34 protein-coding genes (2 of these 34 running past the window's edge) are annotated in these 57,671 nt (G+C 62.2%); 15 read left to right on the forward strand and 19 right to left on the reverse strand.

Annotated elements, in window-relative coordinates; translation table 11 throughout:
• The 3 genes in view from CD932_RS25650 to CD932_RS25660 are tightly spaced (at most 28 nt apart) and all read right to left on the reverse strand, a layout consistent with a single transcriptional unit that may run on beyond the window.
• Positions 1-1,081: the 5' portion of an ABC transporter permease gene (locus CD932_RS25650; protein WP_094445699.1), read on the reverse strand. The gene continues 32 nt to the left of window position 1, outside the view; the window shows 1,081 of its 1,113 coding nt (coding positions 1-1,081); the start codon lies at positions 1,079-1,081; the stop codon falls past the left edge of the window.
• Between the two features lie 9 nt (positions 1,082-1,090).
• Positions 1,091-2,029 (reverse strand): ABC transporter permease, encoded by a 939-nt coding sequence (locus tag CD932_RS25655; RefSeq protein WP_094445700.1) that lies wholly within the window; start codon positions 2,027-2,029, stop codon positions 1,091-1,093.
• 28 nt (positions 2,030-2,057) lie between these two features.
• Positions 2,058-3,887 (reverse strand): ABC transporter substrate-binding protein, encoded by a 1,830-nt coding sequence (locus CD932_RS25660; protein ID WP_254926766.1) that lies wholly within the window; start codon positions 3,885-3,887, stop codon positions 2,058-2,060.
• Positions 3,888-4,499: 612 nt separating this feature from the next.
• Between CD932_RS25660 and CD932_RS25665 the strand changes: the two genes are divergently transcribed.
• The 3 genes from CD932_RS25665 to CD932_RS25675 all read left to right on the forward strand — a co-directional run bounded on the left by CD932_RS25665 (position 4,500) and on the right by CD932_RS25675 (position 13,248).
• Complete coding sequence (locus tag CD932_RS25665; RefSeq protein WP_254926767.1) at positions 4,500-7,295, forward strand: TonB-dependent receptor; 2,796 nt, start codon at positions 4,500-4,502, stop codon at positions 7,293-7,295.
• A gap of 143 nt (positions 7,296-7,438) precedes the next feature.
• On the forward strand, positions 7,439-10,108 hold the full coding sequence (locus tag CD932_RS25670; protein WP_094445702.1) for a TonB-dependent receptor: 2,670 nt from the start codon (positions 7,439-7,441) through the stop codon (positions 10,106-10,108).
• A 332-nt stretch (positions 10,109-10,440) separates the two neighbouring features.
• Positions 10,441-13,248, forward strand: a complete 2,808-nt coding sequence (locus tag CD932_RS25675) for a TonB-dependent receptor (protein ID WP_176461142.1) — start codon at positions 10,441-10,443, stop codon at positions 13,246-13,248.
• Between the two features lie 75 nt (positions 13,249-13,323).
• Here CD932_RS25675 and aroG read toward each other — a convergent pair whose 3' ends face one another.
• Entirely contained in the window at positions 13,324-14,388 is a 1,065-nt protein-coding gene (aroG, locus tag CD932_RS25680; protein ID WP_094445704.1) for a 3-deoxy-7-phosphoheptulonate synthase AroG, read from the reverse strand.
• A gap of 700 nt (positions 14,389-15,088) precedes the next feature.
• On the opposite strand from aroG, the gene CD932_RS25685 reads away from it, so the two are divergent.
• On the forward strand, positions 15,089-17,734 hold the full coding sequence (locus CD932_RS25685) for a TonB-dependent receptor (RefSeq protein ID WP_176461143.1): 2,646 nt from the start codon (positions 15,089-15,091) through the stop codon (positions 17,732-17,734).
• A gap of 219 nt (positions 17,735-17,953) precedes the next feature.
• On the forward strand, positions 17,954-20,848 hold the full coding sequence (locus CD932_RS25690; RefSeq protein WP_094445705.1) for a TonB-dependent receptor: 2,895 nt from the start codon (positions 17,954-17,956) through the stop codon (positions 20,846-20,848).
• Here CD932_RS25690 and tldD read toward each other — a convergent pair.
• Genes tldD through CD932_RS25705 form a run of 3 tightly spaced genes read right to left on the reverse strand, consistent with a single transcriptional unit; the run spans position 20,845 to position 27,388 of the window.
• A complete protein-coding gene (gene tldD, locus CD932_RS25695; RefSeq protein ID WP_094445706.1) occupies positions 20,845-22,305 on the reverse strand; it encodes a metalloprotease TldD in 1,461 nt (486 codons plus the stop codon). The two genes, CD932_RS25690 and tldD, sit on opposite strands and share 4 nt — an antisense overlap.
• Positions 22,306-22,323: 18 nt before the next feature.
• A complete protein-coding gene (locus CD932_RS25700; RefSeq protein WP_094445707.1) occupies positions 22,324-23,121 on the reverse strand; it encodes a carbon-nitrogen hydrolase family protein in 798 nt (265 codons plus the stop codon).
• A 31-nt stretch (positions 23,122-23,152) separates the two neighbouring features.
• Positions 23,153-27,388, reverse strand: a complete 4,236-nt coding sequence (locus tag CD932_RS25705; RefSeq protein WP_094445708.1) for a YhdP family protein — start codon at positions 27,386-27,388, stop codon at positions 23,153-23,155.
• 252 nt (positions 27,389-27,640) lie between these two features.
• Between CD932_RS25705 and glnE the strand changes: the two genes are divergently transcribed.
• The 3 genes from glnE (at position 27,641) to CD932_RS25720 (ending at position 31,782) form a co-directional block, all read left to right on the forward strand.
• A complete protein-coding gene (glnE, locus tag CD932_RS25710) occupies positions 27,641-30,397 on the forward strand; it encodes a bifunctional [glutamate--ammonia ligase]-adenylyl-L-tyrosine phosphorylase/[glutamate--ammonia-ligase] adenylyltransferase (RefSeq protein ID WP_094445709.1) in 2,757 nt (918 codons plus the stop codon).
• 93 nt (positions 30,398-30,490) lie between these two features.
• The gene (locus tag CD932_RS25715; RefSeq protein ID WP_094445710.1) at positions 30,491-30,964 is read left to right on the forward strand and encodes a cache domain-containing protein; all 474 of its coding nucleotides are present in this window, start codon (positions 30,491-30,493) and stop codon (positions 30,962-30,964) included.
• Between the two features lie 35 nt (positions 30,965-30,999).
• Positions 31,000-31,782, forward strand: a complete 783-nt coding sequence (locus CD932_RS25720; RefSeq protein WP_094445711.1) for a YoaK family protein — start codon at positions 31,000-31,002, stop codon at positions 31,780-31,782.
• A 38-nt stretch (positions 31,783-31,820) separates the two neighbouring features.
• On the opposite strand, the gene gap is transcribed toward CD932_RS25720, so the two are convergent.
• The 3 genes from gap to CD932_RS25735 all read right to left on the reverse strand — a co-directional run bounded on the left by gap (position 31,821) and on the right by CD932_RS25735 (position 37,883).
• Entirely contained in the window at positions 31,821-32,831 is a 1,011-nt protein-coding gene (gap, locus tag CD932_RS25725; RefSeq protein ID WP_094445712.1) for a type I glyceraldehyde-3-phosphate dehydrogenase, read from the reverse strand.
• A 74-nt stretch (positions 32,832-32,905) separates the two neighbouring features.
• Positions 32,906-34,903 (reverse strand): transketolase, encoded by a 1,998-nt coding sequence (tkt, locus tag CD932_RS25730; protein WP_094445713.1) that lies wholly within the window; start codon positions 34,901-34,903, stop codon positions 32,906-32,908.
• Positions 34,904-35,144: 241 nt separating this feature from the next.
• Complete coding sequence (locus CD932_RS25735; RefSeq protein WP_094445714.1) at positions 35,145-37,883, reverse strand: TonB-dependent receptor; 2,739 nt, start codon at positions 37,881-37,883, stop codon at positions 35,145-35,147.
• A 562-nt stretch (positions 37,884-38,445) separates the two neighbouring features.
• Between CD932_RS25735 and CD932_RS25740 the strand changes: the two genes are divergently transcribed.
• Positions 38,446-39,171, forward strand: a complete 726-nt coding sequence (locus CD932_RS25740) for a 16S rRNA (uracil(1498)-N(3))-methyltransferase (RefSeq protein WP_094445715.1) — start codon at positions 38,446-38,448, stop codon at positions 39,169-39,171.
• A 105-nt stretch (positions 39,172-39,276) separates the two neighbouring features.
• Here CD932_RS25740 and CD932_RS25745 read toward each other — a convergent pair whose 3' ends face one another.
• Positions 39,277-42,348, reverse strand: a complete 3,072-nt coding sequence (locus CD932_RS25745) for a carboxypeptidase regulatory-like domain-containing protein (RefSeq protein WP_094445716.1) — start codon at positions 42,346-42,348, stop codon at positions 39,277-39,279.
• Between the two features lie 540 nt (positions 42,349-42,888).
• Here CD932_RS25745 and CD932_RS28535 point away from each other — a divergent pair.
• Both CD932_RS28535 and CD932_RS25750 read left to right on the forward strand, forming a co-directional pair.
• Positions 42,889-43,107, forward strand: coding sequence for a hypothetical protein (locus CD932_RS28535; protein WP_141213384.1), 219 nt, complete (start codon positions 42,889-42,891; stop codon positions 43,105-43,107).
• A 100-nt stretch (positions 43,108-43,207) separates the two neighbouring features.
• On the forward strand, positions 43,208-44,845 hold the full coding sequence (locus tag CD932_RS25750; RefSeq protein WP_094445717.1) for an NAD(P)/FAD-dependent oxidoreductase: 1,638 nt from the start codon (positions 43,208-43,210) through the stop codon (positions 44,843-44,845).
• 6 nt (positions 44,846-44,851) lie between these two features.
• Here the strand turns inward: CD932_RS25750 and CD932_RS25755 are convergent, their stop codons facing one another.
• The 6 genes from CD932_RS25755 to glnA all read right to left on the reverse strand — a co-directional run bounded on the left by CD932_RS25755 (position 44,852) and on the right by glnA (position 52,175).
• Positions 44,852-46,219 carry a sensor histidine kinase gene (locus tag CD932_RS25755; protein WP_094445718.1) on the reverse strand — a complete coding sequence of 456 codons (1,368 nt, stop codon included), beginning with the start codon at positions 46,217-46,219 and terminating at the stop codon, positions 44,852-44,854.
• 111 nt (positions 46,220-46,330) lie between these two features.
• Positions 46,331-47,296, reverse strand: coding sequence for a magnesium/cobalt transporter CorA (gene corA, locus CD932_RS25760; RefSeq protein ID WP_094445719.1), 966 nt, complete (start codon positions 47,294-47,296; stop codon positions 46,331-46,333).
• Between the two features lie 157 nt (positions 47,297-47,453).
• Complete coding sequence (gene ntrC / locus CD932_RS25765; protein ID WP_094445720.1) at positions 47,454-48,956, reverse strand: nitrogen regulation protein NR(I); 1,503 nt, start codon at positions 48,954-48,956, stop codon at positions 47,454-47,456.
• Between the two features lie 61 nt (positions 48,957-49,017).
• Positions 49,018-50,109, reverse strand: a complete 1,092-nt coding sequence (gene glnL / locus CD932_RS25770; RefSeq protein ID WP_094445721.1) for a nitrogen regulation protein NR(II) — start codon at positions 50,107-50,109, stop codon at positions 49,018-49,020.
• The gene (locus CD932_RS25775; protein WP_369679851.1) at positions 50,106-50,618 is read right to left on the reverse strand and encodes a DUF4124 domain-containing protein; all 513 of its coding nucleotides are present in this window, start codon (positions 50,616-50,618) and stop codon (positions 50,106-50,108) included. The genes glnL and CD932_RS25775 overlap by 4 nt, the downstream gene beginning before the upstream one ends.
• Positions 50,619-50,759: 141 nt before the next feature.
• Positions 50,760-52,175: a type I glutamate--ammonia ligase gene (glnA, locus tag CD932_RS25780; RefSeq protein ID WP_065307351.1), complete on the reverse strand. Its 1,416-nt coding sequence runs from the start codon at positions 52,173-52,175 to the stop codon at positions 50,760-50,762.
• Between the two features lie 384 nt (positions 52,176-52,559).
• On the opposite strand from glnA, the gene CD932_RS25785 reads away from it, so the two are divergent.
• From CD932_RS25785 to CD932_RS25795, 3 genes are all read left to right on the forward strand, one after another.
• Entirely contained in the window at positions 52,560-53,021 is a 462-nt protein-coding gene (locus tag CD932_RS25785; protein WP_094445723.1) for a rhodanese-like domain-containing protein, read from the forward strand.
• Positions 53,022-53,155: 134 nt separating this feature from the next.
• Positions 53,156-53,503, forward strand: coding sequence for a type II toxin-antitoxin system RelE/ParE family toxin (locus tag CD932_RS25790; RefSeq protein WP_094445724.1), 348 nt, complete (start codon positions 53,156-53,158; stop codon positions 53,501-53,503).
• Complete coding sequence (locus CD932_RS25795; protein WP_217907370.1) at positions 53,500-53,787, forward strand: XRE family transcriptional regulator; 288 nt, start codon at positions 53,500-53,502, stop codon at positions 53,785-53,787. The genes CD932_RS25790 and CD932_RS25795 overlap by 4 nt, the downstream gene beginning before the upstream one ends.
• Here the strand turns inward: CD932_RS25795 and CD932_RS25800 are convergent, their stop codons facing one another.
• Positions 53,788-55,134, reverse strand: a complete 1,347-nt coding sequence (locus CD932_RS25800; protein WP_094445878.1) for a TAXI family TRAP transporter solute-binding subunit — start codon at positions 55,132-55,134, stop codon at positions 53,788-53,790.
• Between the two features lie 269 nt (positions 55,135-55,403).
• Between CD932_RS25800 and CD932_RS25805 the strand changes: the two genes are divergently transcribed.
• Positions 55,404-56,009, forward strand: coding sequence for a glutathione S-transferase family protein (locus CD932_RS25805; RefSeq protein WP_094445726.1), 606 nt, complete (start codon positions 55,404-55,406; stop codon positions 56,007-56,009).
• On the opposite strand, the gene CD932_RS25810 is transcribed toward CD932_RS25805, so the two are convergent.
• A protein-coding gene (locus tag CD932_RS25810; protein WP_094445727.1) for a transglycosylase domain-containing protein crosses the window boundary here: on the reverse strand, positions 56,006-57,671 show its 3' portion. 1,460 nt of this gene lie beyond the right edge of the window; the window shows 1,666 of its 3,126 coding nt (coding positions 1,461-3,126); its start codon lies off the right edge, out of view — the gene reads right to left on this strand; it ends in the stop codon at positions 56,006-56,008. The two genes, CD932_RS25805 and CD932_RS25810, sit on opposite strands and share 4 nt — an antisense overlap.

The raw sequence follows: 57,671 nt of genomic DNA on the forward strand, positions 1-57,671 counted from the left end.
AGGCATCGGTAAACAGCGAGAACGCCGTCACCAGCACGGCCATCGCCGTGGCGGCGGCTGTCAGCTGCCACCATTTGCCCAGGATCAGTTCATTTTGTGCCTCATTGAGCATGCTGCCCCACGAGACGGTGCCGACCGGCACGCCAAAGCCAAGGAAACTCAGAATCACTTCGGCCTTGATAAAGCCCACCACCAGGATCGACATCTGCACCAGCGCCACGTGGCTGACGTTGGGGAAGATATGCGAAAACATCTTGCGCCAGTGCGAGGCGCCGATGGCGTCGGCCGCCATCACGTATTCGCGTGCCTTGTGCTTGATGTATTCGGCGCGGATCAGACGGTACGGCCCGGTCCAGCCGGTCAGCCCCAGGATCAGCACGATGGTCAGCACGCCCTTCTGCTGCAACACGGCCGCCACCGTGAGGATCATCAGAATCGAGGGGATCGAGGTAAAGATGCTGTAGAACCAGTTGAAGAAATCATCGACCAGGCCGCCAAAGTAACCGGAAACGGCGCCAAAAATCGTGCCCAGCACCACGGCCAGCAGGGCCGCCACCAGGCCCACCACGATCGAGGTCTCGCCGCCCTTGATGGTTTTTTGCAGCACATCGTGGCCCCATTTGTCGGCGCCGAACGGCAGGGTTTGCGCCTTGTGGGCGATGACTTTCTTGGTCTTGCCCATGCCCGCGCGCAAGGCGGTGAGTTCGGCGGCCAGCGGATCGGCCACACCGTACATCTCGACGCCGGCCGGGGCACTGTTGCCCATCTGCGCACGCAGTTCGGCGATATCGCCGGCCAGGGGGTCGAGCACATTGACCGGCGTAGGCAGATTGTTCTCGTCGCTGAGGGCAATCGCGCCGTCCGCACCGGCGACGACCGGATCGGCGCCGGCAAAGGTTGGCGGCGCATAGCTGACGGCCACTTCATCTTCCCAGTTGGCGCCCACCAGGCCGCCGGCGGACGCCAGCACCAGCAGGAAAAACGCGCCGACCACGGCCAGCGATAGCATTGCAATTTTGTCGCCGCGCAAACGGCGCCACGCCAGGGCCCACAGGCCCGGCGATGTATGAGGTTTCGACATCGTCACTTCCTACTTCAGTTGGACACGTGGATCGACCGCCTGGTACATCAGGTCGGTCAGCAGATTGAAGAGCATGGTGGCGGCGGCAACATACACGGTGATCGCCTTGATCACCGGAAAATCGCTGCGCTCGACCGCCAGGATCACTTCGCGTCCGATGCCGGGAATGCCGAAGAAGCGTTCCAACAGGAATGCCCCGATCAGCAACGCCGGCAGGTTGGACATCACGTAGGTAATGATGGGAATGGCGGCATTGCGCAGCACGTGGACCCACATGATGCGCCCTTCCTTCAGGCCCTTGGCGCGCGCCGTGCGCACATAGTCCTGGTTCGCTTCGTCGAGCACAAAGGTGCGGAACAGGCGCAGGGTCGGCGCGATCGACACGGCCAGGCCGATCAGAATCGGCAAGGTGGAATAGCGCAGCAGGTTTTCCCAGAAGCTGTCGCCCCAGCCCTGCACCGGGAACAGGCCCAGTTTGTAGGCAAAGCCGTACTGGAACACGATGATGTAGACCAGAATGGAAATCGACATGCCGACCGTGCAGGCAATCATCACGGCGCGGTCCGTCAGCGAGCCGCGCACGAAGGCGATGGCCAGCGCCAGCGCCACGCCGAAAAACGTTTCCAGCACCGTCAGCGGGATCAACACCATCATCGACGGGCCAAGACGCGAGGTGATGATATGCGAAACGGTCTCGCCGGTGGCCCAGCTCTGGCCGAAGTCAAACGTGACGATCTGCTTGATGAAGATCCACAGCTGTACGTAATACGGCTGGTCGACGCCGAGCTGGCGGCGGATATTGGCGATGCTCTCGGCACTCGACATTTTGCCGGCGAGGATATACGCCGGGTCGCCGCCAACCCAGTTGAACAAGATAAATACCAGCAGCACCACGCCCAGCATGGTCGGCAGCATCTGCCACAGGCGGCGCAGGATATAAGCAAACATAATGATTCCTTGTTGTTATAAATTGCGCTTATTTTTTGGCGGGCGCGACAGGAGCGACCGGTGCGCCCGTGCTGTCGATATCCATAAAGGCCCATTCCTGGAACAGGATCGGATGCTTCTTGTAGCCCAGCACCGTTTTTTGCGCCAGCATATTGCGGTAGCGCGCGTAGCCGATCAAAGCGCCCGCATTGACTTCCAGGCGGCGCGCCATTTTATGGTACAGCTCGTCGCGCTCGGGGCTGGCCGGCATGGCCTGGCTGGCCGCATACCATTTGTCGTATTCCGGGTCCTGGTAGCAGCCGTTGTTGTTCTGGTGCGTGTTGGGACCGTAGAACAGCTGCATGAAGTTGTCGCCATCCGGATAATCGGCCAGCCAGGGCGCGGTGCGCGTCTGCATCTTGCACTGCTTTTCCGTCTTTAAAATGTCGGAAAAGATCATGCGGTCGTTTTCCATGCGGATACCCAGCGAGTTATACGTCTTGCGCCACATTTCGGCCTGCAGCACGCCATTGGCTTCGTTGCGCGAAGCATAGCGGATCACCAGCTGTTTGCCGTCCGGCAACGTACGCCAACCGTCGGCGCCCTTCTTGTAGCCGAATTTGTCGAGCAGTTTGTTGGCCAGCACCGGATCGTATTGCAGCAGGCTTTTATAGTGCGGATCGTAGCCGACCACGCCCGGCGGAATAGGATAGTCGAGGCGCTTGGCCTGGCCGTTCCAGATAATGCGGATTTCCTCGTCGATATTGTGTGCCATGGCAATGGCGCGGCGCAGGGCGATTTTTTCCTTGCTGAAACCACCGAGGACCGGGTCTTCCATATTCCAGTAGTAGTAGCTGATTTCCGGGTCCAGCAGGCGCGACAGTTGCACGCCCTTCTCGGCCAGTTCCGGGCGCAGCTTGCCGTTGAGCATCGCTTTCGGCGCCAGCGGGCCGTCGAGCCAGAATACATCGGTGCCGCCGCTCTGGAACGACAGCCAGCGCGACTGGTCTTCGATCATGACGGTGATCTCGATGCGGTCGATGGCGGGAATCGACTTGCCCTGCATCTGGCGCACGATGCGCTGGTCGTCCGGATCGTCGCCGGCCAGGAAATTCCAGGTTTCAGGCAGGTGCTGCGGGTTCTTGTTGAGGACGATGCGGTTGCCGCGCGTCCACTCCCCCAGCGTGTAGTAACCGGTGCCGACCGGGTTCGAGCCGACCTCGCCCTTCACGTCGCCGTACTTTTCCACCACTTCGCGCGCCACGGCGGCGGTCGGCACATAGGCCAGGATCATGGGGAAATTGAAGTCGGTCTTGGTCAGCGTGATACGCAAGGTATAGGGATCAAGGACTTCCAGCCCGGCCACTTTCTTGCTGTAGTCAAACTTGTTGGTCCTGGCTGCCTCTTTCGCCAGCTCATCGAGGCCGACGATCTTGCCTTCGAACAGCCAGCTGTGCGGCGAGGCCAGGCGCGGATCGAACAGCCGCTTCCACGAATACACATAATCGGCCATCGTCAGTTCGCGGCGCTTGCCGCCAAAGGCTGCGTCGGGCGTGTACAGCATGCCTTTTTTCAGGCGGATGGTATAGGTCTTGCCGTCGCTCGACACTTCCGGCATGGCGCTAGCGGCTTGCGGCACCACCTTGACGGGGCGCGCCAGATAATCATAGGTGTACAAGGTATCGAACACGGCTTGCGTGACGTGGTTCGAATACAGGTCGCGCGCGGTGGCCGGATCAAAGCCCGTCTCGGCGGCCGGCAGGATATAGCGCAGCGTCTTGACTGGCCTGGCGCTGGCCGGGGCGTCGGCAGCGGCCAGCAGTGGCAGGGAACTCAGGCAGGCGAGCAGCGCCAGGCGCCGCATCCATGGTGACTTCATGTAATACCCTTCATCTCGATTATCTGTCGCACCGTATTGGTGCGCTTGTACTGACTTTCCCCTGGGATACAGGAGTCCACCGCCAAAACCAGTCCATCCACGCAAGATCTGTGCCTTGTCACCAGCCATTGCGTCGGCCGTCTTGGCTGACCATCCTGACTGTCCGAAAAACGCGTAACGATAACGCATATTGCGCATGCCAGGCAAAAAGCTGCACGGCCGGGGCCGACATGCGCCAGTGCAATCGCCACTGCCTGAAAAATATTCCGCACTGCAACAATGAAAACCCTGGCGGGCGAAATGGCATGTATGTAGAAACTCGCACATGCAAGAATAAAAAGAATTTCAGGCAAAGGAAAGAAACCCTGCATTGCACTGCAACATTCATTACATTGTAAAAAATGAACGAAAAAAATATTCACACTTGGCTGTTGTTTCCATGATGAATAACCATTGTTCCACTGTTGACAAGGTTTCTCGCCAGATGGTCTGATGACTCTCGGTGTTTTAAAAAACACCGTGCAACATCAACGACTGCCGACGCAGCAGTCATGTTCATAACAAGCAAAAGTTGGCCGTACACGGCCGATCAGTGACACTTCAGGAGAAAGAATGATGATGGAAAAAGTGATGTCCCGCTCGGTACGCCTGATCTGCTCGGGCAGCGTGGCAGTGGCCAGCCTGGGTCTGATGGCGCCAGCAATGGCACAGGACGCCAGCATCCAGCGCGTCGAAGTGACCGGCTCCAGCATCAAGCGCGCGACGGCAGAGACCGCCTCGCCCGTGCAGATCATCGGCCGTGACGACTTGATGAAATCAGGCAAGGCCACCGTCGCCGAATACCTGCAAACGCTGACTGCCGACGGCGCCGGCTCCCTGCCTACCGGTTTCGGCAACGGCTTTGCGGCCGGCTCGACAGCGATTTCTCTGCGCGGCCTGGGCGCCACCTCGACGCTGGTGCTGCTCAATGGACGCCGTATGGCGCCATTCGCGCGCGCCGATGATGGCCAGAAGAGCTTCACCGACCTGTCCACCGTGCCGATGCAGATCGTCGAACGGATCGAGATCCTGAAAGACGGCGCCTCGTCGACCTATGGCGCCGATGCGATCGCCGGCGTGGTCAACATCATCCTGCGCAAGGATTTCCAGGGCGTGGCCCTGAAAGCGGACACCGGCATCTCCGGTGATGGCGACGCGAAGCAACATCGCGCGTCGATGACCTTCGGCAAGGGCGACCTGGAAAACGACAAATACAACTTCGTCTTCAATGCCGAATACAGCAAGTCGGACATGCTGATGAACCGCGACCGGGCCGACCGCAAATGGATAGGCCAGGCAGACCTGCGCCCCTATGGCTATCCGATCGGCACGCAGTTTGCAGGCGGCTACATCAACGGCACCAACGATGCGAATGCATCGCCGACGGGCCTGATCCGCGATCCGAATACGCTCAACTACGTGTCGTTGCCAGGCTGCGCCGCGCTGTCGGCGTCCTCGCCGCAGGATCCAAAAGGCGGCTGTGTGTGGCACCACGACCAGTTCCGTTCGATGCAGCCGAAGATCGAGTCGATCAACCTGTACACACGCGGCACCTGGCAAGTCAATGCCGATACCCAGGTGTATGCGGAGGCGGGCTACTCGAAACGCGATACCGCCTTCACCCTGATCCCGCCGTCGATCACGCCGACCATCGCCTTCCCGCCAAACGCGACCAATCCCACCGGCGTGATCAACTACGGTTCGGGTGACGGCACTACCATGGTGCTGGCGGCCAACCATCCGCAAAATCCGTACGGTGTGCCGGTACGCGTGCGTTACCAGGCCTTCGACGTCGGCGCCAGCACGCGCCAGGCTAACAACGAGTTCAACCGCATCGTGCTCGGCATCAAGGGTACGGCCGCCGGCTGGGACTATGACGCCGGCTACACGCACTCGGAATCGAAGCTGCACCTCGACTACAGCAACATGCTCAACATGGCGGTCGTCAAGGATGCGCTGGGCAATCCGAAGAGCCCCTACTTCCCGTACTACATCGGTGCGCAGGCCGGCAGGAATCCCGCCTCGCTGTACGCCGCGATGGTCACCAACGCCACCTCGGACTCGACCACCAAGCTCGACATCATCGACTTCAAGGCCACGCGCGAGCTGATGCAACTGCCAGGCGGCGCCATGGGCCTGGCGGTTGGCGCCGAGCACCGCCGCGACAAGCTGGACAATCCATCGCTGTCCGGCACGCAAACGGGCCAGATCAACTCGAACTATGTGGCCGCCAAAGGCGACAGCAAGGTCTCGGCCGTGTATCTGGAAGTGCTGGCGCCGGTGATCAAGACGGTGGAACTGTCGGGCGCCGTGCGTTACGACAAATACGACCGTTTTTCGTCGACCACGCCGAAACTGGGCGCCAAATGGACGCCTTTGAAAACCTTCGCCTTGCGCGGCACTTATTCGGAAGGTTTCCGTGCGCCCGGTCCGGCAGAAAGCAATGCCGACTCGCAATCGACCGGCACCTCGACGGTACGCGATCCGGTGCGCTGCCCGAATGGCACGCCGCTGCCTGGCGCAACATCGACCGACTGCTCCGCTTCCGTGGCGGCCGTCAAGATTGGCGACCCGAGCCTGAAGCCGGAACAGTCGAAGGGCTACACCCTGGGCCTGGTCTGGGATCCGTTCGACGGCACCAGCCTGTCGCTCGATGGCTGGAAGATCAAGCGTGAAAACGAGATCAACCCGCTGCCATACATCCAGGCAGCCGCCCTGCCGACTGCGATTCGCGCCGACAACAACCTGACCATCAACGGCGCCGTCGTGCCTGGCACGGGTACCTTGTTGATCACCAAGGCGCCGTACCGCAATTCCAGCTTCACGGAAATCAAGGGCGTCGACCTCGACCTCAAGCAGCGCGTGCGCCTGGGCGACTACGGCCGCGCCATGTTCGGCCTGACCTGGACCCATGTAGCATCGTGGGTGCGCGCCGAGTCCGATACGGTCCGCTACCAGTACGCCGGCACGCATGGCAACTGCGACACGTCGAACTGCGCCGGCACGCCAAAGAACAAGATCAACCTGACCGGTTCCTGGGACATCGGCAACTGGAATCTCAGTGGCGTCGTCAACTACCGTTCGGAGATGAAAAACACCTTGTTCAGCGGCAATGGTTGCGCTTCAACGCTGGCCAGCGGTGCAGGTGCGCCCAACGGTTGCAAGATCGCGTCGTTTACCACGCTCGACCTGTCGACACGCTGGAACGTCAGCAAGCACGTGCAGCTGTACGCGTCGATCAACAACGTGACCGACAAGATCGCGCCGCTTGACCCGCTGACGTATGGCGGCATGAGCTACAACCCGATGGACGCCAGCGGCGCCATTGGCCGCTACTTCAAACTGGGCGCCAGCTACACCTTCAACTAAGCACCAGGCAGGTAGTTGCCTCTTCCAGAGGCGGTGAGCGATCACCGCCTTTTTTATTGCGTTAACGCAAGCCCTCCTGTTGTCGCGGCTGTTAAAAGTCTTCCCTGGGCCATCCGGCCGACAACCCGCACCAGGAGAGTCGCATGACATGCAAACACATCCCCTCGCCCTCTTTACGACTGCTGTGCACGGCCATGCTGGCGGCAAGCAGCCAGGCCGTACTGGCGCAAACGGCCGACGACACCGCCGCGCCGGCGATGCAACGCGTGGAAGTGACGGGTTCCTCGATCAAGCGGCTGGTGTCGGAAACGGCCACGCCCCTGTCGATCTTCAAGGCCGACGATTTCGCCAGGCAGGGTTTGAGCACGGCGCAAGAAGTGCTGAGCAAGATACCGTCGAACGCGTCGAGCATGGGCAGCGGCAACGCCGTTGGCGGCAATACCAGCGGCCTGCCCACGGGCGGCCAGGCCAGCGCCGACCTGCGCGGCCTGGGCGGCGACAAGACGCTGGTGCTGCTCAATGGCCGGCGCATCGCCAACCACCCATATGACGGCGCCAGCGTCGACCTGAACATCATCCCCATCGCCGCGCTCGACCGGGTCGAAGTGCTGCGCGACGGCGCCTCGGCCATCTACGGCACCGACGCCATCGGCGGCGTGATCAACTTCATTACCAAGCGCTCGGTCAACACCACCAATATCACGGCCGAAGCCGTTGCGCCCCAGCATCGCGGCGCCGACGAGCAGCGCCTCAATTTGTCCAGCGGCGTGGGCCAGTTGAATACCGATGGCTACAATCTGTTCGGCGTGCTCGACTATCACAAGCAGGATGTATTGACCTCGCAGGACCGCAGCTTTTCCAGCACCGGCATCATTGCCGGCCGCGGCCTGTCGGTGACCAGCGGCACCACCTTTCCCGGCAATTATTTTGATGCGGCCGCCAATGGCGGCGCCGGCCTGGCCGGCAATCCGTATGCGGCCAGCGGCTGCCTGCCGCCCTTGTCGGTCGCCGCCGCCAACGGCACCTGCCGCCAGGATTACACGCGCCAGATCGACGACTTGCCGGCGCAGCGGCAACTGGCGCTGTTTGGCAAGGGCAGTGTCAAACTGGGCGGCGGCCACCTGGCCACGTTTGAATATTTGCATTCCGAAAACAAGGTCAAGGCGCGCACGGCGCCGCCGCCGCAAATCGGCTTGATATTACCCAATAGCAGTCCGTATTATCCGGGCAATGCGGGCGGCGTGCCGGCCCAGGCCGGGCTGTCGGGCCAGCCGCTGAGCGTCAACTGGCGCCCGGTGGCAGCGGGCCAGCGCCAGATCGATTCGCGCGGCAAGGCCGACCGGCTGGTGCTGGCGCTGGAAGGCGAACTGGCTGGCTGGGACTACCAGGGCGCGGTCAGCCGCGCGGTGAGCCGCTCGTCGGAGGATTTTACGGGCGGCTACGTGCAGGACGCCGCGTTTGCCGCCGGCGTGCTGAACGGTATTCTCAATCCGTTTGGCGAGCAAAATGCGGCCGGCAAGGACTACCTGGCCAGCACCGCCTTGCGCGGCGAAGTGCAGAATGCCAAAGTCACCACCACCGGCCTGGACGTCAAAGCCAGCCGCGAGCTGATGCAACTGGCCGGCGGCCCGCTGGCGCTGGCGCTGGGAGCGGAGTTGCGGCGCGAAAAGGCGCAATTCAATGTCAACCGCGAGATCGCCGGCCAGGCCAGCAGTTCGGGCTTGTCCGGTTCGCTCTCCAAAGCGGGCGAGCGCGATATCGAAGCCGTGTTTGGCGAATTGAACTTGCCCTTGGTAAAAAATCTGGAAGTGCAGCTGGCGGCGCGCTTCGACCATTACAGCGACGTCGGCAGCACCACCAATCCCAAACTGGGCCTGCGCTACCAGGCCAGCGACAAGCTGGTGCTGCGCGGCTCGGCCAGCACCGGCTTTCGCGCTCCGACCCTGTTCGAGAAAAACGCGCCGCCGTCGCGCAACGACACCAACGACAGTTATGACGACCCGATCCTGTGTCCGGGCGGCGTGCCGCAGCCAGGCGCCAATCCCCTGCGCGACTGCGACCTGCAGCAGTACAAGCTGCAAGGCGGCAATGCCAACCTGAAGCCGGAGAAATCCACCACCTTTGCTGTCGGACTCGTGTTTGAGCCCGTGCGCGAGGTCACCGTTGCGCTGGACTACTGGAACATCGGGCTGAAAGACAAGATCGCGTCCTTGCCCGAGCAGTCGATCTTCGGCAACTATGAAAAATACAAGGCGCTGTTCCTGCGCAACCCGGACGGCTCGCCCAACGCCATCCTCGACCTGAACGACAACCTGGGCAAGGTCAAGACGGATGGCGTCGATATCAGTGTCAACGCCCGCCTGTGGCGCGGCGCGTATGGCGAAGTGAGCCTGGCCGTCGACGGCACCTGGATCCACAAATATGACTATCAGAACGAGCGTGACGGCGAATTCATCCACAACGTGGGCCGCTATGCCGACAACAATCCGGTATTTCGCTGGAAACATACGGCCACCCTCAACTGGCGTTCCGGCGCCTGGGGAGCCACCGTGTCGCAGGCCTTCAAGTCCGCCTATACCGACCAGAACAGTGTCGATGAACCATATCGCCACGATGTGTCGTCATACAGCCTGGTCAATGTGTCAGGCAGCTATGCGCGCCAGGGCTGGCTGCTGACGGCCGGCGTGAAAAACCTGTTCGACCGCGAGCCGCCATTCTCGAACCAGGGCACGCTGTTCCAGAAAGGCTATGACCCGCGCTATACGGACCCGGTCGGCCGCGCCTGGTACTTGCGCGGCAGTTATACGTTTTAAAGGGAGAGGTGCAACGATCAGGCAGAAAGACTGAACAGGACAACGGCGCCAGCAGCGATGCCAAGCGCCGTTTTATTTTACGCCCCTGTGCTCGCCTGACAAGGGAATACGATACTTTATTACTGAAGCAATGCAAAACAAACAAAAAAATGTTGCATTTCGTCCAAAAATCCGACATGAATTTGACAATTTCCGACATGAATGTTTTGATGACGAGCCTGAAAATGATCCGAATTTTCATTGGCCTAATTGAACTAAAGCAAATTAATTATCAATCGGCAACAAGTTATCTCGAAATAATTGCCGCATTTATTACAAAAACAAGGAACAAGATGATGGTCGAAAATGTAATGTCGCGCACCCTGCGCCTCATGTTTGCCGGCGGTATCGCCCTGGGCATGCACGCCGCCCATGCGCAGGAAACAACAGAAGCGCCTATGCAGCGCGTGGAAGTGACCGGTTCGAGCATCAAGCGTATCGCTTCCGAAGCATCGCTGCCAGTGCAGTCGTTCAATCAAAAAGACATCAAGAAATCCGGCGTCACCACCGTGACCGATTTCATCCAGCAAATTCCGGCCATGCAAGGCTTTTCCGTGGCGGCCGATTCGGTCGGCGGCAGCGGCGGTGGCGTGACCACCGCCTCGCTGCACGATATCGGTGCTGCCTACACTCTGGTGCTGTTGAACGGTCGCCGCCTCGCGCCGTCGAACTCGGGCACCACCATCGATTTGAATTCGATTCCACTGGCCGCCATCGAGCGCGTCGAAGTGCTGACCGACGGCGCCTCGGCCCTGTACGGCGCCGACGCGATTGCCGGCGTGATCAACTTCATCCTGAAAAAAGGCGCAGCGCCACTGGAACTGAACGCCAAGTACTCGCGTCCAGAGGAAAAAGGCGGCGCCAGCAACTCGTTCTCGATCAGCAAGGGATTCGGCGATATCGACGACGATGGCTACAGCATTTTTGTGTCGGCCAGCCATGACGAACAAAAAGCGCTGAAAGCATCGCAGCGCAGCTTCGCACGCAGCGGCATCATCAATTTCAACGATCCGAAAACCGGCCAGGCGCTGCAGTTCATCAATGGCTCCGCGCGTTCGGCCCCGGCCAATGCCTCGCTGACCTACAAGAACGGCTACGACGCCTCCGGTGCGCCAGCCAAGCTCAATCCCTACGCTTTGGCCCATGGCGGCAAATGCGCCGCCAGCAATATGGATTTCTATGGCGACGGCAATTGCTACTTCGATTCGCCATCGACGATTGAAATCAATCCCGAATCGAAACGCGACTCGCTGTTCAGCTCGGGTTCCGTGAAACTGGGCAAGACCGGCTGGCAGGGCTTCTATGACCTGGCCTACACGGAAGCGAAAATCGTTGCGAGCATCGCGCCCTACCCGGCCGACTTTTCGATCGCCAAAGGCTCGGCGCTGTACAACAAGTACATCTCGCCTAACCTGACGGCCGACCAGAACGCGAATGTCGATTCGGTTGCCGCTACCTACCGCCTGTCCGAAATGGGCAACCGTACTTACGACTACGGCACCAAGGCAAGCCACCTTGTCGGCGGCGTGGAAGGCAATGCATTCGGCTGGGATATCAATTCCGCCGTGACCTACTCGAAAAACAAGCAGACGCAGAAATACGTCAGCGGCTTTCCGTTGGCCAAGCAGTTCAACGCGCAGGTCGACGCCGGCAATATCGATCCGTTCGCCTACCCGGTTGGCAGCATGCCTGACGCCATGCGCCAGACACTGCTGGGCACCGGTTTCAGCGGCACCTACAACACGCAGACGGTGGAAATGAAGGGCATCGATGGCCGCGCATCGCGCGACGTCTTCAAGCTGCCAGGCGGCACGGCCATGCTGGGTGTGGGGGCGGACTACCGCAACACCTCGTACAAGGTGCGCCAGGCCGCTGTGGCAAAACAAGCGCAGATCCTGTTCGATAACCCGCAAGTCGACAGCGATTACTCGCGCGACAATGCCGGCGCCTATGCCGAGCTGATGATGCCTGTCACCAAGAAACTGGAACTGACCGGTTCGGTACGCTACGACCAGATCAGCGCCATCGACAACAAGCTGACCGGCGTCAAGGTCGGCAAGAAGGAAGATGCGGCCACCTGGAAAATCAGCGGCAAATATTCCGCCACCCGCAACCTGATGTTCCGCGCCGCCGCCGGTACCGGCTTCCGCGCCGCCAGCATGCAGGAAATCGCCGGCCCGCTGGAAGACTGGGGCGTCACCGGTGGTAACTACCAATGTCCACTGACAGCGGCCAACGGCATGGCAGGCCATCCGCTGGCCGGCTATTGCAACAACGTGGGACGCCAGCAATTTGAAGCCTTCCAGGGCGGCAATCCTGACCTGAAGCCGGAAAAATCGAAACAGTGGAGCATTGGTACCGTCTTCGAACCGTTCGACAGCCTGTCGATGTCCTTCGACCTGTGGAACGTTGAAATCCGCGACCAGGTAACCGCCGTCTCCGAAGGCCTGATCTTTGCCGCCCCTGCCAAATACGCCTCGCTGTTCACCACCAAGCATATCGGCTCGACGGGCCGCGACGTGCTGGCCATCAAGCTGCTGCCAATTAACATCGGCAAGGTGGAAAACCGCGGTATCGATTACGACTTCACCCACAAGATGAAGTTGCTGGACGGTCGCCTGACCAGCCGTCTGTCGGGCACCTACCTGCTGCGGTCGCGCTACACCACGCCAGGCACGGACGACCAATGGGAAACCAGCTTGAACCGTTATGGCTCGAACAACAAGGTCAGCTTCCGCAACATCATCAAGGCCACGACCTCGTATGAAACCGCGAAATTCACGCATACCCTGAGCGCGAGCTACCGCAACGGCTACACCGACGTCAACCAGAGCGCGAATGATTGCGCCGTGATCGTCGCTGGCCAGCCAGGTGCCTGCTACGGCGTGCAACTGGACGTGCCCAGCTACACGACGTTCGACCTGCAAAGCGCTTACCGTCCGGCAAGTAATGTGGAAATCACGGCCGGCATCCTGAACATGTTCGACCGTAATCCGCCGTTCACGCTGCGCAATACCGGTTCGCACCAGATCGGCTACAACCCGGCATACTCGAGCGCCCTGGGCCGCCAGTTCTACCTGAGCGGTTCCTACAAGTTCTAAGCTTTGATCAAGGCTGAAAACTGAAAAGCCCGGAAAGCTGCACGCTTTCCGGGCTTTTTTCATGCCGCAGCCACTTTACTCCTTGTCGCCGCGCAGGCGGCGCTGCCGGACGGCTTGTGCCAGGTTTTCCAGCACCGCCACGCTGGCGCTCCAGTCGATGCAGCCGTCGGTGACCGACTGGCCATACACCAGTTCCTTGCCCGGCACCAGGTCCTGGCGCCCCGCCACCAGGTGCGATTCGACCATCACGCCGACGATGCGCTCGTCGCCGCCCGCCACCTGCGCGGCGATGTCGGCACAGACCGGTACCTGGTTTTCCGGCTTTTTCGAGCTGTTCGCATGCGAGGCGTCGATCATCAGGCGCGACGCCAGGCCTTGCGCGGCGATCGCCTTGCAAGCCTCTTCCACGCTGGCCGCGTCGTAGTTGGGCGCCTTGCCGCCACGCAGGATGATATGGCAGTCTTCATTGCCGTTGGTCGAGACGATGGCCGAGTGGCCGCCCTTGGTGACGGACAGGAAATGGTGCGGCTGCGAGGCGGCCTTGATGGCTTCGACAGCGATCTTGACGTTGCCGTCGGTGCCGTTCTTGAAGCCCACCGGACAGGACAGTCCCGACGCCAGTTCGCGGTGCACCTGCGACTCGGTGGTGCGCGCGCCGATCGCACCCCAGCTGATCAGGTCGGCGATATATTGCGGGCTGATCACGTCCAAAAATTCCGTGCCGGCCGGCAGGCCCAGTTCATTGATGTCGCGCAGCAGCTCGCGCGCCATGCGCAGGCCGTCGTTGATGCGGAAGCTGTTGTCCATGTACGGGTCGTTGATCAGCCCCTTCCAGCCCACCGTGGTGCGCGGTTTTTCGAAGTACACGCGCATGACGATTTCCAGTTCGCCGGCAAAGCGCGCGCGCTCCTTGACCAGCAAGCGCGCATATTCCATCGCCGCTTTGGTGTCGTGGATCGAGCAGGGGCCGATGACCACCATCAGGCGGTCGTCCTGGCCGTGCAGGATGCGGTGCAGCGCCACGCGGGAGTCGGCAGCCGTCCGGGAGGCGGCTTCCGAGCAGGCAAATTCGCGGATCAGGTGGGACGGCGGAGTCAGTTCCTTCATTTCGCGAATACGCAAATCATCGGTGCGGGGCATTATTTTCTCCAAAATTTGAACAGGGGTAAAACATCCAGGTAAAAAAAAACCGCCTTCAGTGGCGGTTTTTCAGAATTTGCTGGGATCTCGTTTTTTGCTGCTACGTGAACCGACCGCTACTCCACCGCCTTGGGGTTGGAATTGCTAAAGTAAAAATAGGCGGTAAAAAAGTGGCGAGCGAACATGCGAGTCATCCCTAAGTGATGAACGACTATAAACCCATACGGCAAAGCTTGGCAAGCATATTTGTCGGCAAAGGCGCAGATGGCGGTCGTTTCAGGCGGCAAAGCGGGAAGAAAACCGCAAAAAGTTGCGCAGCACCCGCCCTCCTTACATAACTTTACATTGTCGCCAGCCACCGGTCACCGGCAAAAAATCAAGTGAAGTGTGTCTGAATGTAAGCGTTGTATTTCACACATTGAAGTGCCCTTGCAGGCCGCATGGTGCCTGGCCAGCTATCGGGCCAGGCTTGAGCTTGCGGCCACGCGCTGGACATGGCCCACGGATTCGTCTTTACAACTGTGATGCTTGGTGAGTGTTGTTCCTTTTCACACTTGATTTTTCGGTCATTGCCGCGTCATTTACCCCATGTTTTGATGGCTGCGCTCGCTGTCCCAGGAGGACCGCGGGCATACCGCATCGGCGACGTATCCGCCTAGCCGAACAATCAAACACAAGAATGACCTCAGGAGTGTTAGCCATGATGATAGAAAGCGTGTTGTCCCGATCCCTGCGCCTGATGTTCGCCGGTTCCCTGGCGCTGGGCATGCATGCCGTCCAGGCGCAAGCGCTGGCCGGCGATGCCGACGGCGAGATGCAGAAAGTGGAAGTGACGGGTTCGAGCATCAAGCGCCTGTCTTCGCAAACGGCGCTGCCGATCACTTCGATCAAGGCCGAGGACTTCATCAAGCAAGGCTTGACCACCGCGCAGGAAGTGATGAACACCATCCCGATGAACCAGAGCTCGAACGGCAGCAGCCAGTCGGTGGGATCGGGCACGGGCGGCATGTCGAGCGCCGACCTGCGCGGCCTGGGCAGCGACAAGACGCTGGTGCTGCTCAATGGCCGGCGCATCGCCAGCCACCCGTTCAACGGCGAGGCCGTCGACCTGAACATCATCCCGTTGTCGGCGCTGGACCGGGTCGAAGTGCTGCGCGACGGCGCCTCGGCCATCTACGGCACCGACGCCATCGGCGGCGTGATCAATTTCATCACCAAGCGCTCGGTGCAGGGCGCCACCGTCAGCGTCGAGCACTATGCGCCGACCAGAAGCGGCGGTGGCGAAGAATCGCGCATCAACCTGTCGGGCGGCTTCGGCAACCTGTCCACCGACGGCTACAATTTCTTTGGCGTCGCCGATGTGCACCAGCAGTCGGCCCTGGCGGCAGCCTCGCGCGCGTTTTCCAGCACCAGCGTGATTCCCAGCCATGGCGTGGACAACAGCAGCGGCACCTCGCAGCCGGCCAATTTCTTTTCCGCCAATGGACTGACAGGCAATCCTTACGCGGCGTCCAACTGTCCGGGCAAGGGCTTGATCACCACCGCCAGCGGCACCTGCCGCACCGATACCGTCGCTTATATCGACGACATCCCGAAAACCCAACAGGAATCCCTGCTGGGCAAGGCCACCTTCAAGCTCAGCGCCGACAATATCGCCACCCTTGAATACCTGCACTCGCGCAGCACCAGCACCACCAGCATCGCGCCGTCGCCCTTGACCGGCATCAGCATGACCTCGGCCAGCCCGTATTACCCGGGCAATGGCGCGGTTCCCGGCGTGGCGGGACTGACCGGCGAAGACCTGACCATCAACTGGCGCACGGCGGCGGCCGGCAGGCGCACCGGTTTCGACACCAGCACCTCGGACCGCCTGGTGCTCGCTTCCGAAGGGTTGATCGGTGGCTGGGACTACAACGTCGGCCTGACCTATGCCGTCAGCAAGGCCGCCAGCGCATTTGTCAACGGCTACACCAACGACAGCCTGGTGAAAGCCGGCGTGCTCGACGGCACCCTGAACCCGTTCGGCGACCAATCCGCCACCGGCGCGGCCTACCTCGACGCAGCCCAGCTGCACGGCCAATACCTGGGCGCGAAGATGAACAGCACCGGCGTCGACGCCAAGGTCAGCCGCGAAATCTACACCTTGCCGGCCGGCGCGGTCGGCTTTGCCGTCGGCACGGAATTTCGCCATGACCAGGCCGAATACAACGTCAACCGCGCGCTGGCCTCGCAGGCGCAAAGCTCGGGCTACGCCGACGCGCAGGACCAGCAGGGATCGCGCAATATCGCCGCCGTGTATTCGGAGCTGAGCGTGCCGCTGCACAAGGACCTGGAACTGTCGCTGGCGGCCCGCTACGACCACTACAACGACGTCGGCGGCGGCTTCAACCCAAAGGTGGGCCTGCGCTGGCAACCGATCAAACAAGTGCTGCTGCGCAGCTCCTACAACACCGGTTTCCGCGCGCCGACCTTGTACGACCTGCACGGCCCCGCCACCGCCACCTTTACCGGCAACTCGTATGACGATCCGGTGCTGTGCCCGGGCGGCACGGCGGTCGCCGGCGCCAACCCGAACCTGGCCTGCGGCCAGCAGCAATATATCCGCAGCGGCGGCAACGCCAACCTGAAGCCGGAAAAATCGAAAACCTTCAGCGCCGGCATCGTGTTCGAACCAGTCAGTTCGGTGACCATGTCGCTGGACTATTTCAACATCAGGCTGCGCGACAAGATCGGCACCGTGGCCGAACAGACGCTGTTCGCCAACTACGACAAATACAAATCGGCCTTCGTGTATTCGGCCGACGGCAGCACCTTGCAGTACGTGAACGCCGTGCTCGACAACCTGGGCGAAGTGCATACCTCGGGCATCGATACCAGCCTGACCTGGCGCCTGCCGCGTAGCAGCTACGGCAGCTTCACCTTCCAGTTCGACGGCAGCTGGGTGCGCAACTACGAATACCAGAACGAAACGGGCGGCGCATATATTCAGAACGTCGGCGTGTATGCCGACAACAATCCCGTGTTCCGCTGGAAGCACAACGCCTCGCTGACGTGGGCGCTGGGCGACTGGAGCGCCAACCTGTCGAACAAATACATGAGCGGCTACCGCGACCAGAACTTTGTCGACGCCGGCTTTGAACAGAACGTGAAAGCGTATTCGACCTTCTCGCTGTCGGGCGCATATACGGGCTGGAAAAACACCGACATCACCGTCGGCGTGAAAAACCTGTTCGACAAGAACCCGCCGTTCAGCAACCAGGGCACGGTGTTCCAGACCGGCTACGATCCGCGCTACACGGACCCGCTGGGCCGCACCCTGTACGTGAAAGCGTCGTACAAATTCTGATGCCGCCTGCATGATCGCCATGCCCGCAAGGTCTTGCCTTGCGGGCACTTTCTTTGAGGCTACGACTGTGGCCGTTGTGGCTGAGGAGCCACATGTCACCGCCCATGCGCAGGTCAAGCGGCGTACAACTGATACAGATCGAATCCCGGACCGGCTGCGCCACCGAAACTCGAAGGTACATCGACGGTTTTTCCCGTCCGACCTTTTTCGGAGAACAGCATGATCCACAATCTGTCCGCACGTCCGCGTTCCCTTCCAGCGCATCTGCCAGCGCATCTGCCAGCAACGCCGCTGGCTCTGGCGCTGGCCAGCACCCTGCTGGCCCTGCCGATCCTGCCATTGCCAGCGCTGGCACAAGACGCCCCCAATGCCGCACCGATTGCCCGGGTTGAAATCACCGGCTCGAATATCCGCCGCGCCGAGGCGGAAACGGCGTCGCCCGTACAGACCCTGAACGCGGCCGATATTGAAAAATCGGGCAAGTCCAGCGTGGCCGAACTGCTGCAAACCCTGGCGGTCGACAACCAGGGCTCGGTGCCGACCACCTTTGGCGGCGGCTTTGCCTCGGGCGCGTCCGGCATTTCGCTGCGCGGCCTGGGCACCTCCTCGACCCTGGTGCTGCTCAATGGGCGCCGGGTAGCGCCGTATGGCCTGGCCGACGATGGCCAGAAGGTGTTTGCCGACCTGAACATCATCCCGCTCGAAGCGGTGGAACGGGTGGAAATCCTCAAGGACGGCGCCTCGGCCATCTACGGTTCCGATGCGATCGCCGGCGTGGTCAACGTGATCCTGCGGCGCGACTTCCAGGGCACCACCGTGCGCGGCAACTATGGCAAGACTGGCGACTGGGACGGGCGCGATGCGCGCGCGGCCATCACGCACGGCTTTGGCGACCTCGACAGTGATCGCTACAACGTGCTGCTCAACCTCGAATACAGCGAAAAGGCGGCCATCTGGCACCGTGACCGCGCCGGGCGCGGCGCCGTCGGGCGCGGCGACTTGCGCGATCTCGGCTTCAGCGCACAGGAGTCCCTGAGTGGCGCCGGCGCCATCACCACCAATAACGCCGCTGGCAGCGCCGTCAACGGCAATGTGCGCAATCCCGCCACGCTCGACTATTACAACCGCGGCAACCTGGCTGGCGCCGGTTTTACGCGTACCTTTCCGGGCGCGGCCTGCGGCAATTTCACCAATCATCCGCAGGGCGACCCGGGCGGCGGCTGCCTGACGGACCCCGCGCAGCAATACGGCCAGATCCAGCCCAAGCAGAAGAACATCAACTTCTTCGGCCGCGGCGCCTGGCAGCTGACGCCGGCCCTGCAGACCTACGCCGAGCTGAACCTCTATCACAGCGAATCGACCTCAAGCACCACGCCATCGACCATCAGCGGCTCGGTCGGCTATCCGGGCGGCCCGGTCAGCAATGCGGCCGTGGCGCTGGGCGCGGCCCACCCCGACAATCCGTATTTCGGCACGGCGGCACGCCTGCGCTACCTGGCCGCCGACGTCGGCCCGCGCGTGTCCGATATCGAATCGACCTTTTCGCGTTTTGTCGCCGGCATCAAGGGCACGGCCGCCGGCTGGGATATCGACAGCGCCCTGCTGTACTCTGAAAACAAGGTCTCCAACGACCGCAACGGCTACCTGCAGCGCGATGTCGCCTTTGCCCTGCTCAACCCCAGCGCCGCCAATGTGGCCGCCGCCAGCCTGAACCCGCGCTACGCCGCCCTGCCGCCCGGCAGCCTGTGGCGCATCGCCGAAAACGCCGGCTTGAATACGCCGGAACTGTACGGCGCGTTGTCGCCGACCATCTCGAACGACGCGCGCACGCGCATCGCGCAGCTCGACTTCAAGGCCAGCCGCGCCATGGGCAAGCTGGCCGGCGGCGACCTGGGCGTGGCGGTAGGCGCGGAATTTCGCTATGAGTCGACGCGGCTGGAGCCGACCGCCGGTACCGAACGCGGCAATATCATCGGCCTCGGCTACTCCGCCTACCGCGGCAGCCGCCGCGCCTCGGCCGTGTATGGAGAAGTGCTGGCGCCGGTGCTGGCCAACCTGGAGCTGTCAGCCGCGCTGCGCGCCGATCATTTCTCCGGCATCGGCAACTCCTACACGCCCAAGTTGGGCGCGAAATGGACGCCGGTGCGCCAGCTGGCGCTGCGCGGCACCTTTGCCAAGGGCTTCCGGGCGCCGAACGCGGCCGAAAACGGCGTCGGCGGCCTGGCCGCGTTTTCCACCGCCTCCGACCCCGTTCGTTGCGCACTGGGCGTGACAGTGGCGTGCGACCCGGCCTCGATCGCCGTGATCACCTCGCCCAACCCCAACCTCGCGCCAGAACGCTCGCGCAGCTATTCGCTGGGCGCCGTGTGGGACCCGCTGCCGCGCACCAGCATCTCGGTCGACCTGTGGCAAATCCGCCGCAAGAATGAAATCAACCAGGAACAGACCGACGCCGCAATTGCCGCCGGCAACGTGGCGCGCGACCCGTCCACCGCCACCGGCATCCCCGGCGACCCGGGCGCCATCACGGCCGTGCTGGCCAGCTATGTCAATTCGGCGCAAACCAAGGTGCGCGGCATTGACGTCGACGCTCGCCAGCGCTTCGTGCTGGGCGGCGACATGGGCAACCTGACGTTTGACGTGAAATGGACCCACCTGTTCAAATGGCTGCGCATCGAGCGCGACGGCACCGAGCGCGATTTCGCCGGCACCCACGGCAACTGCGACGTTTCGAACTGCATGGGCACGCCCGACGACAGGGTCAACCTGGGCGCCACCTGGGAACGGCGCAACTGGCGCGTCTCGGCCAACGTCAACTACCGCGCGCCGCTGGACAACGTGCTGTTCAAGAACGACCCCGACGGCTGCGCCACCCATTACGCCAACGGCAACGACGCACCCGGCGGCTGCCGCATCGCCTCGTTTACCACGATGGACCTGACGGGCCGCTGGCTGGCCACGCCGCAACTGGAAGTGTTCGCGTCGATACAGAACCTGTTCGACAAGGTCGCGCCGCTCGATCCGCTGACCTATGGCGCGACGGGCTACAACCCGCTCGATTACGCGGGTGCGGCCGGTCGCTTCATCAGTGCGGGCTTGAAGTATAAATTTTAAGCCGTGCCGCCGACGGTAATACCGTCCAGTCTTAACGTCGGCTGCCCCACCCCCACCGGCACGCTTTGCCCTTCCTTGCCGCACACGCCTACGCCCGAGTCCAGGCGCATGTCGTTGCCGATCATGGAGACCCGGTTCAGCACGTCGGGGCCATTGCCGATCAGGGTCGCGCCCTTGACCGGGTAGCTGAGCTTGCCGTTTTCGATCATGTACGCTTCGCTGGCCGAAAAGACGAATTTGCCGTTGGTGATATCGACCTGGCCGCCGCCGAAATTGACGGCGTACAAGCCGTTTTTCACCGACGCCAGGATCTCTCCCGGGTCCTGCTCGCCACCGAGCATATAGGTGTTGGTCATGCGCGGCATCGGCAGGTGGGCGAACGATTCGCGGCGCGCGTTGCCCGTCACAGGCATCTTCATCAGGCGCGCGTTCATGGTGTCCTGGATATAGCCTTTCAGGATGCCGTCTTCGATCAGGGTGGTGCACTGCGTGGGATTGCCCTCGTCGTCGATATTGAGCGAGCCGCGCCGGCCTTGCAAGGTGCCGTCGTCGACCACGGTGACGCCCCTGGCCGCCACCCGTTCACCGATGCGCCCGGCAAAAGCGGACGAACCCTTGCGGTTGAAATCGCCTTCCAGGCCGTGGCCGATCGCTTCGTGCAGCAAGATGCCGGGCCAGCCCGGTCCCAGCACGATGGTCATCGGGCCGGCCGGCGCGGGCCGCGCTTCGAGGTTGACCAGTGCCGAGCTGACGGCGTCGGCCGCATATTGCTCCAGCACCGCGTCGGTAAAATAATCGTAGCTGCAGCGCCCGCCGCCGCCGGCCGAACCGGTCTCGCGGCGGCCGTTCTGCTCGGCGATCACGGTCAGCGACACGCGCACCAGCGGGCGGATATCGGCCGCCAGCACGCCATCGCTGCGCAGCACCAGCACCACGTCGTATTCGCCGGCCAGGCCGGCCATCACCTGCACCACGCGCGGATCTTTCGCGCGCGCCATTTTTTCCACGCGTTCGAGCAGTCGCACCTTGGCCGTGGCGTCCAGCGAGGCCAGCGGATCGTCGGGCAGGTACAGCGAACGGCCGCCCTGCGGCTGCATGCTGCCGGCGATTTTTATTTTACCGGCGCCGGCTCTGGCGATCGTGCGCGTGGCGGCCGCCGCTTCCAGCAGGGCCCGCTCGGAAATCTCGTCGGAATACGAAAACGCCGTCTTGTCGCCGGACACGGCGCGCACGCCCAAGCCCTGGTCAATGGAAAAACTGCCAGTCTTGACGATGCCTTCTTCCAGGCTCCAGCCTTCGCTGCGGGTAGCCTGGAAATACAGGTCGGCGTAATCGACCTTGTGCGCAAACATCGTGCCCAGCGCCTTGAGCAGCTTGGCTTCGTCGAGGCCAAACGGCGTGAGCAGGATATCGCGCGCCACGGCCAGGCTGGACAGATTCGGTTCGAATGGGATCATGGCTTTACTCCAACAGGATTACATGGTGCGGTGGGCGAGCGCAGGTAAAGACTCGCGCACGCCGGCAAGGAACACCGGATCGATCTGGCCTGTGACCACGCCCTCGCCTTCGTCCAGCACGGCTTTCACTTCGCCCCAGGGGTCGATCAGCATGCTGTGGCCCCAGGTACGGCGGCCATTCGGATGCACGCCGCCCTGGGCCGAGGCCAGCACATAGCACTGGTTCTCGATCGCCCGCGCGCGCAGCAGCACTTCCCAGTGGGCGCGACCGGTGGTGTGGGTAAAGGCGGCCGGCACCACGATCAGCGCGCACTCGCCCAGCGCGCGGTACAGTTCCGGAAAACGCAGGTCGTAGCAGATCGACAGGCCGACCCGGCCCAAAGGCGTATCGATGCTGCGCACCTGGGTGCCGGCGACGATGGTGCGCGATTCGTTGTACGACTCGCTGCCGCGCGTAAAACCGAACAGGTGGATCTTGTCATAGCGGCCGGCCGGCTCGCCCTGCGGGTCATACACCAGCGTGGTGTTGAGCACCTTGCCGGCTTCAGGCGACACCAGAGGCAAGGTGCCGCCGATCAGCCAGACGCCGTGTTCGCGCGCCATCTGCGCCATGCCGTCCTGGATAGGGCCGCTGCCCGGCTGCTCGGCATGGGCCAGCTTGTCCGTTTCGTGCTGGCCCATGATGGCCCAGTATTCGGGCAGCACCACCAGCATCGCGCCCTCGCCGGCCGCCTGCGCCACCAGGCGTCTTGCCGTGGCCAGGTTTTCCGTGATCGACGGCGTGGAAATCATCTGTATTGCGGCCACTATGTGCATTCCTGTCTCCTGTGTTCGATGATTGCCTGGCCTATTGCGCCGCCGCTGCCGGTACCGGAACCGGAACCGGGACCGGCACCGGCGTGCGTGCCGGCGTCGCGACGGGCTCCAATTTACCGCCTTCAAGCTTGGTCACCACGGGCGACTTCCACGGTCCGGCGATCTGCATATGATAGGTCAGCGCCTTCATCACGGGCGCACGCAGGAACAATTGCGCGAGGAAACTGCCCAGGCCGATCACGGGATTGACCGCCAGCGCATATACCAGCGGCCCCGTGCCAAGATTGAATTCCGGGATCACCACCACGTGCAGGTTGGTGGTTTCATTGGCGATATCGGCCGTGCCGTCCATCAGCACGGTGGCCGCCACGCCATGCATTTTCAGGTTGTCGGTGGTCACCACGCCGCGCTTGATGCTGGCGTTGGCCGTGATGCCGTCAAACGCCAGGCCTTCCGAAAACACGTCGTGGAAATCGAGCTTGAGCAGGCGCGGCAGGGCTTGCAGGCTGAGCACGCCCAGCAGCTTGGCCGCGCCCGGGTCCTGCTTGAGGAACTGGCCCGACTCCACATTCATCTCGATCTGGCCCGACAGGGTCGGAATGTCCAGCACATACGGCAAGCCGTTCCAGGCGATGTCGCCGCTGAGCTTGCCCTTGCCGCGGCGCACGGTATCGGCAAAGCCGAAGCGGTCGAGCAGCTTGCCGGCGTCGGTGATGTCGAGGCCAAAACGCAAGCTGGTGGTGCTTATTCCGTCCTTGACCACCCATTTGCCGTTGCCGCTCAGTGCGCCATCGGCATTGGCCAGCAGCAGCTTGCCGACCCGCCACTCACGCCCGCTGGCGGCCATGGTGTTATAAGCCTGCAATTCCAGGCGGCCGATCTGCTTGTTGAACAGTTCAAAACGCTCGGCGATGATATCGAGCGAAGGGATCGATTGGGCGCTGCTCTTGCCTTCGAGCAGGCTCTTGACGTCATTGGCGGCCGACTCGGGAATGATCAGCGACGACAGCCGCGCCGTCATCTTGCCCAGGCCCGACGGCGTTTCCAGCCAGGTCACGTAACCCGACACCTGTTTGGCGTCGATATTGGCCTGCCACACATCTTTTTGATGGGTCGCGCCCACCACCACATTTTCCAGCTTGCGCTCGCCCAGCATCAGTTCGCCGGCGCGCGCGGCCATCATGTCGGGCACGATGTATTGCGCGATATCGGGCGCGTCCTCGCTATCGGTCCCGCTGTCGGCGCTGCCGCTGCCGGCGATGCTGTTGCCGGCGGCGATCCAGCTGTCGACATCAAAACTCTTCAGGTTCACATTGAGCATCATGCCCGCGTCCGGTTCGGGCGCGGGGCTGTTGACGCCGATGCCGCCGCGCACCAGCCGCCACGGCTCCTTGCCCTGCTTCTGGCGCTGGTAGCGTGCGGCCAGGCCGGTTCCCAACGCGATGCGGATCTCGTCGCTGCGCAGGCCGGCCGCGTTGGCGCCATTGCCCGTCATGATGAACTTGACCGGCATGCTTTCGCCTACCGGCTTTTTCAACGGCGCCGGGAAGTCCAGGCCCAGGCCCGTCAGGGGGCTGTCGACGCTGACCACCAGTTGCTGGTCGCGCGCCGTGATCAGGCCGCTGTAGCGCGCGCCGCCAGTCAAATGTTTTGCCAGGCGCTGCACCACGGGAGTCGGATACGTCTTGCGCAGGCCGTCGACCGTCATGGCGCCGGCGAGCTTGACCTGGATCGAATTGTCGGGCTGGCTGCCACCGGAAATGGCCAGCGGCCCGCCGAGGAAATTACCGCTCAAGCCATTGAGGTTGACGCCTTTTTCATTGAATTCGATGCGCCCCTGGGCGCCGAGCACGGGCGGCAGGTCGTTGAACAGCACCACGTCGTTGCCGGCCAGCTGCAAGCCACCCTGCACTTTCGCTTCCATCATGCGCTCGATCGGCAAATGCAGCCTGAGCGCCAGCCTGGCGTTGCCGGTAGCTGTCGTTTCATCGGTGAAATGATCGATCCAGGCCAGCACCGGGCTGGCCGTGACGTATTTGAGAAACTCCTGCATCGGGCCGACCGCATTGCCTTCGATATCGAGCAGGGTGTCGAACACGGTCAGGTCGGCAATCACCGCTTTCACGTTCGTCAGCGCCACCCCGCCGGTGGTGGCCGTGTCGCCGCGAATTTCCATGCGCGCGCGCTCGAAGAGAAAACTGCCCTGGATTTTTTCCGCTTGCGGCCACAGCGGCGCCTTGCCCGCCAGCGGGCCGCTGTCGGCAAATTCACCGGGTGCGTAATTGAGCGTGCCATTGTCGATCTTGCCAGCCACGCGGAACTCGCCCTGCTTGCGCTGGGCGGCATTCCGCTGGGCGGCACTCCGCTGGGCGGCGGTATCGGCCTTGAACGGAAAGTGTTCCAGTTCGCCGCGCAGGCGCAAGCTGACGTCGCGCGCCACGCCGCCGACCAGGGCGCCCGTCAGCCAGTGGCGCAGGTGTTCGGGCGTTTGCAGTGGCAGGTAGCGGCCGATGCTGTTGATTTCAACATTGTCGAGGGTGCCGGAAAGGTCGACCTGGCCCAGGTTTTTGCCGTCGAGCGGCATGCGGTGCGTGCCGCGCAGGCTGGCGCGCAAGCCTTGCTGCTTGAACGCCAGCTGCGCCAGGTCCACCTGCAGCATATTGTCCGCTTCGAAGGCCCAGCGCGCCTTGAGCTGGAATTGCTCGAACGGCAAGGCGGGGTCCAGCAGGTAAGTCGGGAACTGCAGCACCACGTCGCGCGCATCGATATCGATCTGGCCGCCCTGCTCGCTGGCGTCGATGGTGCCGCTGAGGTTGTCAAAGCCGGGAATCGCCGGCGCTGCTGCCTGCGCGGCGCTGGTCGCGGTTTTTTCCACCGCCAGATGCGCCGGCCGGGCGTTCAGTCCCAGTCCCAGCAAGCGGCCGCGCAGCCGATAGCTGCTGGCGCTGGCGACATCGCCCTGCCACTCGGCCGAAAAATCCTGCAGGCGGCCGCGCGGCGCCAGCGCCGCCAGTTGCTCCCGCTGCGCGACGCTCAAGGGCAGTTTTTCGGCCAGCGCGGCCAGGGTTTGCAAGTCCAGGTCCTTCGCGGTGATCTGCGTCTGCGCCGGCCCGCGCCTGGTGGCGGCCACATAACGCTCGGACAAGGTGGTCGGCGGCAGGCTTAGGCCATCACGCGTTTCCAGCGCAAAATCGGCCAACTCTACCTGGTGGCCGTTGGCGCCAAAGGTCGGCTTGCCATCTGGCGAGGCCGACAAGGTCTCTTTGGCCGAGACACGCCCGCTGACACTGATCAGGTCGAGCGCGGGAAGTTCCTTGCCCAGACGGGCCTGCACCTCGGTGAGACTGGCGTCAGCCGTAAAGCCGGCCAGGCGCGCATGGTCGAGGTTGAGCCAGGCGCGCAGCGCGCCCTTGCCCTGGCTCAGTTCGAACGGGTAATCGAGCCAGGCGCGCCAGGCGGCCAAGTCGGCATTCTTCAGGTCGGCATACAGCTCGCCCTTCCACATCGCCACATCGGAAATGCGCGTGCTGAAGGCCGGATGGGTGAAGTGGGCGCGCACATCGACCGGTGCGGCCAGGCTGGCCGGCGGCGTGGCCTGCAGTCCCAGGCGGTGGCTGCGCCAGCGGTTGCGCAGCAACAGGTTGACCTGCTCGAGCGCCAGTTCGGGCGTGCCGCGCAGCTCGTCCGTCCAGCGCACGCGGCCGTCGCGGATGATCACGTCATGCTGCGACAGCAGCCAGTCGGCGCCCCTGCCATCGCCCTGCTGCCTGCTGTCGACCAGCACGCCGGCCACATACAGGGCGCCGTCCTTGCCGCGCCGCACGGCCAGGTCGGGGCGCGTGATTTCCAGCCGCTCGAAACGCACCGAGCCGAGCACGCTCCACCACGACACCGTGGCCGAAATGCTGGGCACGCTCAAGGCCGGCCGGCCGGCCTGGTCGCGCAGGGTGACGTCGCCGAGGAACAGATTGGGCCGCAAGCCATGCCAGGAAGCATACACGCGCGCAATGCTGACGGGGTTGCCCAGCGCGCGGCTGGCGGCCTTTTCGATATCGCCTTTGTAATAATCGATATTCGGCAGGATGACGTAGCGCAGGACCAGGAACAGCACGGCAAACGCAAAATACGCCAGCACCACCGCCTTGACGGCAAAACCGAGCAGGTGATGCGTGGCCAGGTTGGCCATGCGCCAGGCGGCCCGCAGCCGCCGCCAGCGCAGGGCCAGCGGCATATGTTCTGTCGGGCTTGCTTCTGGCGGTTTTTGCATCGATAAGCTAATAAACTGGCCTGGCGTCAAATAATGGCAAAAATCGCCTGGTTTCCGGGGGGTGCCATGGGGTTGGCGTCATCCCTGCGCTTGCGTCCGGGCTGCGCCTCCCTTACCATCGTCCGGGAGACTGCCGGGCAAACTGTGCAGGCGGCCCAATTTTACCGCATCCCCTGCCCTGCGCAGGCAAGCCCGGCGACAAAGTACGCAGTTTAGCCACGATAACCGATCAACACCATAGAAACCGCCCCCATGAGCCACTCGTCCCTGACCTCCGCCTCGCGTTTTTACCAGCGCTGGAACAATGCCGCCCCGGAACGCGCCGCGCAAGCAGCGCGTCTGGTCGCGGCGCCGCTCGACGGGCTCGACTTTGCTGCGGAACTGGAGCGGCTGGCCAGCGCCGCCACGCCGCCCCTGCCGCTGGCGCGCGCCATGCGCCAGTTGCGCAACCTGCTGGTGTGCGGCCTGATCGCGCGCGACCTCGATGGCCAGGCCGACTTGCACGAGGTGGTCACCGCCATGACGGAGTTTGCCGACTTTGCCATTGCCCGCCACTGCGCCGCCATCATGGCCGAGATGGTGGCCGCGCACGGCATGCCGGTGGGCGAGGAGTCGGGCCAGGAGCAGGAACTGATGGTGCTGGCGATGGGCAAGCAGGGCGGCGGCGAACTCAATGTCTCGTCCGACATCGACCTGATCTTTGTCTACGCGGAAGATGGCGATACGCAAGCGACCCAGGCGGGCCAGCGCAGCCTGTCGAACCACGAGTTTTTCATCCGCATGGGCAAAAAACTGATTGCCGCCCTGGCCGAAATCACGCAGGATGGTTTTACCTTCCGCGTCGACATGGCGCTGCGCCCGAACGGCAACTCGGGTCCGCTGGCCGCCAGCCTCGGCATGGTGGAGCAATACCTGATCGTGCAGGGGCGCGAATGGGAGCGCTATGCCTGGGTCAAGGCGCGCGCCGTCACCGGCAAGCCCGAGGACATTGCCGCGCTCGACGCCATCGTGCGTCCCTTCGTGTTTCGCCGCTACCTGGACTTCGGCGTGATCGATGCGATCCGCAATATGCACGGCCAGATCCGCGCCGAGGTCAACCGCCAGGAGCGGCTGCACCCGGACCGCAGCAACAACGTCAAGCTGGGCCGGGGCGGCATCCGCGAAATCGAATTCCTGGCGCAGGTTTTTCAATTGATACGCGGCGGGCGCGACGCCGAGCTGCGCGAGCGCTCCACGCGCGCCACCTTGCGCACGGTCGCCGACAAGGGCTACCTGGAGCCGCTCATTGTTGAAAAACTGCTGGCCTCCTACACATTTCTACGCAATCTGGAACACCGGCTGCAATACCTCGACGACGCGCAAACCCATACCCTGCCCGCCAGCGAGGACGACCGCCTGACCGTGGCGCGGATGATGGGCCTGCCCGATACCGCCACCCTGCTGGCCCAGCTGGAGGCGCACCGCGTGTTCGTGGCCGGGCAATTCGATGAAATGTTCAGCGACAAGACCAGCGGCGCGGCGCAGGCCGACACCGGCATCGACCCGCAGGCGTCGAACGAGTGCGCCGCCTCGGACCAGCAGGAAGCCATCGAGGCGCGCTTTGCCGCCATGGGCTTTCATGAACCGGCCGCCTGCGCGCGCCGGCTGCTGGCCACCTGGCAGGCGCCGCGCCTGCAATCGTTGCCCGAAGCGAGCCGCACGCGCCTGGTCGCACTGGTCAATTCGGCCCTGCCGTTGATCACCGACTGCTCCATGTCGAACGGCAACGCCAGCCAGCTCGCTACCCTGGGCCGGCTGCTCGATTTCCTCGAGGCCATCGCGCGCCGCTCGGCCTATCTGTCGCTGCTGACCGAATATCCGCATACCCTCGAGCGCGTGGTGCGCATGGTGTGCGCCAGCGGCTGGGCCGCCACTTTCCTCACGCAACACCCGATCCTGCTCGACGAACTGCTGGACGAGCGCATCCGCCACAGCGTGCCGGACCCCGCCGCGCTGGCGCAAGACCTGCAGCGCCAGCTCGACGACGCGCCCGGCGACACCGAGCGGCAGATGGATATTCTGCGCGAAACTCACCATGCGCAATTGTTCCAGTGCCTGGCGCAGGACCTGGCCGGCGACCTGAGCGTGGAAAAGCTGGCCGATTACCTGTCGCAGCTGGCCGACCTCATCGTCGCCGCCACCGTGCAGGCGGTCTGGCAAACCTTGCCCACGCGCCACCGCGAGGTGCCGAAATTCGCCGTCATCGCCTACGGCAAGCTCGGTGGCAAGGAGCTTGGCTATGTGTCCGACCTCGACGTGATCTTTTTGTTCGACGACGACGACCAGGAAGCGCCCGGCCTGTACGCCAAGCTGGCGCAGCGCTTCATTACCTGGATGACCTCGTACACCTCGGCCGGCATCCTGTTCGATATCGATATCGCGCTGCGCCCCGATGGCGCCTCGGGCATGCTGGTGTCGAGCGTGCAGGCCTTCGAGCGCTATCAAAGCAGCGCAGCCTGGGTGTGGGAACACCAGGCGCTGACCCGGGCGCGCTTTTGCGCCGGCGACGCCAATATCGGCAAGCATTTCGAACGCATCCGTAACAATATCCTGCGCAAGGAGCGCCCCGAAAACGGCCCGCTCAAGGGCGAAGTGGTGACCATGCGCAAGCGCATGATCGACGCCCATCCGCCGCGCCCGGGCAGTTTTGACCTGAAGCAGGACCCGGGCGGCATGATCGACATCGAATTCATGGTGCAATACCTGGTGCTGCAGCACGCGGCGCGCTATCCGCAACTGACGGCCAACTCGGGCAATATCGCCCTGCTGCGCCTGTGCGGCGAGCTAGGCCTGATCGACCCGCTGCTGGCCGCCGGCGTGGCCGACGCCTACCGCGCCCTGCGCAAGCTGCAGCACCAGCTGCGCCTGCAGGGGCAGGACCTGGCCCGCGTGGCGCCCGAGCGCGTGCAAGAGCATGCGGACCAGGTGACGCGTTTATGGCACACCATCTTTGCCAGCGTGATTGCGTAAATGGTATAGCGGCGTATGATACAAACAGGCAACTCCTCCTCCCAATAGTGCCGCACAGGCCGCAGGGGTTGCTCATCGTTACAGGAGACAGCAATGAACACATGTATCAAAGCGGGCGTGCACGCCCTCCTCGCCGGCTTCATGGTGTGCGCCGGCGCGGCGGCGTGGGCGGCGCCGAAGGGCACGGCCGATGAAGCCGTCGCCATGACCAGGCGCGCGGTGGCCATGATCAAGAGCGACGGCAAGGAGAAGGCCTTTGCGGCGATTGCCGACCCGGCCAACACCAGCTTCCATGACCGCGACCTGTATATCTATGTGTACGACATGAATGGCGTGACCCTGGCGCATGGCAACAATCCCAAGATGGTCGGCAAGAACCTGATCGACCTGAAGGACAACGAGGGCAAGGCCATCATCCGCGCGCTGATCGCCACCGCCGACAGCAAGGAAGGACGCGGCTGGGTCGACTTCAAGTGGCCCAACCCCACCACCAAGGTGGTCGAGCAAAAATCGGGCTATATCGAACGGGTCGACAACATGATTGTCGGCTCCGGCATTTACAAATAGGCGACCAGGCCAGCACGTACCGGCACCCATCCCGCATGCCCTTCCATTACCTGTCACGCCTGAGCGGTGCAACACGCGACACGCAAGCGAACCTGCAGCTCGGCTGCGTGCTGGCGCTGGTGGCCGGCGCCGTCAATGCCGGCGGTTTTCTGGCCATCGGCGGCTATACCTCGCACATGACGGGCATCGTCTCGGGCATGGCCGACGACCTGGCGCTGGGCAATGTGACCCTGGCGCTGGCAGCGCTGGGCGCCTGGCTGGCGTTTGTCAGCGGCGCGGCCGTGACCGCCATCATGGTGAACTGGGGCCGCCGACGCCGGCTGCACAGCCAGTTTGCCATGAGCTTGCTGCTTGAAGCGGTGCTGTTGCTGCTGTTCGGCCTGACCGGCAGCTACCTGGCGGCCATGCCGAACGTGCTGGGACCCGTCACCATCTTGCTGCTGTGCTTTGTGATGGGACTGCAGAACGCCATCATCACCAAGATCTCGGGCGCAGTCATCCGCACCACCCATGTGACAGGCTTGTCGACCGATATCGGCATTGAAGTGGGCAAGATGCTGTATTACAACCGTCGCCCACTTGGTGCGCGCTCGGTGCGGGTCAACCGCAGTAAACTCGTCACCCACAGCCTGCTGATCAGTTGCTTTTTTACCGGCGGCGTGACCGGTGCCCTGGCCTTCAAGCATATCGGCTTTCCAGCCGCCACCATCATCCTGGCCGTTTTGCTGAGCTTGCTCGCCGGCGTGCCGGTACTACGCGATGCGCGCCTGCTGTGGCGTTTTTACCGGCGCCAGCTACAGGCGAAAAAAAACGCCTGAGGAAAGCTCCCCAGGCGTTTCTGATGGCTAGCCAGGAATTACTTGGCCGACATCAGCGCCACAGTGGTGTCGAGCATGCGGTTCGAGAAACCCCACTCGTTGTCGTACCACGACGACACTTTCACCAGGCGGCCCGACACTTTGGTCAGGGTCGAATCGAAGTTCGACGAGGCCGGGTTGTGGTTGAAGTCGATCGATACCAGCGGTTCGGTCTGGTAGGTCAGGATGCCTGCCAGCGGGCCTTCGGAGGCGGCCTTCATCAGGGCGTTGACTTCTTCGACGGTGGTGTCGCGCTTGGCGATAAAGGACAGGTCGACCAGCGAGACGTTGATGGTCGGCACGCGGATGGCAAAACCGTCCAGCTTGCCGTTCAGCTCAGGCAGCACCAGGCCGACCGCAGCGGCAGCGCCGGTCTTGGTCGGGATCATGCTCATGGTGGCCGAACGGGCGCGGCGCAGGTCTTCATGCATCACGTCGGACAGCACCTGGTCGTTGGTGTAGGCGTGCACGGTGGTCATCAGGCCGGTTTCCAGGCCGATGGCGTCGTTCAGCGGCTTGACCAGCGGGGCCAGGCAGTTGGTGGTGCACGAGGCGTTCGAAATGACGGTGTCGGTCGATTTCAGCACGTCCTGGTTCACGCCGAACACGATGGTGGCGTCAACGTCCTTGCCGCCTGGCGCCGAAATGATGACTTTCTTGGCGCCGCCCTTCAGGTGGGCCGAAGCTTTTTCCTTGGTGGTGAAGAAGCCGGTGCACTCGAGCACCACGTCCACACCGAGCTCGCCCCATGGAATTTCAGCCGGATTGCGCTGAGCAAAGACGCGGATCGGATCGCCGTTGACGATCATGTTGTCGCCTTCGACGGTGACGGTGCCGGGGAACTTGCCGTGCGCGGTGTCGTAGCGGGTCAGGTGGGCGTTCGATTTGGCATCGCCCAGGTCGTTGATGGCAACGATCTGGATGTCCTGTTTCTTGCCGCCTTCGTAGAAAGCGCGCAACACATTACGGCCGATGCGGCCGTAGCCATTGATTGCAACTTTGATCGTCATACTCTGCTCCTGATTAAAAAAAAAGGTACATAGCACAGCATCCGGCACGCAGTGCCGGATGCCGCAAAATCGTCTTAACCGGCGATGACAGCCTTGACCTTGGCCACGACGTTTTCAACGGTAAAACCGAAATGCTTGAACAGCACGCCGGCCGGAGCCGACTCGCCGAAGGTATCGATACCGACCACCGCGCCTTCCAGCCCCACGTATTTGTACCAGAAGCTGGTCACGCCCGCTTCGATGGCCACGCGCGGCACGCCTTTGGTCAACACGCTGGCCTTGTAGGCCGCGTCCTGGCGGTCATACACGTCGGTCGACGGCATCGACACCACGCGCACATTGATGCCTTCCGAAGCGAGCGCGCTGGCGGCGGCAACCGCCAGTTCCACTTCCGAACCGGTGGCGATCAGGATCGCCTTGGCATCCAGAACGTCGTTGAGCACATAGCCGCCGCGGAAGATGTTGGCGATCGTTTCATTCGACCGTTCCTGGTACGGCAGGTTCTGGCGCGAGAAGATCAGGGTCGACGGACCATCCTTGCGGCGCACTGCCGCGCCCCAGGCTGCGGCCGATTCCACCGTGTCGCATGGACGCCAGTTGTCCAGGTTCGGGATCAGGCGCATCGACGAGACATGCTCGACCGACTGGTGGGTCGGGCCGTCTTCGCCCAGGCCGATCGAATCGTGGGTAAACACGAAGATCGAGCGCAGCTTCATCAGCGCGGCCATGCGCAGCGCATTGCGGCTGTAGTCCGAGAACGTCAGGAAGGTGGCGCCGAACGGGATATAGCCGCCGTGCAGGGTAATGCCGTTCATGATGGCGCTCATGCCGAATTCGCGCACGCCATAGTTGACATGGTTGCCCGGTTTGCCCGAACGCACGGGGATCGATTCTTTCCAGTTGGTCAGGTTCGAGCTGGTCAGATCGGCCGAGCCGCCCAAAAATTCCGGCAGCGACGAGGCCAGCGCCTGGATCGCGTTCTGGCTGGCCTTGCGGGTGGCGATGTTTTCTTTTTTCTCGACGCAGGAAGCGATGGCTGCGGCCAGCGCGGTTTCAAACGCTTCCGGCAAGTCGCCCTTCATGCGGCGCGACAATTCAGCCGCTTGCTGCGGAAACTCGCGGCCATAGGCGGCGTAACGCTCGTTCCAGTCGTTTTCCAGCACGGCGCCTTGTTCTTTGGCATCCCATGCCGTGTACAGCTCGGCAGGAATCTCGAACGGGGCCGCATCCCAGCCGATGTATTCGCGCACGGCGGCGATTTCCTTGTCGCCCAGTGCGGCGCCGTGGACCTTGTCGCCGCCTTGCAGGTTGGGCGAACCCTTGCCGATGATGGTCTTGCAGCAGATCAGGGTCGGTTTCGAGGCGGCCTTGGCGGCGGTAATGGCGGCGTCGACGGCGGCGACATCATGGCCGTCGACGGCGCGGATCACGTTCCAGCCATAGGCTTCGAAGCGGGCCGGGGTGTCGTCGGTAAACCAGCCTTCGACCTTGCCGTCGATCGAGATGCCGTTGTCGTCGTACAGCGCGATCAGCTTGTTCAGGCCAAGAGTGCCGGCCAGTGCGCATACTTCGTGCGAGATGCCTTCCATCAGGCAGCCGTCGCCGACGAAAGCATAGGTATGGTGGTTGACGATATCGTGGCCGGGACGGTTGAATTCGGCGGCCAGCAGTTGCTCGGACAGCGCCATGCCGACGGCGTTGGCCAGCCCCTGGCCCAGCGGGCCGGTCGTCGTTTCAATGCCGGGCGTGACGTCGACTTCCGGGTGGCCCGGGGTTTTCGAATGCATCTGGCGGAAGGCCTTGATGTCGTCCATCGACAGCGCATAGCCGGTCAGGTGCAGCAAGGAGTAATGCAGCATCGAGCCGTGGCCATTTGACAGCAGGAAACGGTCGCGGTTCGGCCATTTCGGATTGCTTGGGTTGTGGCGGTAGTGACCACTCCACAGGGCAACTGCGATCTCGGCCATGCCCATCGGCATGCCTGGATGGCCGGAGTTGGCCTTTTGTACAGCGTCCATTGCCAGTGCGCGGATCGCATTGGCCATTTTGGTAGTCGGGAGCGTAGAGTTCATCGTGTGTGGTCGATCGCGGAGTTTAAATTCGTTTGCAGCGCAGCTGGGCGCAGTCAGAGCTGCGTATTTTACCAGACCAACAAGGGGAAAAATCAAACCGTGCTTCGCCGCCGCTGCAGGTTGTGCCCCCTGCTCCCGGCAGGGGCGAAAAAAAACCGGGCCAGGCCCGGTTTTTCGCAACGTGCGCCGCTGCGGGGCGCGCCGCAAATCGGCCCGCCCCGCCCGTCAATGTGCCCTCACGTCATTTGAAGGAGTACGACGCCGACACGTAGAGGTAGCGGCCACGCGGATTGCCGAAGGCGTTGTCGTAGCCGATGTTCGACGATGGATCGAACGCCGGCGCACGATCGAACACGTTATTTACGCCACCGCGCAGCACCAGGTTCTTGAAGCCGCTGTAGGACAGCGAGGCGTCAACCAGGGTCGCGCTCGGGATCATCAGGCCGTTCGCGTACTCGTCGTAGTACAGGTTGATCGACGCCGACGGTGTCCGGTCCACGTGGTAATGCGAGGTGAAGTTGGCGCTCGTCGTCGCCGCCCAAGCACCGCTGTCCCAGTTGACGCCCAGCTTGGCCAGCAGCTTGGGATAGCCGTATTCACCGGCCTCGCAGGCCGTGTTGTTGCCGCAATTGATCGCCGGATCGTCAGGCAGCAGCACGCGGTTGTAGGACAGCGTGTAGGTCGCCTCGCCGAACACCTTGAAACGCCCCATCTCGGCCGTGCGCAGCGTGTACGACGCATCGACATCCAGACCGTCGGTGACGACCTTGCTGCGGTTGATCAGGCCAACCTGCAGCTGCTTCAGGCGACCCACCAACGGACCCAGCGTCGCGCGCTGGGCGGCGCTCAGCGCGTTATAATTCTCCTGGTCTTCCGCCGTCACGGCGTAGCGCGTGACGGCGTTCTTGTACTGACCATCCTCGCCCGCCAACACGGTTTCGTTGTCAAGATTCTCGACCCGATCGCTCCACTTGATATTCCAGTAGGTTAAACCCAGCGTCAGGTTCTTGATCGGTTCGGCGACCACGCCCAGGTTGAACTGCTTCGATTTTTCGGGCTTCAAATCCTTCGTGCCGGACAGCAGGGACAGCGCCGAACTCTTGCAACCGATGTCGAAATACGCATCACCGACGATGCAACGCTTCGGATCCTTGGTCGCGACGAAACCGCCGCGGCCTTCGTTAAAGCGCTGCGACAGCGTCGGCGCGCGGAAACCGGTGCTGTAGCTGGTGCGGAACATCAAGGTCGGCAAGGCGGTCCAGCGCAGGCCAAGCTTCGGGTTGGTGGTACCGCCAGCCAACTGGTAGCGGTCATAGCGGACGGCCGCCTGCGCTTCCAGGTTTTTCAGCAGCGGCAGTGCCAACTCGCCGAACACGGCGCCGAGCGACTCAGAGCCGTCGATGCCGCGCAGGGTCGAATAGATGCCGATCGCGCCATCGCGCCAAGCCTGCGACGGATCGTAGCTGAGCTTCTCGCGCTTGTACTCGGCGCCGACGGCCACACCAACCTTGCCGCCGGGCAGTTGGCCAAATTCGCTGGAAGCGGTCACCTTGGCAAAGTCCGTCGAGGACTTGGTCTTGGTGTACTGGTCGGCCGTCAGTTCGTTGATGACCTGCTCCGAATTGTGGTTGCCGCCGAAGGGGTTGAACTTGCCCTGCGCCAGGTAACTCTGCAATTTATCGTGCAGGAAGGAGCCGTAGACGCGCGTTTCGCCCTTCTCCTGGCTGTGGCCCACAGACACGGTCCAATCCCAGTTGGCTGCGCGGCCGGTGGCGCCGCCGACCAGCCAGGTGGTGTCAACATTGGTGCCCGTACCGCCCTCGGCGGCAGGGAAGAAGCGGCGGATCGTGACCGGCACGCCGTAGGTATTGAAGGGGTTGTCCGCCGCCACACGCAGCACGTTGGAGCGGTCGGCGTTTTGAATCCAGGCCGGCGAACCTTGGACGCGCGTGTCGAAGTGGTTGTAGAACAGATTGGCGAACAGCGACACATCCGGCGTCAAATCCCAGTTCGCCGTGACCGCCCCGCCGTAGCGTGTGGACGGGCGCACCAGGTCTATCGACTCAGCGACGGAATACATGCAGCCGTTGCGATTCGGCGCAGCTACCCATTCCGGCGCGTCCGGGTAGGGCTTGCGGTGGGCCGCGTCGCACTCCGGATCGGGCATGCGCTGCGAACCGCCCAGCGATAAGGTGCCGGGATCGCGGCCCTTGGCGCCGTACAGACTACCCTGATACAGGCCGCCCTTGTGGCCGGTGAAATCGGTACTGTTCGCCCAATCGCGGTCGACACCGTGGATGGCCTTGGTTTTTTCGTACGAGGCCGAATAAGTCACGTTGAATTTCTGCGCGTCGCGGTCGCCGAAACCGCCGGACACGGACATCTTATGGTTTTGCCCGTCGCCATAGGTGGTCGAACCGGTGCTGGCGTCGAGGGTCAAGCCCTGGTAATCCTTGCGCAGGATGAAGTTGATGACGCCGCCGACGGCATCGGTGCCGTAGATGGCCGAGGCGCCGTCCTTGAGCACATCGATGCGCTCGATGGCCGACAGCGGAATGGCGTTCAGATCGACCGAGGTCTCGCCGCTGTAGTCGTCCGAACCGGACGCCGGCAGGCGATAGCCGTTCAACAGGATAAGGGTCGGCAGACCGCGCAGCGAGACGCTGGTGGCGCCGTTGCGGAAGGAGCTCGACGTCGCCAGCTCACCGCCGTTACCGCCCGCAGCAGTCAGGTTGCGCATCAGGTCCAGCACCGACGTCGCGCCCGAGCGGGCGATCGATTCGCGCGTCATCACGGTAATCGGGGAAATACCTTCGGCTGCGATGCGTTTGATACTCGAACCGGTGATTTCGACGCGCTGCACCTTAGGCACCGGCGCATCGATCGCTTCCTGCGCGTGCACACTCATCGTTGCGACGCCGGCGAACGCGGCCAACGCCAATCTCACCACCTGCACACCCTTTTTTTCGCGACACATCATAACTTATTCCTTTTCATGGTCCCTGATATCACTTGATAAGCGATTAGTTTTCATTTTTATAATTATTTAAGCGATTAGTTGGTATTTTTATAATCACTTAAATCTCTCATGGTCATGCAAAAAACTGCAAGACCCTCCCGCTACAGCTATGGTGTCATGCTTTTCCAAGCAATTTAAGCTGGCCGCAACGTGCCCAGGGCCATAGGCACAGGCATTGAAACGTGCGGCGTCTCCCAATACCATACCGAATCACCTCACGGACGGCATTGCCGGAAACAATTGATGTCGTTCAACACAACTTGTATAGTCATCAAACCACGCTGAAAGCTTCACTGTCAATAAATGCAATGGTTTATGAAATCGAAAAACAACATTTTGTTTTTAGTCAGTTTGTTATCTCCACGCAATTTCCCGCCCGGATGCGCCGCGCGCAGGCCGGCAGCAAGAATTTCACCCGACCGCGCGCAGCGGCACTAAAATTGCACTCTCGAGTCGCAGCCGCACGCGCCCTACCCGCGCGCAGCGCGGCACCTCCCTTTGTTTCTCTCCGCCAGGATGTTGCATGCCGCGTTTTTTCTGTCCCCAGCCACTCGCCATAGGCGCCACCATCGCTCTGCCCGACGCCGTCGCCCACCACGTCCATGTGGTGCGCCTTATGCCGGGCGAGGCCATCACCGTCTTCAACGGCGAGGGCGGCGAGTACACGGCTGTCTTGTCCAGCGTCGAGAAAAAACGCGCCAGCGCCGAACTGAAGTACCACACGGCGCGCGAAGTCGAGCTGCCGTACGCCGTGACCCTGGCGCAAGCCTTGCCGGAAGCGTCGAAAATGGACTGGATCGTCGAGAAGGCGATCGAACTGGGCGCGGCCGGCATCGTGCCGCTGGCGGCGCAGCGCTGCGTGGTGCGCCTGTCCGCCGAGCGGGCGGAAAAGAAGCAGGCGCACTGGCAGGCCATCATCGTCTCGGCCTCGGAGCAGAGCGGACGCAACCGGTTGGCGCAACTGGCGCCGCTACAGGAGTTCAATCAGTGGAGCCGCCAGCAGGACCTGCACCAGCGCATCCTGTTGACGCCACGCGCCGAGCAGTCGCTGGCCGGCTGGGCGCGCCACCAGCCGCCGCAGGCTTTGAGCGTAATGGTCGGGCCGGAAGGCGGGTTTACCGAGGCGGAAGAAACAGCGGCCATCGCGGCCGGCGCCATCGGTTTATCGATGGGGCCGCGCATTTTGCGCACGGAAACGGCCGGACTGACGGCGCTGGCAACCCTGAGCGCATTATGGGGCGGCATGTAGCACTGGCGCGCCGCCCATGAAAAAACCCGCCGGCTCACGCCGGCGGGTTTTTTTGTCGCCAGGCGCCGGCGGCATCGCTGCCGTCCGCGCCTTGGCGCAAGTCGCTTAGAACTTGTAGTTGTACTCAGCGGTCAGCTTGACCGAACGCGGCGCCGTGTAGCTGATGACGCGGCCGTAGGTTGGCGAGATGCTGGTTGTGCTGTCGACGTTGTAGGTCTCGTCGATGGTCTGCGCGGTTTGCTTGTTGAACAAGTTGAAGACATCGACCTTCAGGCTCAGCCCCTTCACCAGTTGCGGACGGTAGGACAGATTCATGTCCAGGCGCACGTCCCACGGCAAACGGCCCGAGGTGCCGCGTGGAACAGGCTTATCACAGTAGAAGTAGACCGAGCTATAGTCCACCTCGCCAGGTACGTTCGGATTCCAACCGAAGCAATTCTTCGGCCGACCCGAGGCAAGCAGACCATTCGCACCGACGGTCCATTCAGTAGCAAACTCGTAGAAGCCGAATGCCTTGATCTGATGTTCGCGGTCGTTAGGCAGCAAGCCGTTAGCGCCGACCATCAATTCCGGGTTATCCCAGGTCGATGTGGCGGCGACATCGGTTTGCGCGTTGTCCGAACGGGTTTGACCTTCAGTATTGCCCTTGCTGCGCGACCAGGTGTAGTTGACGCGGCCATACCAACCATTACGGAATGGGTGCTCAGCGAACAGGTCGAGCGCCGTGTAGGTGCGCTTGGCGTCATCGAAACCAAGTTGTTGCTTGGTAAGGTGGACCGCCGTGTAGTTCGAACGGGTACCGGCGTAATCGACCAGGAAGGTATTGTCCTTGCCAGGGTTGAACGACGCGCAGGTGAAGCCGGCATAGTTGCTCGTATTGATTTTATGGTCCACGGCGTAGGCGTCGATCAAGCGCGTGTCGCAATAGTCATCGATAGTCGCCTTCAACTGGCGATAGGTCACTTTCGCGCCGAAATTCAGGCTAGGCGAAAACGCCTTTTCAAAGCCCAGCGTAATCTCGTCCTGGTAGGTTGCCTTGATGTCCGTCGCCGTTACGGTCTTTGGATCCTTCGGCTGACCCAATTCATTGTTGACCGAATAGGCCGGCGCCATCGAAATCAAGCCGGTCGGTTGGCCATACTGGTCGGTGCCTGTGTAGGTAAAACCTTGGCGCGTCAGTACCGAGGCGCTACCGCCGCGTACGGCCAGATGGGTTGGGATCTGCAACGCGTAGCGGCCGGCGCTGCCGAATACTTTGAGCGAAGCATCGCCATTCACGTCCCATACGGCGGACAAACGTGGAGAAATGATGCTTTTTACTTCCAGGAATGTTTCACCTGCACCGTTGACGTTCTTAAAGCCTTCGTTACGCAGGCCGGCCGTCAGCAGCACGTCCTTGGTCACTTGGTAGCGATCTTCCAGATACTGGGCAGTTTGCTCGGACTTGGCGTCGGTCAGGCTGTTTTGCAAACGCTTGCTGACATAATAACCTTGCGCCGCCAGCGCACCGGCATTCGGATTGGTGGTGGTGGTGGTGACGACAGGGCCCAAAGCGACTTTCGCCGTTCCGCTTGTAGCCTTGGCGTAGCGCCAAATTCCGCCACCGCCGTAGTAGTCGCCCACGCCGCTGGAAGTCAGCTTGTTGTTGTCCAAACCGGCGCGCAGGGTGTGGCTTCCCACCTTGTATTCGAGATCCAGGCGATTCGAGGTGATTTTGCTGGTCGAATCGTTACTGGCGACGGAGCCGCTCAAAAGTTGCGGGCTGGAATAGTTCAAGCCGGGCGCCTGGACGTTACTGTTGGCGATGACCTGGAACTTGTCCACAGGGGCAGAGCCGACCTGGTCGTAGCGGTTGGTGCCGGGCGTCTTGCTGCGTCCAAACAGGGCGTTGACGGTCAACGCGTCCGTCAGATTACCCGTGTAGCGGAGGATTTCCGTGTCCGCGCCCACCGACGGGCCATAGGCCGAGTTGTTCTTGTAGTGCTGCGACGCGGTCATGGGACCGCGCTGGCCGGTGGCGTAGTCGTAACCAGACAATTGACGGTCCTCTTTGCCCGTGTCGCCCATCAGCGTCAGTTCGAGACGATGGTTATCGGTCATGTTCCAGTCGAACTTTGCCAGATAGCGGTCCACCGTGTCCTGGCGCGACTCCCAACCCGTCGAGCCGTTCGCTGGCGAGGTACGGATGCCCACCGAAGCGCTGTCAGCGTTGGTGTTTTCCTTGTTATTCTTCTTCGCTTCTATGGCCAAGAACATGAACAGCTTGTCCTTGATGATCGGACCGCCCAAATAGGCGCCGTAGCTTTTCTCGGTCTGGCTATTCGTCGAGTTTCTCCGGAACAGGGTGCCGTCGGTGTCCTTGTTTTCGGCCGCGCCCGTGACCCGATAATAGCTATCTTTTTGCTTCGAGCGCAAGCTATCCGGAGTGATACTGGCGCTGACGCCAAATTCCCAGTTGTTGGTGCCGCTCTTGGTGGTGACGTTGACGACGCCGCCGACCGAACGGCCGAACTCGGCACCGAAGCCGCCGGTCAGGATCTGCGCCTGGGCAATCGCGCCAAAGGGCAGTTCCGAAGCACCCAATTGGGTCAGTGGATTGGTGGTCGGAAAACCGTTGATGTAGTACGCGTTTTCGGACGCGCCACCGCCGCCGAAGGAGGCGCCAGCAGAGTAACGGGAGTCGGCGCGGGTGGTGTTCGGTGCCAGTTGAATGATGGCGTCAACCGTCTGGGCGATCGGCAGCTTGGCCAATTCCCTGGCGGTGAAGGTGGCGCCATTGTTCGAATTGGAAACGTCGATGCGACTGCGCCGGCCCGTCACTTGAACCGCTTGCACGGCGGCGGCGGCGGCGAACGAAGCGTCCACGCCCTGACCAACAATGACGTCGGTTTCGGTGGAGGAAACGACCGCGCCATCGCGCATCAGGTCAATCTTGTAGTGGCCCGGGGCCATGCCGCTGGCCGTGTAGCGCCCGGCAGCGTCTGGCGTCACCGAACGCTTCGCGCCCGTGTCCGTGTTCAGCAAGACGACGGTTGCACCGACCGGCGAGTCAACGCGGCCGAAAATCGTCCCAGCCGCGTTCGACTGAGCCATCGCTGCAGGCGTCACTGCCGTGCTCAGCGCCGCAGCGCTGAATGCGATCGACAATGCCCGTACCAAAACAGTTTTTCTTAACATGTGGTTCCCTATATATATTTATGAGCGCAGCATTACTACTTTGATAAAGAAGTTTTGCTGTTGCCTTGTGCGTTTTTACGCGTGTGTGTTACCGCCACTTGTTACCAAGACCATTACATCCTGTCGTGCTTTACAGCATGACATTCAATCGGTTTTATTTGCAATGCAAATACAACCAAGGACACATCGGAACATATTGAAACGAACTGGTCAATAAGGAACAGGAAACTGTTTCAATTACGCAACACTAGAATAGGGAAGGCGAGCGGACAGGAAAAGACAGATGCGCGCGGCAAAATAACCCGGCATCTATGAATAGAAGAAATACAGCGACCATGCGGCATTGAGCGGGTATCGCAATGTACTGACAATATCAAATCGAGGACAATATGCTCAAAAATGGAATGAAATAGAAATCGGCGATTCGCAAAAATAATTACTTATATCGATATGCATTTTTTAAAATGGCTTTTCATCACAGAATAAATCAATCCAGCGCCAATCTCACTCCATCAAATCATGAACAGGGATGAAATGTCAATGAAACAAATTGATACATGTGTAAAAACAACAGTTGTTGCAATGCAAAAAAATGCGCCGCTTTATGAAGGTGCGAAATTCACTATTAAAGCACTATTATGGATAGTACTTTCACTAAATTGGTGCAATGCATCAGCAGATGGAACCATCGTTTCAACCATGCTCACACGATGCTGGCAATGGCGCATTTCCGGGCACCGGTGCTTGCGGTTAAAATAGCGGCACTGGACCAGGATGCGGCGCGGAGTGCGGCGGCAAGCCCCGGTCCACAGATTCTCCGCTAACTACGGGGCCCGGCAATTTTTCAGATATCTCCATCATGTTGCGACTCAACGAAGTAAAACTCCCTCTCGAACACGACGAAGCGGCCTTATCCGCCGCCATTCTGGTGCGCCTGGGCATTGCCGCCGCCGACCTGCTCGGCTTTACCGTTTTCAAGCGCAGCTATGACGCGCGCAAGCGCAGCGCCGTGGTGCTGATCTATTCGCTGCATGTCGAGGTACGCAATGAAGCAGCCGTGCTGGCGCGCCTGCAACACGACATCCACCTGATGCCGGCGCCCGACACCGAATACAAGTTCGTCGCCGGCGGGCAGCAGCTGGCCGGCCATAGCGAGCAACCGCGCCCGATCGTCATCGGCACCGGCCCGTGCGGCCTGTTCGTGGCACTGATCCTGGCGCAAATGGGACTGCGCCCGATCATCCTGGAACGGGGCAAGCAGGTGCGCGAGCGCACCGTCGACACCTTCGGCTTCTGGCGCAAGCGCGAACTGAACCCGGAATCGAACGTGCAGTTCGGCGAAGGCGGCGCCGGCACCTTTTCGGACGGCAAGCTGTACAGCCAGATCAAGGACCCGAAACACTATGGCCGCAAAGTGCTGACGGAATTCGTCAAGGCCGGCGCGCCCGAAGAAATCATGTACGTCAGCAAACCGCATATCGGCACCTTCCGCCTGGTGAAAATGGTGGAAGCAATGCGCGCCAATATCGAGCAGTTGGGCGGCGAATACCGCTTTGAAAGCAAGGTGGTCGATATCGCCATCGATAACGCGGCCGGGCCGGACGGTGGCCAGGTGCGCGGTGTGGTGCTGGCCAGCGGCGAAACCATCGCCAGCAACCATGTGGTGCTGGCGATCGGCCACAGCGCGCGCGACACGTTTGAAATGCTGCACCGCCGTGGCGTGTATATCGAAGCCAAGCCGTTTTCGATCGGTTTCCGCGTGGAACACCCGCAGTCGCTGATCGACAGCTGCCGCTTCGGCCCCAGCGCCGGCCACCCTATTCTTGGCGCGGCCGACTACAAGCTGGTGCACCACGCCAGCAATGGCCGCTCGGTCTATAGCTTCTGCATGTGCCCTGGCGGCACGGTGGTGGCGGCCGCCTCCGAACCGGGCCGCCTGGTCACCAACGGCATGAGCCAGTATTCGCGCAACGAACGCAACGCCAACAGCGCCATCGTGGTCGGCATCACCCCCGCCGACTACCCCGGCGATCCGCTGGCCGGCATTGCGCTGCAGCGCGAGCTGGAAGAACGCGCGTTTGCCTTGGGTGGCGGCAACTACGATGCGCCGGGCCAGCTGGTGGGCGACTTCGTCGCCGGCCGCGCTTCGACCGAGTTCGGCAGCGTGGTGCCGTCGTACAAGCCGGCCGTGCATCTGACCGACCTGGCTTCCGCCCTGCCCGAGTATGCGATCACGGCGCTGCGCGAAGCGTTTCCGGCATTTAACAAGCAGATCAAGGGTTACTACAAGGCCGACGCCGTGCTGACGGGCGTGGAGACGCGCACCTCGTCGCCGATCCGCATCAAGCGCCGCGACGACAACCTGCAAAGCCTGAACACGCGCGGCCTGTTCCCGGCCGGCGAAGGCGCCGGCTATGCGGGCGGCATTTTGTCGGCCGCCGTTGACGGCATCAAGGTGGCCGAAGCGGTGGCGCTGTCGATCGCCGCCGGCAAATAGCAACCGTCAGCCGGCCAGCGGCAGCCGGATATGAATATGGCAGCCGGCCGCGCCGTCGATGGCGCGCACCTGGCCGCCCAGCTGCTGCACGATGGTGTGCACGATGTGCATGCCCAGGCCCGAGCCGCCCTGGCCGCGCTTGGTGGTAAAAAACGGTTCGAACATGTGCTCGCGCACGGCGGGCGCCAGGCCGATGCCGTCGTCGCAAAATTCCAGCTGCAGCCACGGCTTGCCGTCGGCCGGCTCCTCAAGGCTGGCGCGGATGGTGATACTTCCCGGGCCACCGTGCGGATAACCGTGGCGGGCGCTGTTCATCAGGAGGTTCGACAGGATCTGCGACAGCTTGCCTGACGCCAGGCGCACGCGGCACGCCGGGTCGATCTCGATCCGCACTTGCAAGGCGCACTTGCGCAGCTCGGGGCTGTGGGCCGAGACCAGGCCGTGCACATAGTCGTGCAGCACCAGGTCGGCCACGTATTCGCTGGCCTGGTCCACCGCCAGTTGCTTGAAATTGCCGATCAGTTCGGCCGCCCGCGCCAGATTGCGCTCGATCAGCGCGGCCGCGCCCGTCAGCGCCTCGGCGATCTCGATCAGCTCGGTACGGCTGACCTTGGGCGCCGACAACATGCACACCAGCTGGTCGGCATAGCTGCCCATGCTCGACGCCGCCGTCAGTGCCACGCCGATCGGCGTGTTGACTTCATGCGAGACGCCGGCCACCAGCGAGCCGAGCGCCGCCATTTGTTCCTGTTCCAGCAAACTGGCCTGGGCCGCCAGCAGCGACTCGCTGCGCTGGCGCACGGTTTCCTCGAGCTGGCGCGTGCGCTCCTGGTGTTGCAGTTCGGCCGCGCCACGCGCCGAAAAAATCGACAGCAACAGCAAGGCCAACAGCCGCTTCTCTTCGTCGATGGGCCGCGTGTCGATAGCCGACAGGATGCCCAGCGTGCGCCCCTCCGTATCGATCAAGGGCATGCCGACATAGCTTTCGGCGTGCATGTCGCGCAGCACGGTATCGAGCGGAAAATGGCGCTGGATGCCGCTGCCGTGAAAACACATGTCCTGGCGGGTCACGTCCTGGCAAGGGGTATGTTGCAGGCTGTATTCGATATTGTCCCGGTAGCCCTCGCCCGCCCACAGCGCCAGCGTGCGGATGGCTTCGCCACCATCAATCTGGTGCACCAGGCGCCCTGCGACAACGTAGCGCACATCGAGCGCTTCGGCCAGCTCGCGCACCAGAATGCGCAGGAAATCATCGCCGCGCGCATGCGCCGTCGAGGCGGTGATCGAGCGCAGCGCCGCTTCGGCCAGCGTGCGCCGCTGCGCCTGGTCGAACAAGGGTTCTTGTGAATTGACATCAAACAGCGGAATACTCATGCATGCTCCTGCACAGCCCGGCAAGCGGTTACTCCTCGCGGGCCGGCAAAGGCCGACCCTCGCTGATTGTACCCTTGGATATTGTCCAATAATACAGATTGCAGGAAATTTTTACAGCCAGCCCGAGCGCTTGAACAGGTAATACATATAGCCGCAAGCGCCGCACATCACGGCCACGGCAGCCGGATAGCCGTAATGCCACTCCAGTTCCGGCATGAATTTGAAGTTCATGCCCCAGATGCCGGCAAACGCGGTAAATACGGCAAAGATGGCCGCCCAGGCCGCCAGTTGCTTGTTCACTTCGCTCTCGTCGATGGCCACCATCGACAGGTTCACCTGGATCGCCGTGCTGATGGTGTCGCGGATCGAGTCGAGCGTGCCGTTGATGCGCGCCAGGTGGTCGTGCACGTCGCGAAAATATTCCTGCGTGTCGTGCGCCAGCGGCGGCACCCGGCCGCCGTGCAACTTGCCGACCGCCTCCATCAGTGGCCCCACCACATGGCGCAGCACCATCACCTTGCGTTTCAACTGGTACAGACGTTCGATATTGACGCGCTCGCTGCCGGAATCGAACATGCGGTCCTCGATCGCCTCCAGTTCCGACTCCAGGGCGTCGAGCACGGGAAAGTAGCGGTCGACGACGGCGTCCATCAGCGCGTACAGCACGAAGGCCGAGCCCTGGCGCAGCAGGTGCGGCTCGCGTTCGGCGCGCGCGCGCACGCCGAGGAAACCTTGCGAGCAATTGGTGCGCGACGAGAGCACGTAGTTGGCGCCGACAAAGATATCGACTTCGCCCAGCACCAGCTCATCGCCCACCATTTCCACGGTTTTGACCACGGCAAACAGGGAGTCGCCATATTCCTCGATCTTCGGGCGCTGATGGCCGCGCTGGGCGTCTTCCACCGCCAGTTCATGCAGGGAAAATTCATGCTGCATCTGTTTCAATTCATCGGGCGCGGCGTCGAGCAGGGCGACCCACACGAAGCAGTCGGGCCGCTCCACGTAATCGCTGATATCGTCGATCGGCAAGTCGGCCAGTTTCTTGCCATCCTGGTAGGCCACACAGTTAATCAGCATACAATTCCACAGTTCAAGTTGACGCCGGACGACACAGTCCGGCAGGCGCCAGCTTACCCTATTGTTTGCGCTGTGTTGTGGCCTGTAAAGAAACACGCAGGAAGAAAAGCGGGCGGAGCGCAATGCCCCGCCCGGAAGGACCAGCTGGCATTCGCGCTCAGTCTTCCTTGGCGCCGTCGATGCCCAGTTCCGAGATTTTGCGGGTGATGGTGTTGCGGCCGATGCCCAGGCGTACGGCGGCGTCATTCTTGCGGCCATGCGTATGCTTGAGCGCCGTCCTGATCAGGGCCGACTCGAACTGGCGTCCCAGCACGGCCATCACTTCCTGCTGGCCGGCGCCCAGCATGCCTGCCGCCTGCAGTTCGAGCAAACCGATCCAGCCCGGCGGCGCGCCATTGACGGGCGCGGCGGCGTCGAACACTTGTCCACCATGCGGCGCGCTGGAAGGCAGCTCGCCTGGTTGCGGCGCCGGCGCCGGCGGGTTGAGCATGCCGGACGACTCGCCCTGCCCCTGCGTCAGCTCCAGCGGCAAGTCCTTGATTTCCACCGTCTGACCCGGCGCCATCACGGTAATCCAGTTGCACAGGTTCTCCAGCTGGCGCACATTGCCGGGCAAGTCGAGGCTGCTCAAGAACTGCATCGTCGGCTCGCTCATGCGTTTGGCTTCCACACCCAGCTGGCGCGCGCTCTGCACCAGGAAGTGGCGCACCAGAATGGGGATGTCCTCGCGCCGCTCCCTCAAACTGGGCAGGCGCAGCCGGATCACGTTCAGGCGGTGATACAAGTCTTCGCGGAACAGCCCGTCGCGCACGCGCTGCTCGAGGTTCTGGTGGGTGGCGGTGATCACGCGCACGTTGGCCTTCATCGGCTGATGCCCGCCAACCCGGTAGAAATGCCCGTCGGACAATACCCGCAGCAGGCGCGTCTGCAGGTCGAACGGCATGTCGCCGATTTCGTCCAGGAACAGGGTGCCGTTCTCGGCCTGTTCGAAGCGGCCGCGGCGGGTGGTCTGCGCGCCCGTGAAGGCGCCCCGTTCGTGGCCGAACAGTTCCGATTCAAGCAGGTCCTTCGGGATCGCCGCCGTGTTCAGGGCGATGAACGGTTGCGCTGCGCGCGGGCTGTGTTTATGCAGCGCGCGCGCCACCAGTTCCTTGCCGGAACCGGATTCGCCGGTGATCAGTACCGTCACGTTCGATTGCGACAGGCGGCCGATGGCGCGAAACACTTCCTGCATGGCCGGCGCCTGGCCGAGAATTTCCGGCGTTTCCGACGGACCCGACTCGACGCTGGTCTCGCGCAGGCTTTCTTCGAGCGCGCGGCGTATCAGTTCGACCGCCTTGTCGATATCGAAAGGCTTGGCCAGGTATTCGAAGGCGCCGCCCTGGAAGGCGGCGACGGCCGAATCGAGGTCGGAAAAGGCGGTGATGATAATCACGGGCAAGCCAGGAAAGCGCGTCTTGACCATTTGCAGCAGGTCCAGGCCCGACGCGCCCGGCATGCGGATGTCCGACACCAGCACTTGCGGCGTGTCGAACTCGAGCGCGGCAATGGCGTCACGCGCATTGGCAAAGCTCTTGGTGGCCAGGTTTTCACGGGCCAGGGCTTTTTCCAGCACCCAGCGGATTGATTCGTCGTCGTCAACTATCCAGATTGGCTTCATTAGTGTGTGCGTCCCGCAATGGATTTCATGAGTGGGATACGACGGCAGGTGCTTCCCGCGCTTATGGCAGAGGCAAAACAATCCTGAAATCGGTATATCCAGGCCGGCTTTCGCATTCGATCACGCCCAGGTGCTGTTGCACGAAGGTCTGTGCCAAGGTCAGTCCCAAGCCGCTGCCGCCTTCCCGTCCCGACACCAGCGGGTAGAAAATCCGGTCGCGGATCTGGGGTGCGATGCCCGGTCCATTGTCGATGATATGCAAGTCTAATGCCAGGCCGTAACGCACCTTGGCCAAGGTCACCTGGCGCGCCACGCGGGTCTTGAAAATGAGCTCCGCGTCGCCCGCTTCGATACGGTCCGACAAGGCTTGCGCCGCGTTATGGGCAATGTTCAGCACGGTCTGGATCAGCTGCTCCTTGTCGCCGCGAAACTCGGGAATCGAGGCGTCGTAGTCGCGCAAGATGGTCAGGCCACTGGGAAACTCGGCCAGGATCAGGCTGCGCACACGCTCGCATACTTCATGGATATTGACGTCGCCGACGATGTGCGGGCGGCGGTGCGGCGCCAGCAGGCGGTCGACCAGGGTCTGCAGCCGGTCCGCTTCCTTGATGATGACCTGCGTGTATTCGCGCAATTCAAGCAGGTGCAGCGCCGGCAATTCGAGTTCCAGCAATTGCGCCGCGCCGCGGATGCCGCCCAGCGGGTTCTTGATTTCATGCGCCAGGTTGCGGATCAGCTCCTTGTTGACCTGGCTCTGGTCGAGGATGCGCTCTTCGCGGTCCAGTTTCAACTGCTGCACGTTTTCGCGCAATTCGATCAGGATGCTGTCCTCGGGGCCGTCCAGCGCGCTGATGATGCTGTGCACGCGCAAGGGCTCGCGCCCGATGCGCTCCAGGCTCAGGTCCTGGCGCAGGTCGGAAAACTTGTGCTCGCGCGCCTGGGCGCAGATGCCGGCCAGTTCGTCGGGATTGACGAACAGGGCCGTCATTTTTTGCCGCGACAGCGCTTTCAAGGAACTTTCCAGCAGGTTTTCCGCCGCCGCATTGGCGTAGCTGATGCGCCCGTCCTGGTCGAGCACGATCACGGCTGAAGCGAGCAGGTCCAACCCGGCCAGATGCGGCGGGCGGCGCGTGGGAATGTGGGAATCGGTCATCGGATATTCGCAATCTCGCGTTTCAAGGCCTCGACGTTTTGCTGCGTCCGGCCGAGGTTGTCTTTCAGTTGGGCCACCCGCTCCTGGTATTTGGCGTAGTTGCGTTCGTTGCCCTGGCGTTCAGGCTGGCCCTCGTTCAATTCCTGGCGCTGCGCGGCCAGCTTGCGCTCTTCGCTGCGCAACTCGTCCTGCAGGATCTGGCGCCGGTCCAGGTCGCGCGCGCGCTGTTCAAAACCATCGACGCGGGGAAAGTTAGCCGCGCCTGTGACGCCCGCCGCACTGGCCGGCGGCAGCGACGCCCTGGCGGCTGGCGCGACTGGCTGCGCGCTCCTGCGCGGCGGCTCGGTCATGGCGCCGGGCAAATCGAGCAGCTTGCACGCCGCGTTTTCACGCTTGTCGGTATAGGTTTTATGGCCTTGCCCATCGCTGCAGACATACAATTGACCCTGCGCCTGGCTTGCCGCGCCCAGCAAGGCCGCCGCCAGCGCCATCCTGTAATGCTTGTTCACTTTCCACTCCTGTCAGCTGTCACGATACCGGGCCGACTATACAACATCGCAGTGGTGCACTACATGAAAAAACGCGGGCAAGACCGAAAGCCTCACCCGCGTTTTTATTGATGCCGGCAGTGGTGCCGGCATGGCGCCAGATTACAGCGAGTAGTACATGTCGAACTCGGCAGGATGCGTGGTCATGCGCATGCGCTGCACGTCCTGCATTTTCAGTTCCAGGTAGGCATCGATCATCGAATCGCTGAACACGCCGCCACGGGTCAGGAACTCACGGTCCTTGTCCAGCGCATCGAGTGCTTCTTCCAGCGAAGCGCAGACGGTAGGGATCAGTGCATCTTCCTCAGGCGGCAGATGGTACAGATCTTTCGAGGCGGCTTCGCCCGGATGGATCTTGTTGGCAACGCCGTCCAGGCCAGCCATCAGCAGTGCGGCGAAGCACAGGTACGGGTTCGCCAGTGGATCCGGGAAGCGCGCTTCGACGCGGCGGCCTTTTGGATTGGCGACGTGCGGAATGCGGATCGAGGCGGAACGGTTTTTCGCCGAATAGGCCAGTTTCACCGGTGCTTCGTAGCCTGGTACCAGGCGCTTGTACGAGTTGGTGCCCGGATTGGTGATCGCGTTCAGTGCCTTGGCGTGCTTGATGATGCCGCCGATGTAGTACAGGGCGAAATCGGACAGGCCGGCATAGCCGTCGCCGGCGAACAGGTTCTTGCCGTCTTTCCATACGGACTGGTGCACGTGCATGCCCGAACCGTTGTCGCCAACGATAGGTTTCGGCATGAAGGTGGCGGTCTTGCCATAGCTGTGCGCCACGTTCCAGACCACGTATTTCAGGTTTTGCGTCCAGTCGGCGCGCTCGACCAGGGTCGAGAACTTGGTGCCGATTTCGTTCTGGCCGGCGCCAGCGACTTCATGGTGATGCACTTCGACCGGGATGCCCAGGGACTCCAGGATCAGGCACATTTCCGAACGCATGTCCTGGAAGCTGTCCACTGGTGGCACCGGGAAGTAGCCGCCCTTGACGGTCGGACGGTGGCCGCTGTTGCCGCCTTCGATATCCTTGCCGGTCGACCACGAACCTTCGTCCGAACCGATCTTGACGAAGCAGCCCGACATGTCGATCTTCCAGCGCACGCTGTCGAAGATGAAGAATTCAGGTTCCGGACCGAAGTAGGCAGTGTCGCCCATGCCCGACGATTTCAGATAGGCTTCGGCGCGTTTCGCGATCGAGCGCGGGTCGCGGTCATAGCCCTTGCCGTCAGACGGTTCGATCACGTCGCACTGCATGAACAGGGTGGTTTCTTCCATGAACGGGTCGATATTGGCGGTGCTTGGGTCCGGCAGCAAAATCATGTCGGACGCTTCAATGCCCTTCCAGCCAGCGATCGAGGAGCCGTCAAAGGCGTGGCCCGATTCGAATTTGTCCATGTCGAAGTGCGACACGGGCACCGTTACGTGCTGCTCTTTACCACGGGTGTCGGCAAAGCGGAAATCAACGAATTTGACTTCGTTCTCTTCTACCATCTTCAAGACTTCTGCGGCTGTCATTGCCATGCGTATCTCCTAAATGAATGTGGGGTGAGCCGACCTGAATGCGTCTGGGCTGATGAAGCGAAGCAAAGATTGCGTGCCACCAAAACTCACAGGAATCATAGCAGATTCCATGCCAGCTTATAAGAGCATAACAAGGAGCAGGGCAAACGCTGGCTACCCCTGTGAAAGTTTAAATACGGTTATTTTCCAGCAGGTATTGCGCCAAATCACAAACGCACCATGCAAGTGCGAAAAACAAATAATGCACCATTTTTGAGCGCAATATTGAAGAATTTAAAAAATGCACTGCGATGGTGCATTGCATGCCGTCGTTTGCGCTGCGCCGCCGGCACACTATAATTGTCCATATCGTCATCCCCACCTTTACCACCACAGGAGCACGCCATGAGCACCGCCGCCGACATCCTGGACCTTGCCCGCAGCCGTGCCAATGAAGGCACGCCGTATGCGGGCGCCGTCACGCCACAGGAAGCGTATGACTTGCTGCAACTGGACCCCGCGGTCAAGCTGATCGATGTACGCACCAATGCCGAGCGCGACTGGGTCGGCCGGGTCGATATCGCCGACACCCAGCATGGGGCGGTGCAATGGGCCACCTATCCGGGCGGCGTGCCCAATCCCGACTTCATGCCACAACTGGCCGGCCAGGCCGGCAAGGACGAGGTGCTGCTGTTCCTGTGCCGCTCGGGCGTGCGCTCGCGCCACGCGGCCAAGCTGGCCACCGAACATGGCTACGCGCACTGCTACGACATCCTGGAAGGCTTTGAGGGCGACAAGGACGCCGACGGCCACCGCAAGGCAATCGGCGGCTGGTGCAAGGCCGGGCTACCCTGGCTGGGCGCCTGAAGCCACAGGTGTTTGACATGGCAGGCCATCGCCCGCCCTGAGATCGCTTATAACCATCCATGGCCGCTGTTAAAAAACAGCGCAAATTCTCCTTGTGAGAAAGTACCTTTTATAGTACAACGTAGAGGTGCGTCATGGATGCTTCCGACTTGCGGCAGATTACTCTGCTGTTCTATGCGAATGGCCATGGCGGCGAACCGGTGCGCGACTGGTTGAAGTCGCTGCCTGCCTTTGAGCGCCACGTGATCGGGCAAGATTTGATGCATGCGCAGTGGCGCTGGCCGGTCGGCATGCCGCTGTGCCGGCATCTCGGACAGGGCTTGTCAGAAATTCGCAGCAGCCTGCCCGGCAACCGCATCGCCCGTGTATTGATCTGTCAGCACGGTAATTGTCTGGTGGCGCTGCACGGCTTTATCAAAAAAACCCGCACCACGCCCGACGACGACCTGGCGCTGGCGCGCAAACGACTGAAGGAACTGTGATGACCCACGCCAACCCCCATCTCGGCAGCAGCCTCGACGATTTCCTGCAAGAGGAAGGCATTTTCGAGCAGACGCAAACCCAGGCCATCAAGGAAGTGATTGCCTGGCAATTGACCCAGGCAATGCAGGAGCAATCGCTGTCGAAAACCCGCATGGCGGCCATGCTGCAAACGAGCCGCTCGCAGCTCGACCGCTTGTTGGATCCCACCAGCGACGTTACCCTGTCCACCCTGGAACGGGCCGCCGCGCTGGTCGGGCGCAAGCTGTCAGTCACGCTCGTGTAATCATTCCGGCACGGCGTCCGGCGCCGGCACACCCATCAGTGTCAACACCCGCTTGCGCACGAAGTTGATATGGCTGCGCAAGCCATACAGTCCATCGGCGAACGACAGCGGGATCGAGATCTGGTTGACCATCTCCTCGATCTGGTCCAGGCGCTTCAATTGCTCCGCATACACCTGCGCGCGGCGTTCAGGCGGCACATCCTCCAGCGCCTGCTCCACCGTGCGCAACTGCCCATACCAGCGGTACACGCGCGAGCGGATGCGCCACACATACAGCGGCGGCACCACGCGCGACAGCGGCAGGATCAGCGCGCCCAGCGCCACTACCAGCACCCACATGCGGTCAAAGAAATTGGCCAGCCAGAAACTCATGTAGCGCTGCAGCACCGGCGCGCCATCCTTGTAGAATTTCAGCGCTTCGGGCGCCACCGGGATTTCCGTATAGCGCGCCGACGGGAACTGCCCCTGCTGCTGGAACCAGCCGGTGCCGCCATGGATCGCGGCGGCCGCCTGCACGAACAGGTCGACCAGCGCCGGATGCAAGTCCGCGCGCGCGACCAGGGTGGCGGTCGGCGCGATCAGCTGATAATCCTGCGCCGGGATATTGCGGCCCAGGTCGACGATGCCGCGCGGCAGCACCACATGCGTCAGGAAAGGCAGGCGCCGCGTGTACGCTTCGGCCTGCGAGAAATCGAACAGGCGGATGCCCGGCGTTTGCAGCAGCATCTGGATCAGCGGCGCTTCCGGCGCCGAGCTGAACACGAGGCCATCGATGCGCCCTTCCAGCAACTCCACCGTGGCCGGCGTGTTTTGCAGCGCGCCCGTCGTCAGTTCATTGGGCTCCACGCCATTGGCCGACAGCAGTTGCCGGAACAGTCCCGGCACGCCCGTGCCTTCCGGCCCCAGGTTGATCTTCAGGCCGCGCAACTGCGTCAGTTCCGTCACCATCTTGTCTTCGCGCAGGAACAGCCAGACCGGTTCCGTAAACAGGCTGCCGAGGGAAATCAAGCCATGGCGCTCGGCGTCGGCGTGTTCGGTCGAGCCGCTTTGCACAAAGGCGATGTCGGTCGTGCCGGCGTTCAGGCGCTGCAGGTTTTCCTGCGACCCCAGCGAGGGCTGCAAGCTGACCTTGACGCCGTGCCTGGCCAGCGTGGCCGCGTATTTCTTGCCGAACTCTTCATAAGCGCTGTTGTCCTGCCCGGTCGACAATTTCACCTGGCGCGGCGGCGCCGGGTCGACCAGCCAGTAGGCCAGCGCGCAGACGGCGGCGATCAGCAGCAAGGTGGGGCCGGCGGTGGCGAGAAAGTCGCGGACGGAAAAACGGCTGAACGCGAGGATTTTGGACATATGGTGGCGCATGGGTTTCATAGGGGGCTAAGTAAGTGCCAAGAAATTATTGTGAAATTATGACGAACAGAACCGGATGCGCTGCAAGGCGCCCGATGCGACGCAGTGCGAGCACTGCTAGCAGCGGGCAACGCCGCAGAGCGCCGGTTATGGAAGTCAGAATTCACAAGAATTTATGCGTACTTACTGAACATGCCAAGAAACGGGCAACTATGCAAGCAGCTTCGCGTGCGCTACATTAAGACCAAACCACCAACCGGGAGCCACGCATGTTGCACATCCTCGGCAAAGCCGCCTCGATCAATGTCCGCAAGGTCCTGTGGACCTGCGAAGAACTGAACCTGCCGTATGAACGCGAAGACTGGGGCAGCGGCTTTCGCGCCACCAACGATCCCGCCTTCCTGGCGCTCAACCCGAACGCCATGGTGCCGGTGCTGGTTGACGGCGACCTGGTGCTGTGGGAATCGAACACCATCTGCCGCTATTTGTGCGCACGCGAAGGCCGCGACGACCTGCTGCCCCCAGACCCGCGCGGCCGCGCCGAGGTTGAAAAATGGATGGACTGGCAGATGGGTGAGCTGAACAATTCCTGGCGCTACGCCTTCATGTCGCTGGTGCGCCAAAGTCCGGCGCACCAGGATGCGGCGCTGCTGGCCGCCGGCATCGCCGGCTGGAACGCCATGATGGGCATCCTGGAGCAGCAACTGCAACGCACCGGCGCCTATGTCTGCGGCCAACAATTTACCCTGGCCGACATCGTGCTGGGCTTGGCCGCCAAGCGCTGGCTGATGGCGCCGATGGAACGTCCCGACTATCCGGCAATCGCCGCCTATCATGCGCGCCTGGCGCACAAGACGGCGGCGTTTGCCGGTTAATTGGCACACTGTTTCGCCGCGCCTTGCGCTGGCGGCCCCTGCTCGATCAGCGGCATCAGGCTGGGCGCCAGCGACACCAGCAACTGCACCGGCAAGGCGCTGGTGAAGTCGTAGTTTTTCGATTCCGGCCCGCGCACGTAGGCCGTCATGCTGCCATAGAAACGCTCGCCGATATTGAAGACAAACGTGGCCGAGCGGTTCACGTAGCGCGACTCGATCAGCCGCCCGCCGGCGCCATACACGTCGAAGCGCTGGTCGCCGGTACCCGTCTTGCCGCCCATGGCAATGGGCACGCCGTCGGCGCCGACAAACGCAGTCTTGGCGCGCTTGGCGGTGCCGTCCGAGACCACCGCGCGGATCGCCCTGGCCACCGCGCGCGCCACCTCCGGCGACAGCACCTGCTCGGCCTTGCCGTTGGTGGCGCGCTTGACCATGGTGTCGTACGGCGTATTGGCGGCGAAATGCATGGAGTCGATGCGCACGCTTGGTTTGCGCACGCCATCGTTGATAATAATGCCCATCAATTCGGCCAGCGCGGCGGGCCGGTCGGCCGAGGCGCCCAGGGTGGTGGCGAACGACGGCACCAGGGAATCGAACGGATACCCCATCTTCTTCCACTGACGATGGATTTCGAGAAAACCTTCGACTTCCAGCAGGTCGGCGATGCGGCGGTCCTGGGCATGCTTGCGGTGCGTATTGAACAGCCATTTGTAGACTTCCTGGCGTTGCTTTTCGCTGGCCGCCACCATCTGCGACAAGGTCGCTCCCGGGTTCTGGCGCAAAAAGGCCACCATCCACAGTTCGAGCGGATGCACATTGGCCAGGTAGCCGCGGTCGGCCAGCGACCAGTTTTCCATCGCATACTGGTCGTACATTTTCGCCACGCGCTCGGGCGGCACTTCGTTCTGCGACGTCAGGTTGACGTTCAGGAAGTCGGCGAACTCGGCGCGCGTGCCTTTCGGATTGATGGTGCGGTAGATATTGGCCAGGCGCACCGGGGTTGGCCTTATGCTGGCCAACAACACCTTCTCCTGCTCGTCGACGCTCTTGCCGCGGTACTTCTGGTAGAAGCGGTGCAGGAATTCGCGCCCTTCCTTGTCGGCAAAACGGCTCAGGTACTGGGCGCGGCGCGGATCGTCGGCATCGGCCAGCAGCGAAGCCGAAGAGTCTGGCCGCGAGAACATGTAGTAGCGCGCCACGTCGCGCATCAGGCGCACGAAGACCAGGTTGGTCGACTGCTGCAAGGCGTGCTGCACCGTCATGATGCGGCTGTCGTCGAGCTTGGAGAAGTTACCGAAATGATGCAGGCCGCCGCCCGTGAAAAAGCCTTCGGCCGGGTTGCCCGAATACTTGCGCTCCATCGCCGCTTCCAGCATGGCCGGCAGGTTGCGCGCCTCGCCCACCGGTTTTGACGACAGGTAGCCGATGCCCCACTGCGTCAGCATGTCCTTCGGATCGACCGCCACCTTGGACAACTCGCTGGCGCTCATGGCGCCGTAGCGCTTTTGCAGCTGATCGACGATATCGAGGTAGCTGACCAGGGTGCGCAGCTTGGCGGTGGAACCGAGATCGAGCTTGGCGCCTTCGTTGATGTCGAGCGGCTGGTCGAAGTTATCGGTCTGCACGCGCAGCAGGTTGGCCTTGTCGCCCTTTTGCAGCAAG

This window comes from Janthinobacterium sp. PC23-8, from assembly GCF_002250505.1.
GTDB lineage: Bacteria > Pseudomonadota > Gammaproteobacteria > Burkholderiales > Burkholderiaceae_D > Janthinobacterium.

Coding starts and splice junctions, on each gene's coding strand:
- aroG (WP_094445704.1), bottom strand. CDS start 14,388: ATGCCCCGCACCGATGATTTGCGTATTCGCGAAATGAAGGAACTGACT.
- ntrC (WP_094445720.1), bottom strand. CDS start 48,956: ATGAAGCCAATCTGGATAGTTGACGACGACGAATCAATCCGCTGGGTG.
- CD932_RS28535 (WP_141213384.1), top strand. CDS start 42,889: ATGAAACAAATTGATACATGTGTAAAAACAACAGTTGTTGCAATGCAA.
- CD932_RS25705 (WP_094445708.1), bottom strand. CDS start 27,388: ATGCAAAAACCGCCAGAAGCAAGCCCGACAGAACATATGCCGCTGGCC.
- glnA (WP_065307351.1), bottom strand. CDS start 52,175: ATGGCAATGACAGCCGCAGAAGTCTTGAAGATGGTAGAAGAGAACGAA.
- tldD (WP_094445706.1), bottom strand. CDS start 22,305: ATGATCCCATTCGAACCGAATCTGTCCAGCCTGGCCGTGGCGCGCGAT.
- tkt (WP_094445713.1), bottom strand. CDS start 34,903: ATGAACTCTACGCTCCCGACTACCAAAATGGCCAATGCGATCCGCGCA.
- CD932_RS25660 (WP_254926766.1), bottom strand. CDS start 3,887: ATGAAGTCACCATGGATGCGGCGCCTGGCGCTGCTCGCCTGCCTGAGT.
- CD932_RS25655 (WP_094445700.1), bottom strand. CDS start 2,029: ATGTTTGCTTATATCCTGCGCCGCCTGTGGCAGATGCTGCCGACCATG.
- CD932_RS25745 (WP_094445716.1), bottom strand. CDS start 42,348: ATGTTAAGAAAAACTGTTTTGGTACGGGCATTGTCGATCGCATTCAGC.
- glnE (WP_094445709.1), top strand. CDS start 27,641: ATGAGCCACTCGTCCCTGACCTCCGCCTCGCGTTTTTACCAGCGCTGG.
- CD932_RS25790 (WP_094445724.1), top strand. CDS start 53,156: ATGGATGCTTCCGACTTGCGGCAGATTACTCTGCTGTTCTATGCGAAT.
- CD932_RS25670 (WP_094445702.1), top strand. CDS start 7,439: ATGACATGCAAACACATCCCCTCGCCCTCTTTACGACTGCTGTGCACG.
- CD932_RS25755 (WP_094445718.1), bottom strand. CDS start 46,219: ATGAGTATTCCGCTGTTTGATGTCAATTCACAAGAACCCTTGTTCGAC.
- CD932_RS25685 (WP_176461143.1), top strand. CDS start 15,089: ATGATGATAGAAAGCGTGTTGTCCCGATCCCTGCGCCTGATGTTCGCC.
- gap (WP_094445712.1), bottom strand. CDS start 32,831: ATGACGATCAAAGTTGCAATCAATGGCTACGGCCGCATCGGCCGTAAT.
- corA (WP_094445719.1), bottom strand. CDS start 47,296: ATGCTGATTAACTGTGTGGCCTACCAGGATGGCAAGAAACTGGCCGAC.
- CD932_RS25740 (WP_094445715.1), top strand. CDS start 38,446: ATGCCGCGTTTTTTCTGTCCCCAGCCACTCGCCATAGGCGCCACCATC.
- glnL (WP_094445721.1), bottom strand. CDS start 50,109: ATGACCGATTCCCACATTCCCACGCGCCGCCCGCCGCATCTGGCCGGG.
- CD932_RS25675 (WP_176461142.1), top strand. CDS start 10,441: ATGATGGTCGAAAATGTAATGTCGCGCACCCTGCGCCTCATGTTTGCC.
- CD932_RS25690 (WP_094445705.1), top strand. CDS start 17,954: ATGATCCACAATCTGTCCGCACGTCCGCGTTCCCTTCCAGCGCATCTG.
- CD932_RS25800 (WP_094445878.1), bottom strand. CDS start 55,134: ATGTCCAAAATCCTCGCGTTCAGCCGTTTTTCCGTCCGCGACTTTCTC.
- CD932_RS25700 (WP_094445707.1), bottom strand. CDS start 23,121: ATGCACATAGTGGCCGCAATACAGATGATTTCCACGCCGTCGATCACG.
- CD932_RS25735 (WP_094445714.1), bottom strand. CDS start 37,883: ATGATGTGTCGCGAAAAAAAGGGTGTGCAGGTGGTGAGATTGGCGTTG.
- CD932_RS25805 (WP_094445726.1), top strand. CDS start 55,404: ATGTTGCACATCCTCGGCAAAGCCGCCTCGATCAATGTCCGCAAGGTC.
- CD932_RS25715 (WP_094445710.1), top strand. CDS start 30,491: ATGAACACATGTATCAAAGCGGGCGTGCACGCCCTCCTCGCCGGCTTC.
- CD932_RS25785 (WP_094445723.1), top strand. CDS start 52,560: ATGAGCACCGCCGCCGACATCCTGGACCTTGCCCGCAGCCGTGCCAAT.
- CD932_RS25720 (WP_094445711.1), top strand. CDS start 31,000: ATGCCCTTCCATTACCTGTCACGCCTGAGCGGTGCAACACGCGACACG.
- CD932_RS25750 (WP_094445717.1), top strand. CDS start 43,208: ATGTTGCGACTCAACGAAGTAAAACTCCCTCTCGAACACGACGAAGCG.
- CD932_RS25665 (WP_254926767.1), top strand. CDS start 4,500: ATGATGATGGAAAAAGTGATGTCCCGCTCGGTACGCCTGATCTGCTCG.